The organism is Desulfolithobacter sp., assembly GCF_054025815.1.
Map to the genome: position 1 here is coordinate 344,491 of NZ_JBPMMS010000034.1, position 48,753 is coordinate 393,243.

The window sequence follows — 48,753 nt, forward strand, 5'->3', positions numbered from 1 at the left end:
CCAGCTTCTGTATCGGCAAGTAAAGGTCCTCCTGGCCCAAACCAGTGTCTGTCCTGAAATGGTCTTTTGGAGTCGTGCAGATAAGCGCAGACTTTGAGCTTGCTTACCTGATCCCGGACGAAATCCTCATTTTTGGCCAGGCACTAAGTAGAGGTGCTCTTGGGATTGGAGGACGGTTTCTTCGGAGAGGATGAAGCAGGTGTTGATCTGTCTCCGGAAGGTTGTTGTTTACGTATGGCCTTGATCTCGCCCTCCAGGGATGCTCCGGATTCGACGGTGAGGTTGGCTGATTCCAGGCGGCCGCGGATGATGGCCGTGGTGTGGGCGGTCACCAGTTTGGCCTGGATATTTCCCTCGATGGTGCCGTGACAGACCAGAGCGTCGACTACAATATCTCCGTTTACCCTGCCGGTTTCACTGAGCACCAGGTATTCACCGCTGATATTTCCGTCCACTGTCCCGTCAATCCGGGCCTTGCCCTTGAACCGGATTTCTCCGGTAATCTGCATTTCCTTGGCAATGATGGAGGAGATAGCCTCTTTGGAGGCGCGTACCTCCTCCTTTTCCAGATCGTTTTTTTTGCTGAACAGCACCATGTAATCAGTTGTTGGCGTTGAGGTCGAGCCCGGCAAGGGTGAAAAACGGCATCGGGTTGATGGCCCGGCCGTTGCGTCGGAGCTCGTAGTGGAGATGGGCGCCGGTGCTGCGACCGGTGTTGCCCACCAGCCCGATTACCTGGCCGCGGGTGACCCTGTCACCCCTTTTGACCAGTCGTTTGCTAAGATGGGCAAAGACGGTTTCGTAGCCATTGCCATGGTCCAGGATAATGTACTTGCCCAGTCCCTTGTTGCTCGATGAGACCTTGACTACCGCGTCGCCGGTAGCCCGGACCTTGTCACCGTAATTGCTTCGGAAATCGATGCCGGAGTGAAAGGCCTGCTTCTTGTTCATCGGGTCGGTGCGGCGGCCAAACCTGGAACTGATGCTGGCATTGACCGGTCTGCCCAGCGGTATCTGGTTGAGTACTTCCAGGTAGTGGTCGGTCCGGCCAAGAAGCTTATCCCCATATTTGCCATCCATGGCAATGAACAGGCCCCCACTGTGCTCCGGATCATCTTCTATTTTGAGCTCCACTCCCAGTTTATCCATGACAGTCTCGATAATGCGGCTTCGCTGGTCCAGCCGGTTTATGGAAGTAGCCAGCAGCTCTTCCCGTTCTTTCTTGAGAGCGGCGATTTTTTCTTCAAAGGATGCAGCAAGCTGTTCTTTTTCTTCTTCAAGCTGCAACTGTCTTTCTGCTGCTTTGGCAAGCTGCTGGTGCAGGGATTCTCGATCCGCATTGAGCGCTGTCAGCTTACTGTCCCGGTCGGCCAGACGGGCGTGAAGGGTGGCAATTTTACTTTCCAGGTGAAGGTTTTTCTGAAAGTAGCGTAGCCCCTGCAGGGATGTTGTGCCCAGGAGCAGGGTCAGAAGAAGCATGCCCAGCAGGGAGTTGCGGATCGTTTTGGTGCGGAGGACAAAGGTGCGGCCGCGGCCCTGTTCTCCGGTAACAATGATATGGAGTGTTTCGTCAGCCATGGGTGATCAGGGTTATGGTTCTCTTTCGGCCAAAGAATGCCGGAGAAATATGATACGTCTTTGTGTTACAGAGGTCCCGGATGAATAATCCTCTTTTCTATACTCCCCATGGGGCTGTAATGCAAGCCTAATAGTATCGGTGTCCATATAAAGAAACGGGAAAACAGAGTGTTAAGAAAGGGCTGGACGGGGTGTACGCCGGGTGGATGGCTGGAGTGCTGCCGGGCGGAGTAAAGGACAGGGCCGCCCGGCAGAAAAACAAAAACGACTATTTCTGGAAACTGTCGGCAAAGAGCTGCTCTATGGCGGACCGGCCATCGTCGCTCAGGTAACGGGTACCCGAACCGACAAAGGTGTCATAGGTGATTTTCGGGGTATCTTCCTGCCAGGACCCGTTTTCCCAGGTGAACCATTTTTTGTGGTTCTGGTCATAGACGTGGAGTGGCCGGTTGAACAGCTTTGCCAGTTCCACGGCCCAGCCGGTTCCACCCTTGACCGAATTGTCATCAAGGATGGTGCCAATGACAAAGATCTGGTGGCCCTTGTTCACCATGTGGAAGATGGTCTGGAGAACCTTGCGGATCTTTTCGGTCTCGTAATAGGTCCGGTTCATCATCCTGGAGGCGATTTCCATGGAGATGTCGCCGCGCAGGAGTTCTTCGTCGCTGAGGACCACAGGGTTTTTGTCGCGGTTGAGCCGGTGCCCTTCGAAGGTGAAAATCACTTCCTTGACCCCGTATTTTTCTGCTGTTTCGCCAAAGAGCGATTCCGCGCCTTTGAGGCCGCCGTGGTACAGGGTGCACTCTTCTGGATTCATGACAGTCTTCCTCTTTTTGGGTTAGTGCCCGTCCGGAAAGCGGATGCCGCACGGCATGTTTGAAAATGCGCGGCTCCTTTCCGGGGTTTAACAACTACTTGTTTTTAGTGGCTTTGAAAAACACCCGCCAGGGTGCCGGATACTTCTCTATAGTAAGCGCCGGATTTTCCTTGTCAATAAAATCTTCGTAGGATTCAAAGACCATCCATTCGGTCCGCCTCTGTTCCCTGCTGCTCATTGGGTGACTGTCAAACAGATCGATATCGGTGAAACCGGTGCGGGCAAGCCAGTTATGCAGACATGCACCAGTGGGCACGAACCAGGTGCCCGGTACCTTGGCATAGGTCTTTTCCGGAAATAGCGCCACCGGTTCCTCGCCGGGAATGGCCTGGGACTCGACAATCACCGTGCCGCCGGGCCTGAGCGCCCGGTGCAGGTCTCGCAGGGCCTCTATGGGCGAGGGCCGGTGATAGAGAATACCCAGGCAGAAGATCACATCGAAGCTGTCAGGAAACAGGGGCAGGTGTTCGATACCAAAGAGTTCCACACGGAGGTTTTTCTGGCGGGCAAAGGTGTTGAGGGTGTGGAAGGTGTAGTAATGCTGGACATAGGGCTCAAAGCCAAGCACAAAGGCTGGTTCGTGCGGGAGCATGCGGAACATGTAGTAGCCGTTGTTGCAGCCGATGTCGGCCACAACCTTGCCCCGCAGGTCCGGAAGTTTCGGGAGGATACGGCGCCATTTACGCTCGCTGCGCCATTCGGCGTCAATCTCGATACCGAAAATTTCGAACGGTCCCTTCCGCCAAGGCATGAATTGGCGCAGGACAGCGTAAAGCCGGGCATGCTGGTCGGAGGAAATGTCGTCGGGCCGGCCGATGACCACTGTGTCACCCGTAAAGTCGCAGGACGAAGCCCGCAAGCCGGAAACGCTCTGCATGGGTTCCCGGTAGCGCAGGAAACCTTTCTTGGGTTGGTTGACCCAATGGTTCTTTTCCGCCCAGACCTTGAGGATGGCCTGTGTGTGCGCCTGCGGGAAGTGATGAAGATATCTATCCATTCCTGTCTTCAGGAGTTTTGACTGCGATAAAGGACGCGAAATTGAACCACTGAAAAAATGTTTCTATCGAGGTGAAACCGGCCTGGCGCAACAGTTCCATGTTCTCCTGGATGGAAAAGGGTATCAGGACGTTTTCCAGGGCCTCGCGTTTGGCGGCGATCTCCAGTTCCGAATAGCCATGCTGACGTTTGAACTGGTGGTACATGTTGATGTATTCGCGGTCGAGGCGCGGATCATGGCTGATGATCTTTTCACTGATGATCAGGATGCCGCCCGGAGAGAGGTGGCGGGCCAGTCGGTTGACAAAATCCTGACGGACCAGGGGGCGCACGAACTGCAGGGTATAGTTGCAGATAATGATGTCGGCGCCTGACAGGTCCACCGAGGTGATATCGGCCTCGATGAAGCGGATGTCTCCGGTGCGGGAAAACATGGCCGCTTTGCGCCTGGCTTTTTCCAGCATGGCCGGGGCGTTGTCGATCCCGATGAAACGCATGTCCAGGCCTTCGAGCCTTCGGCTGAGTTCAAGCAGGGTCGAGCCGGTGGAGCAACCAAGATCAAAGAGTGTGGCCCCCGGTCGGGCCATCTGCTGAAGCAGGCCGGCAATACAGTCGATCACCGCCCCGTAGAAGGGTACAGACCGACAGACCATGTCATCGAAGACTTCAGCCACCCGCTCGTTGAAGGTGAAGTTTTCAAGGACCGTACCGTTTATGTAGAGCTTATCTGCTTCCATGGGATGCCTGATGGCTCGCCAACTGGTTGTCTGTCAATACTCCAAGGTCATTGAGGTGCGGGACGGCAATGGATTGAATGTAAAACAGATTGTAATTATAAAGTTTTTTGTTTTTGCCAGGAGGAGTGATCATCTGGTTCAAACTAAAATAGCCTTGCTATCTTGTCAAAGTGAAAGTATAAAATGCAGGTTAAAATACACGGTAGGTAAACCGTATTTCCACCGAATCAGGGAGGATACCATGAACAAGCAGTTTTGGGCAAATTTTGCTCTGTGTGTGGTGCTGTTGCTTCTGGTGCTGACCGGAGTCACCAGGATCAGTTCAGCTCTTACCCCCAGGGGGGTTTTTGTCTCGGATCCGGAACCGTCACCCGAGGCAGCTTTGTTCATGGATAAGGTGACGCTTGTTGACTATAACCTTGGTGAAGAGCAGCCAAACATTGTCAGCGCTGAATTTGTGCTCGGCAACGCCAGTGAGCACGAAGTGAGAAATATCGAGATTCTCTGCGAGTTTTTCGACAAGAGCGGCCGCTATCTGGACCGGGAACCGTTTCTTTTGAGCGGCATTCTGCCGGCGGGAAAGACAATGGGGCATGTCTCGATGACTTCACGTTATGTCAACAGCCGGGCCGAGTCCCTGAGTTGCCGGCTTGTTGATTTCGAGCTGGTGACTGAACCGTTTTTCTCCCTCCACCGGCACGGAGGTGGCCATAATGAAGCCGCTCCCGGCGCGGCCGGACATGGCGGAAAGGAAACAGGACATGAAACCGGTGGTGGTCACTGAAGCCAGTTGACAACTGAAGGATGGCCTGAAAAGAAGGTGAGGCGGTTTCAGGCCACGACATGAGAGGCTGAAGCCAGAGAAAAATTGCCGGTCCGGCCGGCCAAGAGAGACCAGACAAGACCCGTGTCCCAGCAGGAAATTCATTTTAACGAAATAATCAGCCGTTATCGTTCCGATCCTTACGATTATGTGGACATGGAAGCCATCCACACCGGAAAAGTACGTTTTTTGGTCGAGGATGGGGCCGAGGTGAAGGGACCAAGCGGTGAATGGAAGCACATTCCCGGCACGCCGCTTTACGAAATTACCCGCGAGCGCAACCCCAAGATCGTCTCGGCGCGGACCAACGGCACCGTCTCCATGATCCGCGGCGAACTGGAAGGGCAGTTTGTCGAGGCCGGTGAAAAATTGCTTACGATCCGCCATCCTCTGAAGAAGAAAGAGATCATCGAGGCTATCCTCCAGGAGGTTCTCTATCTTTTTCCAGCTCCTGAACGGGCCCGTTATTACTTTGCCATGGATATCCAGGCCAGGATCAACCAGAAAGGGGCTCGTTCGGTGATGATCCATCCCGGAGACGAGATTATCATCATGTCGCTGATGAAACGCGACACACCGGTGTATTATACAGGAGAGCCGGGTATCATCCATTCCGTCTATTTCAAGCCTGGTGATTCCGTGGACCAGGGAGTTCCTCTTTTCGGTGTCTGTGCCGAGGAGAAATTACCACTGGTGCAGAAGATCATAACGCGGGTCAAGGCCGAATGGGATTGAGTTCCAGCTTGATCTCAGGGTCCAGTTTTCCTGTGGATAGCAGCTGTTTACGGTGACATGTGTGTTCCCGCTATCTCGTCACGATATCCTCCATTTTCTCCATAGATCAGCACCACTTTTTACCGATCCGGCCCTGGGTGAGGAGGCCATCGGCAAGATACATCGCTACGGGGCTGTGGTCGGTTCTGTTATCGAACAGCATGCCCGGCTGGATCGCTGCATGGATCGGCTGCGGGAACTTATCCGGGCAGCGGAAGAAGATGGCTCTACCCTGGCCAGCGGTACCGTGGTTCTTGCCGGGACCCTGAACGGGTCGAACGGTCGCTTTGACCGCAACTGGTATGCCCCGCCCGGTGGCCTGTGGCTGGCCCTGGCCTGGGCCGACACCCTGCTTCCCAGATATTCCAGCCTTATCCCCTTGGCGGTGGGCGTGGCCTGTTGTGAAACAGCCCGTTTTCTTCAGGTCGAAAAAGCGGCCATCAAGTGGGTCAATGATATTCATGTGCGGGGTAGAAAGCTATGTGGTGTGCTGGCTCAGACCCATATCAGTCCGGGTGGAGAGCGGTTTCATCTCCTCGGTATCGGCATGAATGTGAACAACAGTCGTTTTCCGGCAGAGCTTGACGGATTGGCCACCAGTATTGCTCTGGAGACAGGCCGGGAGGTGGATCTGGGGCTTGCGACCCGCTGTCTGCTGGCACGGCTTTCCTGGAACCTGGGACTTGTTCATTTCCAGGAAGAACTGGAACTTGAAAACGACCGGGAAGTGGACCTGGTCCTGGCAGGCTGGCGCCGTCTCAGTGACAGTGCGGGGAAACGGGTGCGCTACGGGTTTGATGTCCAGCGCTCACCACTTTACGAGGCCATGGTGGAAGGGGTGGATAACCAGGGCGGGCTGATACTGAGGCTGGATAACGGGGGCCGGACAGTGGAATATTCCGGCGAGATTGTCTATCTGTAAAACATCCCCTTCCCCTGGCATCGTTCGACGGCCAGGGGGAGGGGAGTTCTGTTTGTTGTTTTCTTCCGGTTATTATCGGATTGATTCTATCAGTCAGTCGGAGAGTTCGTCCAGGGCGATACCTGCGGCCTTGGCCACTCCCTGACCATAGGCGGGATCGGCCTTCATGCAGTTGGCTATGTGACGCAGTTTGATTTCCTTTGGCGCGTCACCCATGGCCCTGGCCGTGTTTTCAAACAACACCTGCTGCTGTTCGGCGCTCATCAGGCGAAAGAGCTTGCCCGGCTGGGTGTAATAATCGTCATCTTCCCTGTGATTCCAGTGATCTGCTGCCCCTTCGAGGGCAAGTGGAGGCTCTGTAAAATCAGGCTGGTCCTGCCACTCTCCAAAACTGTTGGGTTCATAACCTATGGTGCTGCCGTGGTTACCATCCACCCGCATGGCGCCGTCGCGATGGTAGTTGTGGAAGGGACACTTCGGGGCGTTTACCGGGATCTGCTGGTGGTTGACGCCAAGGCGGTATCGCTGGGCGTCGCCGTAGGAAAAGAGACGGCCCTGCAGCATTTTGTCTGGCGAGAAGCCGATGCCCGGTACGATGCTGGCGGGATTGAAGGCTGACTGTTCCACCTCGGCAAAATAGTTCTCCGGGTTCCGGTTCAACTCCAGTTCTCCCACCTCGATCAGAGGATAATCCTTGTGGTACCATACCTTGGTCAGGTCAAAGGGATTGTAGGGGCAGTTGGCGGCCTCTTTTTCCTCCATTACCTGGATGTACATGGTCCAGCGGGGAAAGTCCCTGTTTTCTATACTCTCATACAGGTCCCGCTGGTGGCTTTCCCGGTCCCGGCCGATCAGGGCTTCGGCCTCAGCATCGGTCAGGTTCTTGATACCCTGTTGGGTATGGAAGTGGAACTTGACCCAGAACCGCTCGTTATCGCTGTTGATCAGACTGAAGGTATGGCTGCCGAACCCGTGCATGTGGCGATAGGTTGCAGGGATGCCGCGATCACTCATTGTGATGGTGACCTGGTGCAGGGCTTCTGGAAGCAGGGTCCAGAAGTCCCAGTTGTTTTTGGCGCTGCGCATGTTGGTGCGCGGATCACGTTTGACAGCGTGGTTGAGGTCCGGGAATTTCAGTGGATCCCGGAGGAAAAACACCGGCGTATTGTTGCCCACCAGGTCCCAGTTTCCCTCCTCAGTATAAAATTTAACCGCAAATCCTCTGATATCCCGTTCCGCATCCGCTGCGCCACGTTCACCGGCCACGGTGGAAAAGCGGGCAAAGAGTTCGGTCTTCTTGCCCACCTCCGAAAAGATTTTTGCCCTGGTGTAGCGGGTGATGTCGTTGGTGACCGTAAAAGTGCCGTAGGCACCTGAACCCTTGGCGTGCATCCTGCGCTCTGGAATAACTTCCCTGTCAAAATGGGCAAGTTTTTCCAGGAACCATACATCCTGGAGCAGCATCGGTCCCCTGGGGCCTGCGGTCAATACGTTCTGGTTGTCGCCCACAGGCGCCCCACCGTTACTGGTCAATTTCTTTTTGTCCGACATTTTTAGTCTCCTTGTTGTGTTGTTCTGGTGTCACAAATTTTGCGGTGTGGATATTGCCCATCCCGCATGATTTTATCTCTTCCCGTCGTACCACTGCGCCAAACTGTTTGGGGGCAGTGGTATCGATGGCTCCTCAATTCATGGTTGGGCCTTCTCTTCTTTGTTGTCTTTTGCTGCCTGACAATGGGAACAAAGGCCGTGCAGGATCAGGCTTTTTTCCCGGATGCTGCCCAGTTTTTCCAGGTCCTCTGGCAGGGGCATCGAGTCAAACGAGGGCCAGGTGAAATCAAGCAGCTGGCCGCAATCATCACAGAAAAAATGGTGGTGCTGTTCGGTTCTGGCTTCAAAACGGGATTGATTGCCGGTGGTCTCCACCCGCTTCACCAGGTCAAGTTTCTCAAAGGTGGCCAGAGTTCGATACACTGTATCCAGAGACAGAGTAGGGATCTGCCGGACCAGTTGTCTGTAGAGGTCTTCGGCGGCAGGATGAGTGCTGGAATCGACCAGGGTGCGGTAAATCTGTATCCGCTGGTGGGTGATCTTCAGTCCATGGGCCCGGCATGTTTCTTCAAAGCGGGTAATCAGTTCCGTATTCGCAGTCATTTTTGATTGTCGGTAATAATTATTCTTGCAAATGATTATTCTTTGTTTCTTCTTCTTTGTCAAGAAATAATATTGTTTAATACTGATTTTTATTTTCCTTGTTATTGGGAGCAGGGGGATGGACGGGGGGCGGGATTGAGATAACCGGTGGTCTTTGGCAGACTATGAAAATGACTTCGCTGGACAGGAACTGGTCAAGGGGCTCGACAGGAAAGATACGGACTGATCAGGGAGTGAAAGCTGGAAACGGTCAGAGGGACGGAAGAAAAAGGCAGGGAAGAAGAAAAAGCTTGTTATACGCCAAGATAGCGCCTCTTCACCTGGTCGGTGAAGCTCTGGAAGGGCGCGGTGTCGCTCCAGACAACCAGACCCTTTTCCATGATACAGCACCGGTTGGAGATCCGGAGCAGGGCGTCGATATTCCTGTCCACCACCAGGATGGAGAGTCCCCGGTCCTTGAGGATGGTCAGTCCCTGCCAGATCTCCTCGCAGATGAGGGGGGCAAGTCCCTCGGTTGCCTCGTCCAGCAGCAGGAGCGAGGGATTGATCATAAGGGCCCTGGCTATGGCCAGCATCTGCTGCTCACCTCCGGAAAGCTCGCGGCCCAGGTGGTCGAGCCGTTCCGCCAGCCGGGGAAAGATGGAGATCACTCGCTCCAGGCTGTAGGGCCTGGAACTGTGGTTGTAGTTGGCAGCCACTGCGAGCAGGTTTTCCCGTACCGTAAGGGTGGGAAAGATCTGGCGTCCTTCCGGGACAAGACCAATACCAAGGCGGGCGATCCTGAATGAGGGCAGGGTATGGAGGGACTGGCCGTGATAGGTGATGGTGCCTCTGGACGGCGGGGTCAGTCCTATGATAGAGCGGATGACCGTGGTTTTGCCCATACCGTTACGGCCCATGATGGCCACCACCTCCCCCTGGCCGACGGTGAAGGAGACGCCGAACAGGGCCTGGGCGTTGCCGTAAAATGTTTCTACACTGTCCAGCTTCAGCATGACGTTCCCAGGTAGGCCTCCTGTACCAGGGGGTTTGCGCGGATGTTGTCTGGAATCCCGGTTGCAACGACCTGTCCCTGGACCAGGACTGTTATCCGGTCGGCCAGGGAAAAGACTGCCTGCATGTCGTGTTCAACCATCATGATGGTGAGCGAACCTTTCAGCTTCCGGATCAGGTCCGTCATTTTTTTTGTACTTCCAGGCCCCAGCCCGGCCATGGGTTCGTCCAGGAGCAGCAGGTCCGGTTTTGTGGCCAGGGCCATGCCCATTTCCAGCAGTCTCTGCTCGCCATGGGAAAGTTGCGCGGCCGGCTTGGCAGCTTTATGCAAAAGTCCCACGCGTTCCATGATGTGGCGGCCTGGTTCCACCAGGCTCGGATCGTTGTACGCCCGTCTCCAGAACCGGTAGCTGGAGCCCTCAAGGGCCTGCACGGCAAGCTGGATGTTTTCTTCGACGGTAAAACCCTGGAAGAGCGAGGTAATCTGAAAAGAGCGGGCCATGCCGAGCCGGGCCCGGACATGGACAGGAGTTGTAGTGATATCCTTTTTCTTGAAATACAGGGTTCCGTTGTCGGCTTTCAGTAAGCCGGTGATCAGGTTCAGGAGGGTGGTTTTGCCGGCACCGTTGGGACCGATGAGAGCGTGCAGTTCACCGGGGACCACCTTGAGGTCGATCTGGTCGCAGACCCTTAGTCCACCGAAGGATTTTTGAATGTTTCGCAGTTGGAGCAGAGGTTTGGTCATGACTCCTCCTTTTGCCGAAACAGGAGTCCATGGAGACCGCCCCGGACAAAGAGGACCACGAGAATGAGGAAAGGTCCGAGGATGAGCATCCAGTGCTCGGTGTACATGGCCAGGTATTCTTCCAAAAGCAGCAGGGCAGCTGCGCCAAGCACCGGCCCGGTCAGAGTACCCATGCCGCCCAGCAGGACCATGACCATAATTTCTCCGGAGCGGGTCCAGTGGATCAACCCCGGGCTGACAAACTCTCCCTGGTTCACCAGCAGGGCACCGGCCAGTCCGGCGGCCGCTCCGGCCAGGCAATAGGAGAGTAATCTGTAGCCAAAGGTCGCATATCCAAGGACCTGGAGCCGCTGCTCGTTTTCCCGGCTGCCGATCAGTACCCGGCCAAACCGGGAATGGACCAGACGGGACATCAGGTAGAGAAAGGCCAGCAGGATCCCAAGGCAGAGAAAGTAGAAATTGCGGTCCGCGCCGAGATCCAGGCCGGGCAGCAGGTTCCGGCTGTACAGGACAAGGCCGTCTGAGCCACCATAGATGTCCAGGGAGGTGAAGAAAAAGTAGACCATCTGGGCAAAGGCCAGGGTTATCATGATAAAGTGCATGCCTTTGGTCCGCAGGGAGATGGCACCGGTGATGAGGCCAAACAGGGCGGCCAGGGACATGGCCAGCGGCCAGGACACCAGTCCGTTTTCCGTACCATGCAGCCAGGGAAGCCAGCCGAGGATTGGTGTTTTTTCGGAGCTGTGAAAGGCCAGTATTGCCACGGTATAACCACCGATTCCAGTGAAGGCCGCATGTCCCAGACTGACCATGCCGCCATAGCCAAGAATCAGATTGAGGCTGGAAGCGGCCAGACCGTAAATCAGAATCCTGGTGGCCAGGGAGAGCAGGTACTGCTGGTCCGTGAGATCCAGGATCCAGGGCAGGGCCAGCAGGAGGCCAATGGCCGGGAATATGGCCAGGTTTTGCCTGCAGATCGTGAGGAGGGTATATTTTTTTTGGGGTGCGGAATCAGTCATTGACAGGGAACAGGCCGGACGGTTTGCAGGTGAGAATCAGGGCCATGAAGATATAGACCGACATGGAGGCCAGGGCAGCGCCCATCCGGTCGGCGGCCGAAGAGTCGAGAAACAGGCGCAGCAGGTCGGGAAGAAAAGAGCGGGCCAGGGTATCCACCACCCCGACCAGTACTGCTCCGACCAGTGCCCCGCGCACCGAGCCGATCCCGCCGATCACTATGACCACAAAGGTGAGAATCAGAATTGATTCGCCCATGCCAGCCTCCACTGCCAGGATGGGGCCGGCCATGACGCCGGCCAGACCGGCAAGCAGGGTGCCAAGCCCAAATATCAGGGTGTAGAGCAGACGGATATTGATCCCCAGGGCGGCCACCATTTCCCGGTTGGTGGCCCCGGCCCGGATCTGCATTCCCAGGCGGGTTCGGGAGAAAAGGAGGTAGAGAAACAGCGCCACCGCCATGCCCACCGCGATAATTGCCAGCCGGTAGACAGGATAGTCGACTCCCGGCAGCAGCTCCACCGAACCGGAGAGCCAGTGCGGCACGTCCATGAACAGGGGCTGCCGGCCCCAGATTATCCGGGTTAGTTCGTTGAAGAAAAAGATCAGTCCAAAGGTGGCCAGTACCTGGTCCAGGTGGTCGCGGTGGTAGAGTCGGCGTAAAATGAGCATCTCCACCATCATGCCGGCCAGGGCCGCGGCCGGCAGGGCGGCGACCAGGCCCAGCATGAACGAGCCGCTACCCATGGTCACTGTCGCCGCCACGTAGGCGCCGATCATATAGAAACTGCCATGGGCCAGGTTGACCACCTGCATGATGCCAAAGACCAGGGTCAGGCCGGCGGACATGAGAAAGAGGGTGACCCCGAGCTGCAGGCCGTTGAGAAGCTGTTCAAGAAAGAGCATGGCGGCTTATTGTCTGCATTCCCCGGCGTAGGCGTCCTGGTGGCTGGAGAAGACCTTGCCCAGCAACCGGTTGCGGACAGCTCCATCTTCGGTGATCACCACTTTCCGGACATAAAAATCCTGGATCGGAAAATGGTTGGATCCGAACCGGAAGGCTCCTCGCACGCTGGCGAAATCCGCTTTTTCCAGGGCGGATCGGAATCGATCCCTGTTTGAGAGGTCTCCATGGACCACGGCCAGGGCAGAGCCGATGAGCCGGGCAGTATCATAGCCCTGGCTGGCAAAGAGGGTGGGGGAACGGCCGTATTTCTTTTCAAAGGCGGCGACAAAGGCCCTGTTGGCCGGATTGTCGAACTCAGAGCTCCACTGGGAGCTGTTGACGACTCCAGCCGCGGCAGGTCCCACGGCCTGGAGCAGCCGTCCGTCGGTGGCCGCCGGGCCAAGCAGGGGGATTACGCCCTGCAGCCCGGCCTGGGCATACTGCTTGAGGAAGTTGATTCCCATGCCGCCAGGCAGAAAGAAGTAGACCGCATCCGGACGGGCGGCGCGAAGGGCCGCGATTTCAGCTGCGTAATCAGCCTGGCCAAGCGTAGTATAGACCTCGCCGGCGATCTGCCCCCTGTAGTAGCGCTTGAACCCGGCGATGTTATCCTTGCCGGCCAGATAGTTGGGGGCAATGAGGTAGACGTTTTTGTAGCCCTGGTTGGTGGCATACTGGCCGATTACCTCGGAAAGGCTGTCGTTTTGCCAGGAGACATTGAAAAAATTTTCATGACAGTCCCGGCCGGCCAGCCTGGAGGGGCCTGCATTGGGGCTGAGATAAAAGATACCCCGGCGTACCACCCCGGGAACCACGGCCATGGCCACGTTGGAAAAGACAATACCGGTGAGGATCTGTGCCTTGTCCCGCTTGATGAACCGCTGGGCTATCTGGCGTCCCTTTTCCGGGCTGCGGCCATCGTCGCCGATGAGGAGCTCAACCGGAATTCCACCCAGGCGGCCGTCCCCCATGTCAATGGCCAGTTGGAAGCCATCGCGGATTTCCTCCCCAAGGTAGCCCGCCTTGGTGGACAGGGTGGTGATCATACCGATTTTGACCGGTTCCATCTCCCTGGCCGGGGCCGACCATGGAAGGAGTAACAGGAACCAGGTCACGACAACGAAAGTCTTTTTCATTTTTTCTGTCTGCAAAAGGGAGGACAGAGCCGTCTGTGTGAACGCAGCCTGATAGTAGGGTCTATTTCATCCTGCATTCACCAGCGTAGGCATCCTGGTGATCCGTGAAGACCTTTTCCAGGATACGGTTGGTATAGTTGCCCTCCTGGTCCCGGATTACTTTGCGGACATAGAGATCCTGGATGGGATGGTTGTTGGGTCCGAACCTGAATTTGCCACGAACGGTAGGGAAAGCCGCTTTTTTGAGGGCGGACTGGAACTCGTCCTTGCGGCTCATGTCGCCATCCACGGCCCTGAGAGCGGAGCCGATCAGCACAGCCGCATCATAGCCCTGGCTGGCGTAGAGGGTCGGGGTCCTGTTGTAGGTTTTTTTGAAGGCGGCCACGAACTTTCGGTTGGCCGGGGTGTCCAGGTCAACCGACCACTGGGAGCCGTTGACTACCCCGACAGCGGCCTCGCCCACGGCCTTGAGCAGCCGCTCATCAAAGGAAAAGGCCGGTCCGAACAGGGGAATGCTGTCTTTCAGCCCGGCCTGGGCGTACTGCTTGAGGAAGTTTATGCCCATGCCGCCAGGGAGAAAAAAGAACACCGCGTCCGGGTTGACGGCGCGCAGGGTGGCCAGTTCAGCGGCGTAATCGGACTGGCCGAGTGTGGTATAGACCTCGCCGGCAATCTTTCCCCTGTAGTAACGCTTGAAGCCGGCCAGGGCATCCTTGCCGGCCGGATAGTTCGGCGCGATCAGATAGACGTTGGAAAATCCCTTGTCCTGCACATACTGCCCCACCACTTCGGAGAGGTTATCGTTTTGCCAGGCAACGTTGAAGTAGTAGGGATTGCATCCCCGGCCAGCCAGCCTGGAAGGTCCGGCATTGGGGCTGATATAGAAGATGCCCTGGCGAACCACCTTGGGAACTACGGCCATGGCCACGTTGGAGAACACGATGCCGGTGAGGATATCAACCCGGTCACGCTTGATGAACCGCTCGGCTATCTGACGCCCTTTTTCCGGTTTCCGGCCGTCATCATCCACCAGGAGCTCTACGGGTATACCGCCCAGGCGGCCGTTTTCCATGGCTATGGCCAGCTTGAACCCGTCCCGGATGTCTTCTCCGAGATAGCCTGCCTTGGTGGACAGGGTGGTGATCATGCCGATTTTGACCGGGTCACCGGCCACGGCCAGGGATACGGAAAAAAGCAGAATGGTTATTGCGAGAAGTAGTCTGTGCATGGGGCCTCCGTTTATCGGTGACTTGAGATTCGTTTCTCGCCCGGGCCTGGTCTTGGCTTTGGACGCGTAATTATGGGGCCGCAGGCAGGGCAACAACGTGACGATAGTACCTAACAACAGGATTTTGTCAATTTTATTGTGAAGAATACCTTTGTTGTTGGATAACAAAGAAACAATAATTTTCACGGCACGGACTCCGGGGTTCAGGAGTCATTCAGGTGCCTTTGGCCGGGGCTGCCGAACGCTTTGAGCAGAAGGTGAACGGATCCGTTTGACGGATCTGGTCCGGTGGGCAGAAAGAAGGAATGATGAGGGGCGGGGATGCGGGCCATCCGGAGATGGCCCGTCAGGAAAGAGCGGCTGTATACTCAATCCCAGTCGTCGGTGGGAAAATCGGGGATCAGAAACCAGATGGCGGCGGGTTTGCAGGAGTATACCTTGTCTCCTTCTTCGAAAACACAGTCTTCAAGTTTCCAGCCAAAGCGGGCCAGGTGCTCGGCCAGTTTCTTTTTGGATTTCTCATACAGGTCCCTGTCAAACCCTTCGATGTCCGACACACAGATCATTTCAACATGCTTTTTCATCGGCGCCCTCCTCTATGGGATGGTGGATCTTAAGACCTGCTCTGCCGGTCTGGTTGGCAGGATGTAGTGTGTACACTAATCATTGTTTTGCAGAAAAGGAAGAAGAGAGAGGTCGTTGCCTCTCTCAGGTGCCACATTTTCAACGGTATCCCCGGGGATTCATTGACTGCCAGCGCCAGGTGTCTTCGCACATTTCCTCGATGGAGCGCGTTGCCTTCCAGTCCAGTTCCTTTTCAGCCAGGCCGGGATCGGCAAAGCAGCGGGCAATGTCACCGGGTCTCCGGTCGGTGATACGATAGGGTATCTTTCTGCCCGAGGCCTTTTCAAAGGCCTGCACCATGTCCAGGACAGAATACCCCTGGCCTGTGCCCAGGTTGTAGATGACGACTCCTGGCTTTTGGGTCAGTTTTTCCAGGGCCTTGATATGACCAAGGGCAAGGTCCACCACATGGATGTAGTCCCGCACTCCGGTGCCGTCGTGGGTCGGGTAGTCGTCGCCATAGACGGCCAGTTCCTTGAGTTTGCCCACCGCCACCTGGGAAATGTAGGGCATGAGGTTGTTGGGGATACCGCCCGGATCCTCGCCGATACGACCGCTCTTGTGTGCTCCCACCGGGTTGAAGTAGCGCAGCAGGGCGACGTCCCACTCCGGATCGGCAACATGCAGGTCGCGGAGAATATCCTCGATCATCAGTTTGGTCCTGCCGTAGGGATTGGTGCATGAGAGCGGAAAATTTTCGCGGATGGGAACCGTGTCCGGATCGCCGTATACCGTGGCCGACGAGCTGAAGACAATGTTCTTGATTCCCTGGTTCTGCATGACCTGACAGAGGTTGAGGGTGCCGGTGATGTTGTTGTGGTAATAGCGTAGCGGCTGCTGTACGGATTCGCCCACCGCCTTGAGGCCGGCGAAATGGATGACCGCGTCTCCATCCGGGCTTTCGCGAAATACTCTCTCCACCTCACCGGGGTTCAACAGGTCGGCCTTGAAAAAGCGGATGCTCTGACCGGTCAGCTCTTCAACCCGGTTCAGGGCTTCCCGGCTGGAATTGCAGAGGTTGTCGAGGACTGTGACCCGATGGCCCGCCTCCAGGAGCTCCAGGCAGGTGTGGGAGCCGATATAACCGGCACCGCCGGTGACGATGATATGCATGACACTTACTCCAGGAAAGAGAAAGGATGGAGATGGGAACGGTTGGATACTCTTACTGTATATCATAAAAACCTGATCGACTTCAAAACGAAATCCTGATAGAATGCAAACAGTTTGAAATTTCACAGTAAACAGGGAAAAAAGAGGTGTGTCATGCCCTATGTATCCATCCGTGTCGCAGGAAAGTTGAGTCGCAAGCAGAAAAAGAAAATCGCCAGGGGCGTGACAGACGTCATTGCCAAGGCGGCCAACAAACCCAAGGAGTCCATTTTGATCTTCATCGATGAAGAGAGCAGGGAAAATATCGCCAGCGGCGGTGTTCTGCTCGACGAAAAATAAAAACAGTCTCAGCGCCATGGACCGGGAGCAGGCCAGGAAGCACCTTGCCGAACTGCGCGAGCAGATCAACTACCATAATTACCGTTATTACGTGCTGGATGACCCGGTCATCTCGGACGGAGAATATGACCAGCTTTTTGGTGAACTGCTGGAGCTTGAGGAGCAGTTTCCCGACCTTGTCACACCGGATTCGCCCAGTCAAAGGGTGGGTGGGCCACCGCTGGACCGGTTCGAGACCGTGGAGCACCCCCTGCCCATGCTCAGCCTGGACAATGTTTTTTCTGAAGGGGAGCTGCGGGAGTTTGAGGGGAAGATACGCCGGTTTCTGCAATGGGAAAAAGAAATCCACTACTCGGCCGAGCCCAAACTGGACGGATTGGCCGTGGAACTGGTTTATGACGAGGGGATGTTCACCATTGGCTCCACCCGGGGAGACGGTTTGGTCGGCGAGAATATTACCGCCCAGCTCCGGACTGTCCAGGCTATTCCTCTGCGCTTGCAGGGATTGGTCGGAGATGCACCGCCCCGTCTGATTGTCCGTGGTGAGGTCTACATGCCCCTGGAGGGCTTTGAGGCACTGAACAGGGAACGGGCAAGCCGGGGCGAGCCGCTGTTTGCAAACCCCCGTAATGCAGCGGCCGGTTCGCTGCGACAACTTGATCCCCGGGTCACTGCTTCCCGGCCGCTTTCCTTTTTTGTCTACGGGGTGGCCGATACCGGTGCCACCCCATGCTCCACCCAGCAGGAGCTTTATCGGTGGCTGGCCAGGCTTGGCTTTAAGGTCAATCCCCTTGTCCTTCACTGTCCGGACATCGAGACTGTTGTCGCCCGCTACCATCATCTGCAGGAGGTACGCCATCGGCTGGAGTACGAAATCGATGGTATGGTGGTCAAGGTGGACAGCTTTGAGTTACAGCACCGGCTTGGTGCGACCAGCCGTGCTCCCCGTTGGGCTGTGGCCTGGAAATTCCCGGCCATTCAGGCCACCACGAGAATAAAAGATGTGGAGTTTCAGGTCGGGCGGACCGGAGCTGTCACCCCGGTGGCCATCCTGGAACCGGTTACCGTGGGCGGGGTAACGGTTCAACGGGCCACTCTCCATAACCAGGACGAGATTCGGCGCAAGGATTTGCGTATTGGCGATACGGTTCTGATCCAGCGGGCCGGGGATGTCATACCCGAGGTGATCAAGCCGATCGTGGAAAAGCGGACCGGTCGGGAACAACCCATTTTGTTTCCAGAAAAATGTCCAGAGTGCGGCCACCCTCTGGTCCGTCCTCAGGACGAGGCGGTCATCCGCTGCATCAATCCGCACTGCCCGGCTCAACGGCTGCAAAGCTTGATATATTTTACCGGCAAGAACGGCCTTGATATCGAGGGCCTGGGGAAGAGAAATATGGAGCAGCTGGTCGAGGCCGGTCTGGTCCGGGACCTGCCGGATATCTTCCGTCTGCGGGTGGAAGAGCTTGAGGGACTTGACGGCTGGGGCAGAAAATCGGCTGAAAATGTGATCAGTGCCATGCGCGCAGCTTCACGTCCGACTCTGGATCGTTTTCTGGCGGCCCTTGGTATCCGTTTTGTGGGCGAGGTGACCGCTGCCCGGTTGGCCCGTCATTTTGGCTCTTTGGAGCGAATCATGGAGGCCTCCCGGGAGGATTTACTCGAGGTGGACGGGGTGGGTGATCAGGCGGCGGACAGTCTGCTGGATTACTTTTCCGACCCGGATGTTCGGGCCATGCTGCGGAAATTGCAGGAAAACGGTCTTCGGATCCAGCCGGTGGAGGCCGGGGTTCCCAGACCACTGGAAAACCGTGTTTTCCTGTTTACCGGTTCCCTTGAGGCCATGTCCCGCAACGAGGCCAAGGCCCGGGCCAAGGAGCTCGGGGCCCAGGTGGCCACCACTGTGAGCCGCAAGGTGACCGATGTGGTCGCCGGGGTCAGGCCTGGCGGCAAGCTGAAGAAAGCCCGGGAAATGGGACTGAGGATTCTTGGCGAACAGGAGTTTTTTGATCTGCTGCAGGGGGATTCATGATGGCTGAAAAACGGATTCATGCCATGGTGCACGGAAGGGTGCAGGGAGTTTTTTTTCGGGATCATACCCGGCAAAAAGCTCTTGAGCTGGGCCTGGAAGGCTGGGTGCGCAATGTTGCCGACGGTACGGTGGAGGTAATGTTCCAGGGGGACGAGGATAAGGTCGCCCAGATGCTTGACTGGCTCCATGTCGGCTCACCCCTGTCCAGGGTCTCGGCGGTTAAGTTTGAGGAAACTGCGCCTGTCCAGGGTGAGCTGGGCGGTTTTCATATCAGGTATTGATTTTTCAGGGATAACAGATGAGTAAAGTACAGGTTCCTTCGGGACAGCCGGCCGGCCGGATCAGTTGTCCCCACTGCGGCAATGACAGGGATTTTGTCGAAGTGGCCGAGGATGTGGTGGTGACGACCCATTATGTACAGAATATGGACGGGAGTTTCACCCCCCAGCAAAATGACACCGAGATCCATGGAGAGATCCATCTGTTCTGCGGCAACTGTAATGCCGATCTCAGTCGTTTTCACAGCCATTTCCTGGAGATGATCTTTTAGTGGGCCGGCGGATCGTCAGGGACAACCAAACCCTCCTGAAGCTTTATGAGGAACTGGCCGGCGGTGACGTTGTTGTCGGAAGGATCCGTATGCGGCCCGGTGAGGAGTTGCTGCTCCTGGATCTTGCCGCCCGCTCTGTTCACCTGATCCCCTCGGGCCTGGCTCAGGTCTGCAGCCGTTCCAAAGTGCTTCAGACCCGGTTGCTTGGCCGGTATATGGTGCCGGGAACCCGGGCGATCCATGACCGGCACGACCTCATGGATGCGGTTGGCTTTTGGGGCCGGGAAGGACTGGGCGAGGTGGTGTGCAAGCTTGACCGTGCCAACGGGGGACAGGGTGTTCTCTGGTTCAAGACTATCGAAGAGGTGGTTACTCAGGCCGTTCTCGGCGTCCTGACCTATCCCTTTGTGGTGCAGCCTTTTATCAGCGACTGTCGCGATGTCCGGGTGGTGTTGCTGGGTGAAACCGTGGATGCCTACGAGCGGCATAACCCGGATAATTTCCGACACAACCTGCACTGTGGCGGGGTTGGCCGGCCCTGGCCTCTTTCGGAAAGTGAAGAGAAGTTGTGTCGGGAGGTCATGGCCCGGGCCGATTTTCCCTATGCCCACGTGGATCTGCTGGTATCGGGAAGTGGCGAGGTGTGGTTATCTGAAATTAATCTTCGCGGGGGATTGCGGGGCAGCAGGTTGACCCAGGATGATTACAACCGGCTGGTGGCGCAGGTACACGAGGAGTTGTTGGCCGGCCTGCTGACGCTGGGATGATGCCACGGTCTTTTAACATGTAGTGTGGTCCGTGCATAAAAAAAAGGAAGGTTGCCCTGGCTGGCAACCTTCCTTGTATCGTAAAACGGTGGATCGTCTACGAATCAGACACAACCGGTCGGCTTGGGCAGGCCAGCCATCTTACAGGCTCCCTTGCCGGGTCCGGACGGGAACAGCTCGTAGATGCGCTTGAGCGGGAAGCCGGTGGTCTTGGAGAGGATACGTACCATGGGAGCGATGCCGTTCTTCTTGTAGTACTCCTGCAGGGCGTCAATAACTTTGCGATGCTCATCGGTCAGCTCGCTGATGCCTTCAACGCTCTTGACATACTCGACCCAGTTCTCGTCCCATTCTTCGGTTCCCTTGGTCAGGAAGCCGTCCTCGTCTACCTCGTAGGTTTTTCCATTGAACTCGATAGTTGCCATGGTTAGTCCTCCTTGCGGCAAAGTAATATGAATTGATTTAGTTTATCCCCTGTAACATAAAACAAAATTTTAATACTATAGGGCTGACTGTTTGTCAAGTTGACCCTCTGTTTTTTTTGAATGAGGAGCCAATCATAGGCGCAGGGCAGGGAGGTATGCATTTTTTACTGGTAAGGTAACATGTAATCGGGGTAATTATACCGCTTACGGTCCGGGCCGGACTCTATATAATCGACATTGCAGGAGCTATAATATAATGCTGAGTATCTTACGAAGACAGGCCCAGTCGATCCTGATCCAGGGGCTGGTGCTGATCATAGCCATTGTCTTTATTTTCTGGGGCGTGGGGACCAATATGACCAACAAGCGAAACTCCATTGCCGTGGTCAACGGCGAGGAGATCTCGCTGCAGGATTTTCAGCGCAATTACGAACGAACCGTGGACCAGTACCGCCAGCAGTTTGGCGGCGCTCTGCCGCCGGGCCTGCTCGAGCAGCTTGGTATCAAGCGGCAGGTGATGCTGCAGATGATTCGGGCCGAGCTGCTGCGGCAGGGTGGTGAGGCCATGGGGATCCGGTTGTCCAAACTGGCCACCCAGGAGGCTATTAAAAATATGGACGTGTTTCATGAAAACGGCCAATTCAGTCTCCAGCGCTACAAGGATTTACTTGCCCGTAACCGGCTGACCCCCTCTTCCTATGAAAAAGGACTGCAGCGAGACATGCTGGTCGAACGGGTAACCAATGCGGTAAGCTCGTTTGCCGTGGTCCCGGATACCGAGTTTCAGGTCTGGCTTGATTTTCTTGGTGAGGAGATCCGGCTTGACTACGCAGTGTTCAAGCCTGAGGATTATGTCGGCCAGGTACAGGTAAACCAAGGGGATCTTGTCTCCTGGTATGAACAACATAAGGAAGAGTATCGTCTGGAACCCAAGGTCAAGTTGAAATACCTCTTCTTTCCAGTGAAGGCCGGCCAGGGGGAAGAGACCGGGAACAAGAGCGAGGCCTTCAAGCAGGCCTCACAGGCCTATGAAGAGATCATCAGGACCGGCAGCATCGACAAGTACGAACAACTTGGCAAGGCAAAGGTGTTGGTAACCGACTATTTCTCCCGCAGCCAGCCGCCGGCCGGAGAGGTGTCGGATCCGGCCTTTCTTGAAAAGGCTTTTCGTCTGAAAAAAGGAGAGCTCAGCTCGCTGGTGGAGCTCAAAAACGGTTTTGCCATCCTCTACGTTGCCGGCATACAGGAGGCTGCTGTGCCGGAGCTGGATGAGGTCCGTGATCGAGTGGTGGCTGATTACCGGAAAGACAGGGCTGCTGATCTGGCCAGAAAGGCGGCTGAAGAGTTTCTCAAAAAGGCTGTTGCTGAAAACGGGCGGCTTCCATCAGGAGCTGGAGTGGAAATACTGGAGAGCGGATTTTTCAAGCGAGCCACTCTCCAGGCTGGGACAACACCGCCCCTGCCGGTGGTCCGGGATGCCTTTGCCTTGACGGCCAGGGAAAACCTGGCCAGAAGTCCGGTGGAAGTTGGCGGTTCCTATTATGTCTTTGCGGTCAAGGAGCGTCGTCAGTCGGACAAGCCACTGGACGGGCAGGAACAGGAAAAACTTCGCGAGCAGCTCCAGGCATCGGCACAGAGTCGGCTGCTTGCCGACTGGCTTTCCTTTGTTCAGCAGCGCGCCAAGATCTGGACCAACGAGCAGTTTCTCCAGTGATTTCTCACGAACTTTTTGCAGGTAGTGCTTACGATTAAGCCTCTGCCTGCGGCCAGCGCTCTGTCCGGGAATACATACCGGACCCGGGCCGCCACTCGTTCCGGTCGAGATCCGCTTTTTTTCAGCCGGCCCGCCGGACCATCTCTTCCCTGCGGGTCCGGTTGGATGCCAGGATCTTCCGGATTCCCTCGTGGGAAAAGGTCACACCATGTTTTTCTTTCATCTGCCGGGCGATGTCCCGATATGACCACCGGTCTGCCCGCATGGCCATCATTTCTTCGATGATGAGTTGTTCCTTCCGGTCTTCTTCCAGTCGTCCCTCCCCATTCACCTGCCAGCCAAAGGGTACGGGGCCGCCCAGGTACCGGCCCTGCTTCTGCTGGATTTTTTTCGCATGGCGAATAGCGGCGCTTTGTCCGGATCGCTCCCGTTGGGCAAGGCGCTCAAGCAGGGTGGCGACCAGGTCGGCGATTCCGGTTGAAATAACCAGTTTCCGCTCCTGTGGCTTGACAACATCTCCTTCCAGCTCCGCAATATGCAGTGAGATTCCCTGTTTCTTCAGGCGGCGGATCAGCCGTACTCCTTCCCTGGCCCGGGAGAAGACCATGTCGGCCCGGGCCACGATGATTGTGTCGTCGGCCTGACATACCTGCAGCAGCCGATGTCCCTCGTCGCGCTCGCCAAAAGGGCGCCGGGCGGAGATGTTCTGCTCGATGAAAAACTGGTCCACACTCAAGCCAAGCTGTTGGCTGTACTGTTCGATAACCTGTTGCTGGTCAGCTACCGGTACTCTGAATTTTTTCTCTATATCTATGAACAGATAGCCAAAGGCAGTCATTGAGAGCTCCTGTCATCGATTCTTGTCAACGGTTGACAAGAGGGTGTGTGTGGTTGACATTATGACAACTATGATTACAGGTAGTTGTCTTTTTGTCAACCAGGAACAACGTAGTTGATGCGCTGAAAATAGTCTGTTTTCTTCACTGGATACCAAAGTTGACATCTCTTGTCTGGCTCATGATCCCACAGGGATCGATGTTTCTCTTTTCCAGGATTTCTTGTCGTTTTTTCCGGATAAGCTCTCGGCTTCCCGGCCGTGAAAGCAATGGCAAAAAGCACATTTCCCTGTGGATGAAATGCATGCCCAGGAAGGTTCAGCACCGTTCTCTTTCCGCATAAACCAGCATCTCCGCTCGCGGGAACAATGAACAACGAAAGTCCCCCCGCCCGGCTGGCAACGGTGTGCAAGAGACTTTCATAATAACCAGCAAGGGAAAATATGTTTTGGCCCGTTCCATGATAGCAACCTGTGTAAAACACAATTTGAATTATCCAGACTCCCGGTTGGTTTGGGAGAGTCTGTGGGCACTGGGGTGGAAACTAACGGCTGATGATTTTTCTTTAGCGAAATCAGACAGGCATGGTAGTATGAAATGTCTTGGGATTTTTTTTACTCTTTTTGTGTGCAGCAGGATATGCCGACCGACGAAACCACCACCTTTGATCAGAACATTCTCAGCAGTCTGTCTCCAACGGATCTTTTCCTCCTCCAGTTCATCTCCATCATTTATGAACCGGTTTCGGTGACGTTTCTTGCCAACTGCCTCGGCCGGGTGGACATGGAGTTCCCTGGCGGCCGGGCGCCGGTGAAGGAGGAAATTCAGGCCTCGGTACTCCGTCTGCGCGAGCTTGGTCTCCTGAACCGTCACAACCAGGCTGTCCCGGTACTGGCCGAATTGATGACCCGGAAGGCTGTGGAGAATGGCCTGTTCTCCACCCTGGCATACCTCATTGAAAAGGAAGCTCCAGTTTCATACACCTATGGAAAATGGTCTACTCGCTGCTGGCGGGCCATGCGCCAGTTCCGTATCGGTGTCTACAGCCAGGATTTTGACAAGATAGAAGAAGCCCAGGCATTTCTTGAACAGCAGTGTAAGGAGTATCTCGGCCCTGAACCGCCCGGGGTGCGGATGGCAGGCACAGGTTTTGATATTTCCTGGTTTGCTTCATTTCCCGGTTCTCTGCAGTTTTTTCTCCTGGATCAGGTCGTTCGCTATTCCATGGAATCCCTGGTCTCTTTTCCACGGGTTCAGGAGTATCTTGAAGCCGGTATCACCAGTTCTCTTTCCGAATTCGAACTGCTGCCGTTTCGGCGTATGCTGGCCAACTACTATCTGTTCCAGGGCAAGTTAGACCCTCTGGCTCGCCTGGTTGAGGACAATGCGGATGGATTTCAGGGTTCCGGTTTTGCCGGTACGGTGGCTTTCCTGAGGGGAGAAAGTTCATTGGCACGGGATATCTATGTCCGTGATCTGGAGCAGCTCAACGCGTATGCAGGTGATGAAGGGAATTTTTTCCTCGGGATAACAGGGATCTTTTGTCTTCTGAGCATGCTTGAGCGTAACGAACCGGCAGACCGGGAAATGGTCCGGCGGGCGGTGGCCATTGTCCTTTCGCGCTGTAAAGGTTGTCCCGAGGAAATTCCGTTTCGTTTTCTCGATGCCGTGGTCCGTTCCACAGACGGAAACATGCCGGACATGATGGAACTTACCCAGCGACTGGAGGCAGACAACCGCAGCCTGACCATCCTTGTCTCGGTTCTTTCCCTTCACTGGATGGGGGTGGAAATACCGCCGGAATTCCAGGATGCCCTGGTTCATCTGGTGGAGCAGGGGCAGGATAGCGGTTTTTTCTGGGTGGCCATGGAGGCGGCCGAACTGCTGGCTGCCATTAATCCTGAGCATGGGGCCAAATATGGCCCTGTCGCCGTGTCCCTGCGGAAACAGGTCGGCTGCCGGACCGTGGTGCACATCATCTCGCCTGAGGACGACTGGAAAAAGAGTCTCCAGGAGCTGATCAGTGTCACCTCCCGGGCCCGGGAACCAAGGCGGCGGACCCGGCTGGCATGGATGGTTGATTACCAGGATGGTCGGCTGCACCTTTCTGCCCGTGAGCAGAAGAAAAGCAGTTCGGGTACCTGGAGCAAGGGGAGGATTGTTGCCCTCAACCGTCTGATGCAGTCCCGGGGTCTGGATTTTCTCACCTCCCAGGATCGCAAGGTCTGCGACGCTATCCGCCAGGAGGGAGATTCCACGGCCAAAAATGGTGGCTGTGCCTTTGATTTGGATGAGGCTCTGCCAGCCCTTGTTGGGCATCCTCTTGTTTTTCTGGAAAAATCTCCTTCCACCCCTGTTGAGCTTGTGGCCGGAGAGCCGGAGCTGCTGGTGGAAAAACAGGGTGAATTCCTGTTTATCCATTTTGCCCAGGACATCGGTGACGGCAAGATTGCAGTCTGGCAGGAAACCCCCACCCGTTTTCGGATTATCCAGATCAAGGATGAGCACCGTCGCGTTGCCGGGATCACCGGACGCCATGGACTGCGGGTTCCCATGGCCGCGTCGGGACAGGTGCTGGACGCCATCGGCAATATTGCCTCGTTCATGACCGTACACTCGGCCATTGACGTGTCGGTGGAAGGGCAGGATGTCACCATTGTCGAGGCCGATCCCACCATCCATATTCATATTATTCCCTATGGTTCCGGATTCAGGCTGGAGATGTTTGTCCAGCCTTTTGGCAAGGGCGGGCTCTATCTTAAACCCGGCGTCGGGGTGGCCAATCTCATGGCCGAGGTAGGTGGCCGTCGGCTGCAGACCCGGCGCAATCTCAAGCTTGAAGAGGAAAAGGCCCGGGAAATCGAAGAGAGTTGCCCAATCCTGGATCTGGCCATTGATATGGAGCAGGAGAACAAGCGGGAATGGCATCTACTTGATCCGGAAGAGTGCCTGCAGGCCCTGCTTGAGATCGAGGAAATCCGTGACCGGGTGGTTCTTGAGTGGCCGGAGGGCGAAAAACTGGCGGTCCGGCGCAGGGCGGGAATCAATCAGCTCAATCTCAATATTCGAACCAGTCAGCAGAACTGGTTCGCCTTGTCCGGCCACCTGGAAGTGGATCAGGACGAGGTGATCGAACTCAAGGTCCTGTTGGAAAAGGTACGCGAGGCCAAGAGCCGCTTTATTCCCATTGGCGAAGGACAGTTTCTCGCCTTGACTCAAGAATTTCGTAAACAGCTGGATGAATTGATACTCTTTGGCGATATGGAATCGGTCGAGGGTGAGGATGAGGTCCATATCCATCCCCTGGCGGCTATTGCCCTGAATGATCTTACCAGGCAGACTCGTACCACTGCGGACGGGGGCTGGAAAAAGCAGCTCGAGGCCATTCAGTATGCTCAGGATCTGGTTCCGGAAGTGCCCTCTACCCTGCAGGCAGACCTGCGGGATTATCAGACCGAGGGGTTTGTCTGGATGGTGAGGCTGGCTCACCTTGGCATTGGCGGCTGTCTGGCCGATGATATGGGTCTTGGTAAAACACTCCAGGCCCTGGCCGTTATTCTTTACCTGGCCAAGAAGGGACCGACCTTGGTAGTGGCGCCCACCTCGGTCTGTATGAACTGGGAACAGGAGGCGCTTCGCTTTGCTCCCACCCTCAATATCCGCACTCTGACCGGAACGAATCGGAAGGAGACTATCGAGTCGCTGGGCAAGTTTGATCTTCTTATTACCAGTTATACTCTCCTGCAGCAGGAAGTGGAACTGCTGGAACTGGTGGACTGGCAGACCATTGTCCTGGATGAAGCCCAGGCCATCAAGAATGCGGCCACCAAGCGGTCAAGGGCCGCCATGCGTCTCAAGGGGAGGTTTCGCCTGATCACCACTGGTACTCCCATTGAAAACCACCTGGGTGAACTCTGGAACCTGTTTCGTTTCATCAATCCCGGCCTGCTTGGCACCTATAAGCAGTTTAATGCCCGATTCGGGATTCCGATTGAAAAGCACCATGACCTGGAGGCCAGGCGCAGGCTCAAGAAACTGATCCGGCCCTTTATGCTGCGGCGGATCAAGTCCCAGGTCCTTGACGAGCTGCCGCCACGCACCGAGATAACGATGCGGGTGGAGATGAAGCCCGAGGAAATGCAGTTCTATGAGGCCATCCGCCAGCAGGCCATCGAAAATATCGAAAGCAGTGCGGAAAAATCAGGTCGACATCTGCAGATCCTGGCCGAAATCATGCGGTTGCGGCGAGCATGCTGTAATCCCAGGCTTGTCATGCCGGAGACCGATATCCCGTCCACCAAGCTGCAGGTCTTTGCCGAGGTGATCGAAGAGCTGCTGGCTTCGCGGCACAAGGCTCTGGTTTTCAGTCAGTTTACCGGTCACCTGGCCCTGATTCGGGAATTTCTCGATACCAGAGGCATTGAGTACAAGTATCTTGACGGGACTACTCCGGCCAGGGACCGGCAGCGTCAGGTGGAGGCTTTTCAGGCGGGGGAGGGCGATCTTTTTCTCATCAGTCTCAAGGCCGGAGGACTGGGGCTCAACCTGACAGCGGCTGATTATGTCATTCACATGGACCCGTGGTGGAATCCTGCCGTCGAGGACCAGGCCGCAGACCGGGCCCACCGCATAGGTCAGAAACGGCCGGTTACCGTCTACCGGCTGGTCACCGCCGGGACCATCGAAGAGAAAATTGTCCGGTTGCACCAGGAAAAACGCGATCTGGCAAATTCTCTTCTCGAGGGTGCCGATGTCTCGGCCCGTATCAGTGCCGAAGAACTTCTGGAGCTCATTCGCAGCGGTTGAGGGCGGGGGGCAGGTTCTGTGTTGTGTCAACTGCCGGAGACGGACGTCTTTCCTGTTGTTTTTTGGGAGGATCTTTCAGGCTCAGGTTTAAAAAACGATAGCTGTGAATGTCCTGCTGGAGCAGGTGCTGGGTGTACCGGTAAAGGATATTCAGCGATTCCACGGTGGCCTGACGGGACATGCGGAGCCGTTCCAGCCGGTTCAGGTCGAGGATCTGGGCATTGTGGAGGAACTTGAGGGTCTGGGTCGAGAGGGTGAAGTTTGATGCTGCCGACTCGTTGCGGCAGCGATGGCATATCAGCATTCCCGAGGACGGAGGGAGGAAGAAGATGATGTCTGGTGAAACCTCTCTGTCGCAGACGCTGCAGCGGTTAAGAACCGGTCGGTATCCTGCTTCTCCCAGAATCCGGAGGTGAAAGAGTGTTGCTGTCTGCAGGGGTGGCAGTCCGCGGTCCAGGGACCCCAGAGCCCATGCCAGCAGGCGGAATGTGGTCGGGTCACCATCCCCTTCCCGGGTAAAACAGAGAACCAGTTCGGCGATGAGCATGGCTGTGACATAGCGACTGTATTGTTGGCGCAGCGAGAGATAGGCGTTGTCAAGTTCCGCGTTAGCGAGAAAGAGCAGGCTGGAGTTCCGGGACGGTCGGTAGAAGATGTGAAGCTGGGTGAAGGGCTCCAGTTTGTTGACGAAACGGCGTTTGCTGCGCTTGGCACCCTTGGCGATACCGGTGACCCGTCCCAGGTTTGGGCTGTAGAAGGTCACCAGCTTGTCCGATTCAGCGTGGTCCCTGACCTGTAGAACAATACCCCTGGTCCTGCGTTCCTTCATGTCGTTGGTTGACAGGCTTTACAGATCAAGCAGGGCTTCGGGGATGTGCAGGATTATCTTTCCGTCGTCATCCGGCGCAGGGAAGGGAATCTCTTTATCATTGAGCATGAGCGTGGCTGCCCCGGGCGTGTCGAACTGGAGGATAATGGCCTTGTCTGCCTGCCATTGCTGCTCTTCTCCTGCTTTGAAGGTTCGTTGGGCTGGCTCCTGGTTATCGATGGTGATGGTTACCTGGCAGTCTTTGTCAAAGGCAAGATTCAGGGTATAGAGCGCTTCGGGATCTTGGGCGGCGGGAGGAGCTTTTGCAGGGGAAGATGGGCCCTTCTGGGCAACGGCTTGAGAGGCCTCCTTGTTCCTGTCGGACTGCTTTTCCGGGCTGGCGGTTGCTTCGGATATGTTTTTCTCAAGCAGGGCGCCACTTGTGAACATGTCGTTCATGCCGCTTCGGGCATCGGTTTTTCCTTCGGTGAGGAAGGAAAAGGGATTCCATGAGGTATAGACGCAAAAGGCTGTAAAACTGAGGGTGATGAAAAGGAGGAGGAAGCCGGCCATGGCGGCAGAAGAAACATGGGCCGGTTCTGCGAGGGTTTTAGGGGCCAGGTTGTTATGGCGCAGGGCTTTCTGTCGTCCGCCCCGTCTGGTGGGACCCTGTTCCCGATCACGTTCCTCGATAAATCGGCTCGCCAGTTCAGAGCCATTTTCTCCGAGAAAGTCAGCGTACAGAGAGATCAGCCCTCTGGTGAAGGTGTCGGCCGGCAGCTGGTGATAAGCCTGAGCCTCAATGGCGCGGATGTTGGAATGGGATATCCTGGTGGCCCTGGCAACCTCTTCCACGCTGAGCTCTTTTTTCAGGCGCAGGCGCTGCAGGTAGCTGCCCACATTTTCAGATACAGCCTGCTCGTCGCATTCTTCGACGGGGTTTTGCTGCAGAGAGTCGCTCTTCATGGTTCCTACAGGATTTTAATGTATGCGTTTTCACGCATCTTTTTGAGCCAGTTGTCAAAGAGTTCCTTTGTCTCCTGCTGGTAGAGAATGTTGCGTATCTCTTCCTTGACCTCGTCATAGGGGACCTTGGCCACAATCTGCCCCTGTTTGCTGGAAAGCAATTTGAATATCTGGAAACCCGAAGGAGTCTCGACAAGTTCGCTGATTTCTCCGGGCTTGAGTTTGACCACGGCTTCGCGCATTGCCGGGGCCATTTCATCAGCCTTGAAGACACCGATATCGCCGCCATCGGCGGACGACGGCAGGTCGGAATACTTTCTCGCCAGTTCCTTGAAATCCTTGCCGGCAAGGGCCTGTTCCCGGATCTCTTCGGCCTTTTTTCTCGCCTCGGCCCTGGCCCGCTCGGGATCAGGATTGTCGGGGTCCACGTTAATGCCTATCTGAAGAAGATAATATCCCCCATTCCCCATGCGTTCCATATAATGGGTGTCGTAGTAGTCGAGGATTTTCTCTTCAGGGATGATGACCCTGGAACGGACTTCCATGTTGACCAGCTTGGAGCTCAGGATCTGGCTGCGCAGATTTTCCCGGTATTGCTGCTCGTCCATTCCCATGGCCGCAAGATCGCGGCGAAATTGCTCTATGGTGGTATTGTTTCTCTCCAGAATACGCTGAAGCGCTCTGTCGACCTCTTCATCGGTGACTTTGAGATCATATTTGCGGGCTTCCTGCTGGAGAATCTTTTTGTCAATCAATTCCTCGATTACATTCTGTCTGGCCTGCTCAAGGGCTTCTTCCAGGCGATCGGGTGGAACCTGCTCGGCGATGCGCTTGAACAGGGCTTTTCCTTCCTGGTTGACCTCGGACATGGTGATGACATCGTCATTCACCACTGCCACAACCCGGTCGACGATATCGGCGGCGCAGATAGGATGGGTGCAGGTAAAAAAAAGCAGGATAAAGGCTGTTAACCAGCTAAATCGTACAGACATGGCAGATAGATGGTTTGTAAAGTGGTTGAGGGGCAACACATATAATAATGATGCGCTGGTTCAGCGCTGAAATCTACTCTGAACCATGCGACTGCGCAATATTTTTCACAGATGCTCGCTTCTGCTGTCGTTTCCGGGGGGATGGCTGCCCTGGTTCGTCGATCATGTATGGGAGAGGATTTGGAGAGAAGGTTTTGTTATGGCATGGTTGATGCATAAAAAGGGTGAAAGAAAATCTGTGGCAGGAGCTTGGTATGATATCCGGTGTACAGAGCGCATTTTCAGGACTGCAGGCATCAGGGGTCCGGATTACGGCCGTGGCTTCCAATGTGGCCAATATGAACACCGAAGGCTACAGAAGAGCCCGGGTGCTTTTTGAAGAGCAGAAAACCGGCGGCGTGCTGGCAGTTCCTGAACGTGTCGATGGTTCAGAGGTGTCCATTCAGATGGAGGCCCCTTTCGGGCTGGAAATGGTTGAGCACTCGTCTACCGATCCATCTCGAGAATTGTCGGACATGAGGCAGGCTCGGGCCATGTATCAGGCCCAGATGAAAACCATTTCGGCTGAACAAGCCAAGATGGACAGTGTACTGGATATTACAGCCTGAGTAATTCACTGTTACACAATTTTCTTTCGAATTTCAAAGCTGATCAGTTGCCGATCAGTGTTAGCTCCTCTCCTCTTCCGTAGACCGGGCGTTCTGTCCGGTCTTTTTCTTTCTGTTGCAGATTTGGGAGTCTGTGTGTAAATAGGAACAAGTGTTCAGTGTGTCCCGGTCCAGGTCAGGGCCAGCGGCTCAATTCATGACAAGCGGGTGAAACATGCCCTGTTGAGACAGGAGGTTGTATAGATATGTTGTGGCTTGAAAGAATAAAAAAGGTCACTGTTGCCACAGGTGTGCTGGTCTTGTTTTTTGGCTTCGTATCTCCACTCGGGGCCGCGGTTCAGCTGCCTGCTTTTTCTTTGCCTTCGGTTCCGGATGGAAAGACAGTATCCAGTGATGTCTATAAGGGCAAGGCCATCCTGGTCACCTTTTTTGCCACCTGGTGTCCACCCTGCCGTCAGGAGATTCCGACCCTTAAAAGGCTCAATGAGGAATTCGGTCCCCAGGGATTTGCCGTGGTCGCGCTGTCTGTGGACGAGGGAGGGCCAAAGGTGGTCGCCAAGCTCATGGAACAGGAGGAAATCAATTACACTGTCCTGATGGCCGATCGGAAAACAGCCGATGATTTTGGCGGGATCTCTGGTATCCCGACCTCGTTTTTGGTCAATAAAAAGGGCCAGGTGGTGAAGAAGTATCCCGGTTATGTGCCCCATGCCCTGCTCAAAAGGGATATAGAAATGGTGCTTCAATAGGCCTGGTGTGCCGTAACACCTTGTGGTACTGAGGAATTAAGGTTGACAAGCTTCCTTAAAGCAAATATATATTTACAGTGTTATGGTGAGGCGAAGGGAACTGTTATAACCCCCATTAATTAAAGGAGAAGATCATGAAAAAAGTGGTAACCGTCGTGATGGTAGTGGCTTTCGCCCTGAGCGCAGGGGTTGCAATGGCAGCCAGGATGAAATGCACCGTTGACTCCGTGGATGGCGACAAAGTCACCATGACCTGCAAAAAGGCCAGCAAGCTGAAAGCCGGTCAGAAGGTTATTGTCAAGGCTGCCAAGAAGAAGGCCATCGAAGGCTGCTGACCAGTATTTTTCAACGATTTTTATTTATGGGAGCCGGTTGATGGGAATCATCGATCGGCTCTCTTTTTTTGTCTTCTGCCTGGTGGAATGTGTATGGATCTTTTCAAGGCAATGGTGCTGGGTGTCATCCAGGGTTTGACCGAGTTTCTGCCCATCTCCAGCTCCGGACATCTGGTGATAGGTTCAGCTCTCCTTGGATTTGAGGGGCCGGGTATTGCCTTTGAGGTTTTTCTGCACCTTGGCACCCTGCTGGCAGTAGTGATCGCTTTTCGCACAGAACTCCGGTTGATGGTTACCGCCCTGTTTTCTTCGTCCACGGCCCGTAAAGAAGATCCGGAGCTGCGTCAGGCCTATCTGTGGAATATATATGTGGTGGTCGCTACCTTGCCGGCCGTGGGGGTCGGGCTGTTTTTAAAGGATGATATCGAAAGTATTTTCGATAATATTCTGGTGACTTTCACCATGTTGGCCGTAACCGGTGCCATCATGGTCCTGACCCGTTTTCTCCGCCAGAAGGGCACTCCGGTTACCTGTCCCCGGGCCTTTACCATCGGCATTGCCCAGGCAATGGCCATTCTTCCCGGCCTGTCGCGAAGTGGCTCCACCATCTTTGCCGGGATGCTCATGGGGATCAACCGGGAGACCGCAGCCCGCTTTTCCTTCATCATGTCCATTCCAGCCATCATCGGGGCCGCGGTACTCAAGTTGGGCGATCTGTTGACCAATCCTCCCGGCAGGGCGGAAATGATCAATATCCTGGCCGGAACCCTGGCTGCCGCCATCTCGGGATATCTTGCCATTGTCCTTCTGATGCATATCGTTCGCCGGGGCCAGTTGCAGTGGTTTGGCTATTACTGTTTTCTCGTTTCCGGAATTGGTTTCAGCTGGTATTTTCTTCACTGAAACAGGCGAACCGCGTTGGTAACCGGCCACAGGCTACGAACCTGGCCGATATACCGATACAGCAAAGGAAAAAACGTACGCAACCCCAGTTGCTCCAGATTTGTGCAGGAGCGACTGACCGTGAAAAGATGGTGTTGTTTACTACGAGTCAGCAAGAGGCGTTATGGATCCGCAGACCTTGCCTGCCGAGGTGCAGGACATTTATACAGGAATAAGAAAACAGTACAAAGTGGCTTTCGAGCCTCTTAAACTAGGCGAGGTGCGCCTCAATCTTCTCAAGGTTACTGATCTTGAGGAGATTCTTGACGGCAGGGATCCGTTTCAGGATGTGTCGGAATTCCCTTTCTGGATCAAACTCTGGGAAGCAGCCATTGTTCTGGCCCAGTTTCTTACCGGTCAAAAATTTAGCGGGGCAACAAGGGTTCTGGAGCTCGGGGCCGGGCTCGGAGCCCCGGGGCTGGCTGCTGCCGCCTGTGGTGCCCGAGTCACGTTGACCGATTATGAGGATTTGATCCTGGATTTTTCCAGGGTCAGCGCCGCTGCCAGCAAGGTGTCGGATAATGTCACTTTTGAACTGCTGGACTGGCTCGATCCGCCGGACATGGAGCCCTTTGACGTGATTATAGGGGCTGAGATACTCTTTCGGGAAGAGTTCTTTGAGCCACTTCTCAGGGTGCTGCGCAGGGCGCTTAAGCCTGGTGGAGTGATCTATCTGGCCCACGATGCCGACCGCCAGAGTGTGCAGCCCTTTCTTGAGCTGGCGCAAAAGGAGTATCAGGTTGCGGCCATGAAGCGTCGGTTGCGCAGCCTGGAAGAGGACAGGGTGATTGTGCTCAACCGGTTGACTTCTTCCAGGCGCTAAGTTGGGTTCTCTTCCTGGTCATGACAACAGAGTGATTGTGCAGCTGCCTTGTATCCCGTTTGCTTAGACATTACCGGCAAGCTGTGTGTGGTGGTCGGGGGCGGCAGGGTGGCCCTGCGCAAGGTCAGTGGCCTGCTCGAGGCCGGAGCCTGTGTTCGGGTGATAAGCCCCGAGGCCTCTGCGGAACTTGTCCGTCTGGCCGATTCCGGTCGTATCGAGTGGCTTGACAGGCCGTATCGACAGGGAGACCTCTCCGGGGCCTTTCTGGTTTTCGCTGCCACGGATAACCGGCAGGTCCAGGAAACGGTCTGTCAGGAAGCCGAAGCGGCCGGCCAGCTGGTCAACGTGGTGGATGATCCCAAACAATGCAGCTTTCATGTGCCAGCCGTTGTGCGCCGGGGAGAGCTGACCCTGATGGTCGCCACCGGGGGCAAAAGCCCGGCGGTGGCCGCCATGGTCCGTCGTCAGCTTGAAGAGCGTTTCGGGCCTGAATACCAGATATTGCTTGAGCTGGTCTCCATGGTCAGGGAGCAGGTCCTTCAGGGAGGAGCCGGTTGCTCGGCCCGGAAAATTCTGTTTCAAAATATCTTACAGGACGATATAGTTACCTGGATCAGAAGGGGCGACTGGGAACGGGTGCAAGGCCATCTGCGCAATATTTTAGGTCCGGATGTCAGCATCGACCTGCGCCGGCTCAAGCAACTGTCCGCTCCTGACTCTCAATTTTTGTGATTACCATCGAAACTCAGCACTGGTGCGGAAAAGGATAACATCACTTTGTCCTGGAAAAACTGTTTGTCAGGGAGTACCAGAGAGAGGCCATTTTCTGAATTTTGATGGTAGTCACATAATTTTTGGCATGAATATCCATGAGCTATCTGCTTTTTCAGATAAGTTTTGTCGCCTATGTGCTGGCTACGGCGGCTTATATCGTATTTTTCATCACCCAGCGCAGCGGTATTCGGCGCATCGCCCGAATGATCTTCTTTGTCGCCGCCATCCTGCATACCTGCAATATTGTCGCCCGCTATTTTGAAGCAGGCCATACTCCCATAACCAGCCAGCACGAGACGGTTTCGTTTTTTGCCTGGTCCATTGCCTGGTGCTATCTTTCCTTTCGCTGGCGTTATACGGTCAAAAATTTCGGTACCTTTGTCAGTATCCTGACCCTGCTGATGATGGTTCTGGCCGGTATTGCCAACCGGCAGGTCATGCCTCTGGTGCCGGCGCTGCAGTCATGGTGGCTGCCGATCCATGCCTCCATCTCCATTATCGCCGATGGTTTTCTCGCCCTTGCCTGTGTGGGCGGTGTCATGTACCTGCTTCAGGAGCGTGAGATAAAAAGAAAACGTTTTGGCATGTTCTATTCCCGCCTCCCATCTCTCGACGCACTGGACAAACTGAACCAGCATTGCCTCAGTGTCGGTTTCCCTCTGCTCACCCTGGGGATTGTCACCGGCTCCATCTGGGCCAAACAGGCCTGGGGTGCCTACTGGCACTGGGACCCCAAGGAAACCTGGTCACTTATCACCTGGTTTCTCTATGCCGCCCTGGTGCACCAGCGCTTTACCGTTGGCTGGCGCGGCCGGCGGGCGGCGATCATGACCATCATCGCTTTTATTTCCGTTCTCTTTACCCTGTGGGGCGTTACCTTTCTTCTGGATGGGGTGCATACCTATGCCAGCTGATACCATAGTCCTGCTCGGGGTAAATCATAAGACCACTCCCCTGGCAGTGCGGGAGAAGCTTGCACTGTCAAGCGGCTATGAGGATCCGCTTGCCGCTCTGGGCAATCTGTCCGGACTCAAGGAGTATTATCTCCTCTCCACCTGCAACCGGGTCGAAGTGCTCTTTACCTGTGAGGATCCGGACCATTCTATCCAGGAGGTTCTCGACCTGCTTTTTGGCCAGGCGGTACCAGTGGCTGAACTCGACAGGTACGTGTACCGCTACCTGAACCAGGAGGCTGTCCATCACCTGTTCATGGTGGCCTCCAGCCTTGATTCCATGATAGTGGGGGAGGCCCAGATTCTTGGCCAGCTCAAGGAGGCCTTTCGATACGCCTCTGAACTACAAACCGCAGGCACCATCCTGAACAAGCTGCTGCATAAATCTTTTTCCGTGGCCAAGCGGGTGCGGACCGAAACCCGTATCGGCGCTGCGGCAGTGTCCATCAGTTACGCGGCTGTGGAGCTGGGCAGAAAAATTTTCGGTCAACTCCGTGACAAAAGGGTCATGCTTGTTGGCGCCGGTGAAATGGCCGAACTGGCGGCCGAACACCTGGTGGGACAGGGTATTGAGGACGTGGTGGTCTGTAACAGGACCCTGGAGCGAGCTGTGAATCTGGCCCGGCGTTTCGGAGGCCGTGCGGTCTCGCTTGATGAACTGGTCGAGGAGTTGCTCAATGTGGATATCATTATCAGTTCCACCGGGGCGCCGGGAATCATTCTGACCAGGGATGATGTCAAGTCGGTGATGCGAGAGCGCCGCAACCAGCCGCTTTTTTTCATCGACATTGCCGTTCCCCGCGATCTCGATCCCAAAATCAACGACCTGGAGAATGTCTATCTCTACGACATTGATGATTTGAACAATGTGGTGGAGATGAACAGGGCTGAACGGGACAGAGAGGCGGTCAAGGCCGAGCGTATAGTGGAGGAGGAGACCCTGAAGTTCGGCCGGTGGCTCGAGAACATGGAGGTTACTCCCACCATTGTCGAACTGCGCCGGATGGCCGAGTCCATCTGCCGGACCGAGCTGGAAAAAACGCTTCCCCGTCTGGAGGGCTTAAGCAGCAAGGAGCGGAAGGCTGTTGAAAAAATGGCCGTGGCCATTGTATCGAAAATGCTGCATCATCCCATGCAGTACCTGAAAACCGATCACCACTGCAGTCAGCGCCAGGAACGGATCAATACGGTCCGCACCCTGTTTAAGCTGGATAACGGTGACGATTCCAAAGGATCGTGATGTCCGGGGAACGCAGACAGATCATCGAAGACGAGGTTTTTATTCTCCGCGATTCCGGAGAGATCCCTGAAATTGCCCTCCATGCGACTCTCCATTATCTGACCAAGGATCCGGACGGCCCCGGTCTCAGTCTCCATCCAGAAGAGTATCATGTACTGCAGAACGCTGCTGCGGCCAGATTTCGCGATATTGTCCTGCGCGACCTGAAACCGTCCAACCGCGATTTATCCATCTACCGGGGAATCGCCCGGACCATAATCAATTTTCACCGGTTCAAGTCTTTTTGTCAGCGTACCGGACATGACTGGGGTTCTTTTCCGGATCTGCTCCGCAATAGCCTCTTGTCTTTCCTCGAGAACGAGTTGGAGGAGGTTGGACGCGGCGAGCGGACGTCATCGGTCAACTGTAGCGTGGAAACATTAAAGGGTTTTCTGGTGGAACTGGAAATGGATCCAGCCCTGCTGCCGGAAGGATGGGAGCAACTCTGTCGGTCCCGGGAGCACGAGCAGGCATGATACGTGTGGGTATCATTGGTACCGGTCGGCACGGCAGCCGTTATGCCGGGCATATACTCAATGATGTGGACGGGCTGGAGCTTGTCGCCATCAGCAGAAGATCGGAGCAGGGCAGGGCACAGGCCGGGCAATACCACTGTTCCTGGTACCGTGACTGGCGAGACCTGGTCGCAGCGCCGGAGGTGGAAGCGGTTATCTCTGTGGTTCCACCGGCCTTTAATCTGGAAATAGCCCGTTGTTGTGCAGCGTCCGCCAAGCCACTGTTGGTGGAAAAACCCCTGGCGGCCCGGGTCGCGGAAGGCGAGGCAATGGTTGCCCTGGCCTCAGAGGGAAAAAAACGATTCACTCTGACCGTGGGCCAGACCCTGCGCTATAACCAGGTGATCCGGGATCTGCGTCGCCATCTTCCTGAGCTTGGTTCCCTTTACTTCTTTTCCGCCAATCAGCGGCTGGAACCATCAACTCTTTCCTGGCATCAGGAACCGTCCGTGGCAGGAGCCGGGGTCAGCTTCCATACCGCTGTTCATGTCTTTGATGCCCTGCGTTTTATTACAGGCCTGGAGGTGCGTCGGGTTATGGCCGTGACAAGGCGGCAGCATAACACCTGGCTTGAAGACCTGGTCGCTGTTCTTGTGGAGATGGAAAACGGAGTTTCCGGGACCATGGACTGTTCCAAGGTGGGGCAGGCCCGGTCTGGCCGTTTTGAATTTATCTGTGAAAACGGTCAGCTGCACGGAGAGCAGATCTATAACCAGCTGGAGCTGATTCAGGGGACCCGGCGGTTATCCCTGGATCCCGGTCCACCGGTTTCCACCATAGTCCCCCTGCTCCGTGACTGGCACGACTTCCTGAGTGGAACAGCGGACAACCCTGTCACCGGAGACGATGGCCTTCAGGCCCTGCGCTGCTGCGCGGCATGCCTGGAATCAGCCCGACTCAATCAATGGGTGGATGTTCCTTGTAGCTGACACTGACATCACCCAAGTTGTGCGTTTCACCTGTCTGCGAATGATTAATGATTATAATTGGTTTTCTTCTTTAAAGTGTTGCAGGTAAACAAAGACTCCGGATGGGTGAAACGCTCAATTTAAGCATCAGTTAAGCCAGGTGACGATTTCCTCGACAGGTGCCCTGTCGGTCCGCAATTTGTTGGCCGGTGAATCCATGTCCGGATAGCCGATGGACATGCCCAGGACCAATCGTTTGTTGCCTGGAATACCGAGGAATTCCTTGGTCTGCCGGGCATAGTCGACCGCAAATGCCTGGGGAACGGTTCCCAGGCCTCTGGCATGTGCCGCGAGCATCAGGCTCTGGGCAAAAATTCCCAGGTCAAAGAGTGACCACTGGGACAGAGAATCATCCTGGTAGAGAAAGATGCCGTGCGGGGCATTGTAGAACCTGAAATTGGTCTTTTTCGCCTTGATAATCATCTCCGGCGCCGCCAGGTCAATACCGGTGGCCTCCTTGCGCTTACGAAACAGGTCGTCGATCCGGGTCTGTTCCGGTGGCGGCCAGGATTGTGGAGCCGGGATGTCAGGGCAGGGTTCCTCGCCCTGCTCCAGCAGTTCGATCAGAAATCTGGAGAGTGCTTCTTTTTTCTCTCCCGACAGAACCATCACTTCCCAGGGCTGGCTGTTTTTGTACGACGGAGACCATCGAGCCGCTTCGATGACCTCCATAATAAGTTCACGGGGTACAGGTTCGGGCTTAAAGGCCCGGATACTCATCCGTGTCTTGATGCACTCTATTGCGTCCATGGACATGCCTCCTGTTATTTTGCGACATCTTGATTCGATCGGGTTTGTGTTTGTTTTTTCCAGCTGAAACAAACAAGGCGGCTGAAAAAAAGCAGGTTCCAGCCGCCAGTGTTCGATCCGGTTGTCGGTTCCTCCCTTAGTGTTTGAACGAGCGCTGACCGGTAAACATCATGGCCACCTTGGGATCAGCCTCGTTGCAGGCCTCAATGGAGGCGTAATCACGCATGGAGCCACCAGCCTGGAGGATGGCGCTGACACCCTCGCGGATGCCTACGTCTGCGGCATCCCGGAAGGGAAAGAAGGCGTCGGAGATCATCACCGAACCAGGCAGACCTGCCCGGTCTTCCTTGACTTTGGCGTCGATTTCTTCCTTGTCTGCCCTGTCCCGCTTACCCTGCTCGATTTCCAGTTCCAGATCGGCGTACGGAATACCGAATTTGTCAAAGCAGGTGATGTCGGCATATTTTTTATAGGCCTTGTAGACGGCTATCTCCGCCACCCCGACCCGGTCCTGCTCGCCGGTACCGATGCCTACGGTGCAGCCGTCCTTGACATAAATGACCGAGTTTGATGTCACACCGTGTTCGATGGCCCAGCCGAAGATCATGTCGTCGATCTCACGCTGGGTGGGTTGTCTGTCGCAGCGGTACTCCTTGCCCTTCCAGGTGGCCACGGCCGGTTTGAGATCCTCCCTCGAACGAATGGAGTTGACCGCTGATTGCTGAACAATGATGCCACCATCGATCAGGGATTTGAAATCAACAAACCTGTAGTTCTCAAATTCGGCCAGACGATCAATACGCTCAATTTTGATCACCCGCAGGTTCTTGCGCCGGGCAAGGATTTCCAGTGAACCCTCTTCAAAATCCGGCGCGCAGACAACTTCCAGGTAATTCTGGGACATCAGCTCGGCCGTTTCCCTGTCCACTGGACGGCTCATGATGACGGCTCCGCCAAAGGCTGCGATCCGGTCGGCCCGGTTGGCCCGGTTATAGGCATCAGCAAGGGTCTCGCCAAGGGCGGCGCCACACGGATTGTTGTGTTTGAGGATGACCGCGGCCGGTTTGTCCATCAGGTACTTGAGGATGTTGAGGCCGTTGTCCACGTCGGTGAGGTTGATTTTGCCTGGATGTTTGCCTACCTGGAGCATGTCTTCCACGGTGATACCGCTGACCAGGGAGTTTCCGGGTTCGATGAATTTGCAATCGCCCAGCACCAGATTGCCGTTGACCAGTTCATAGAGAGCGGCCTCCTGATCCGGGTTTTCGCCGTAACGCAGGCCACGTTCCTCTTCCGTGCCGTCTTCCTTGGTGATCTTCCACGTTTTTTTTCGGTATACCAGGGTCTGATCACCAAAAGAAATGGACATTTCCAGGGGAAAGGAGTCCCCGAGGATAGTGGTGTACATCTTCTTAATGTCTGACATCTTTTTTTCTCTCCTTCATCTGAAAATTGGCCTCGTTGATTTATTCTGCCGGAACAGGAACCGGCTTCTGATTTTCCAGGTGTTGAAACTCCCTGTCCCAGTCCTTGCAGACCGGGTCAAAGCCTTTGCGGCGGATGGCTGCGCAGACTTCGCCTATGCTGCGGTGGTCACCGACACTGAACTGTTCGCCGTCGTGATGATCTCCTTTTTCTTCATCCTGGGAATATCCACCTGGCGCAGTGCAGGATCCCGCCGAATAGCGGGTGGGTCCCAGTCCGAGCATACCATCGCGGTATCGTTCTTCTTCCCGGGTGGAAAGGATGAGTCCCACGTCTGGATCAAAGATCCTCAGGGCAAAGATGAGCTGACTCAGATGCGTCTCGGTTACAGGGACCATGGGCTTGAAGGATCCGGCCGCCGGGCGCAGCCTGGGAAAGCTGACCGTGAAGTTGGTTTTCCAGAAATGTTTGCGAAGCCAGACCAGATGCAGGCCAAGGGCCAGGCCCTCGCAGCGCCAGTCGGCCAGCCCCAGCAGAGCACCGATGCCGACCTCGCGCATGCCGGCGGCCGCGGCCCGGGCCGGGGTCTCGAGGCGGTAGTCGTAGTCGCATTTTCTGCCGCTCAGATGCACCTGGTCATACACGCGGCGGTCATAGGTTTCCTGGTAGATGGCCACACCGGTGATTCCGGCTGCAAACAGCCGGGCATACTCTTTGGTATCGAGCGGTTGGACCTCGATGGACAGGGAAGCAAATCGGTCCCGGAGGCGCAGGGCAATGGCTTCGAGGTAGTCCACCCCAAGCGCAGCCGGTGCTTCGCCGCTGACGAGGAGAATATGCTGGAACCCCCTTTTCCGCAGGATCTCGGCTTCGGCTTCGGCTTCTTCCAGGCTGAGTTTGCGACGAGCGATCCTGTTGTCTGCGGAAAAGCCGCAGTACGCACAGCGGTTGGTACAGAGATTGGAAAGATACAGCGGAGCGTAGATCTGGGTGGTCCGGCCAAAGCGCAGGGTGGTGATTTCTTTTGACTCGGCGGCAAGCTGGGGCAGCATGGTCCCGGCCGCCGGTGAGAGCAGGGAGGCAAGGTCATCGATCCGCAGGTGTTCCCGGCGCAGGGCAGCCAGGACATCGTCCACCGTTGCCTGGCTGATGAGACCTTTAAGGGCGGAAAAGTCCGGGACAGTGAATCGTGGCGGTGGGGTGCCGGGGGCGGTCATGATGTTCATCTCTGCAGGAAATCAAGGTTTTCGGTAAGCATTCCTTCCTGCGGGGAGGAGGCGCTGGCCTTTTTGGACGGCCGGCCAAGCCCGGCTTCATAGGCTTCCCGGCCGGCCTCTACTGCTGCCTTGAAAGCCCTGGCCATCCGCACCGGGTCACCGGCCACGGCAATGGCGGTGTTCACAAGCACGGCATCAGCCCCCATTTCCATGGCCTGAGCAGCATGGGATGGGGCACCGATTCCGGCATCGACCACCACGGGAACTCTGGCCTGCTCAATGATGATCTCCACCTGGAGATCGGTCTGGATCCCCAGGTTGGTGCCAATGGGGGCACCCAGGGGCATGACCGCTGCTGCGCCGGCGTCCTGCAGTCTGAGCGCAAGGATGGGATCAGCGTTCATGTAAGGCAGGACGATGAACCCTTCCTTCACAAGTTGTTCAGTGGCCTTGAGCGTGTCCACCGGATCCGGGAGCAGGGTTCGTGGATCAGGGGTGACCTCCAGTTTAAGCCAGCTGGTACCACTGGCGGCCCTGGCCATTCGGGCCAGCCGGACGGCCTCTTCGGCATTCCGGGCGCCCGAAGTGTTAGGGAGAAAGTGGATGGTGTCATGGTCCAGGTGGGTCATGATATCATCCTGGGGGTTGTTCAGGTCCACCCTCCGCAGGGCCACGGTCACCATCTGGGCGCCAGAGGCCTCGATGGCCCTTCCCATTAGTTCGGAAGAGGCGAACTTGCCGGTACCGACAAAGAGGCGTGAGGCAAAGGGGGTCTCGGCAATGGTCAGCATTTCAGCCGCCTCCAACAAAACGAACCAGTTCGACCCTGTCTCCGTCCTGGAGAAGAAGGGTGTCGTACTGGTCCGGATCAATGATATTATTGTTGACCTCGGCCACGATGGATTCCGGCCTCAGTTTAAGAGAATCGAGCAGGGAGGAGAGTGTTGTTTCCGCCTTTATTTCCTGCTGTTGTCCGTTACAGATAATGTGCATAATGGGTGAAAAATATGTTTGTAACAAGGGAAGAGCACGCAAGAACAACAACCACTGGTGCTGGCTCTTCGTGCTCTTTGGTGTCTGGGGCAGGTCTCCTGAAAATCGCGTTTCTCAGACCTCGTTTTCTCCCAGCAGGATGCGTACCACCTGGTTGGCCTGCTGGTGTGCTGCTATGCCGACCCTCGGGGCAAGGAGACTGCCCGTGGTGGCCACGTCGGACTCGTTATCACCCACGAGGTAGATGTTGTTTTTTATCCTTCGGGTCCGGATGGTGTTGCCAGGTCCATAACCGGCCAGTCCGGAAGCTCCGACGAATCCCTTGTTCTTCATGCATTTGAGCGCCACCCTGAGGGCTGCGCTTTTCATGGCCACCTGGTCGAAGCACTCCACGAGAATATCAACCCGCCCGGCCAGCTCGGTGATGGTCTGTTCGGTGAGCTGGACATCAAGGGGTTCCACCGCGACAAAAGGATTGATCCGGACCAGGGTATTTTTCAGGGCCCTGGTTTTCTTTTGGCCGATCTGGTCGATAAAGTATTGCTGCCGATGGATGTTGCTTAGATCGACAACATCATAATCACATATGATGAGCTTGCCAATACCGATTTTGACAAGACTTACCGCCACTGCCGATCCCAGGCCACCGAGACCCATTACCCCTACTGTTGCCTTTCTGAGATGTTCCTGTACTTTTGGACTGTGACGTATTCGAAGTACCTTGTCCATGTCCAGGGCCGAGGGGATCTCGCCCTTCTTGATCAGGGTGCATCGGTCTCCATCCTTGAGAAGCGTTTCCGGGCCCACCGGTTTGCCGTTGAGCACAAAGACGTCGGCATATGGTTTGACCTCGGCGGCCAGGTCTTCCATGCGCATATCCTGGCGATAGGGCCAGGGCTGTTCATTGACCACAAGCATGACTTCAGCTGACCCGAAGGGTGAGGGGAGGAATGTGTTCGGATTCTTCTATCCGGCAGTTCTGAAGCACTGAGTGGGCGCCGATGACAGCATGATCGTCGAGGATGGCGTCATGAATCATGACTCCGGCATGGAGGATACAACCGCTGCCGATTTCGGATCTGCCGGTCACCTGGACCCCCGGTTGGATCACCGTATCGCTGCCGATTTCAATTCCCGGAGCAATGGAAATGGTCTCTGGACCATACATTGTGACGCCGGAGAGCATGAGTTCCCGGTTGCGCCGCATCTGCAGTTCCCGGTGGGCCAGGGCCAGTTCCACCCGGGAGTTGACCCCGAGAACGTCGATAGCCAGGGGGTGAAGGAAGGTTTGCACCTTTTTTCCCTGGTGTCTGCATATTCCGATGATGTCGGTCAGGTAGACTTCGCCCTGGCTGTTGTCGGTTCCCACCTGTCTGAGGGCCTTAAAGAGAAACTCCCGGTCAGCAAGGTAGATGCCGGCATTGATCTCGGTGATCCGCCGCTGTTCAGGAGTGGCATCCTTTTGCTCCACGATCTCCACAATAGTGCCATCCGTGTCCGTGATGATCCGGCCGTAGCCGAAGGGATCGTCGAGTCGGGTGGTCATCAGGGTAACCGTGGCGTCACTTTGCAGATGGGTGTCGACCATGGCCCGCAGGGTTTTCGGTTGGATGAGCGGAGTATCACCGCAGAGAATCATGACCAGTTCCGCCCGGTCACAATGTTTTTTTCCGCAGAGCACAGCATGGCCGGTGCCGAGCTGCTCTTCCTGGACTATCGGGGTCACCTGGTAGGACGAGAGGGAGGATATAACCGCTTCGCGCTGGTGGCCGACGATAACCGCTATATTCTGGATACCGGCTGTGGTGACCGAATCAAGGACGTGGTGGAGCATGGGCCGATAGAAGACTTCATGCAGGACCTTGGCCCGATCAGATTTCATTCTGGTGCCCTTGCCTGCGGCAAGAATAATCGCAAGGATATCTTTCATGGTTCGTTTCCGCTCAAAAAGTTGAAAATATGGTGTTCACTGTATCAACAACAGGCAGTCAAATGCAAGGGGTTCCGGAGGAGTAGAGCTGCTGCATGGCTCGAAGTTCGTGCAGCACTTTGTCACGTAGAGATTGGGGCGAAAGAACTTCGGCCTGGCTGCCGAACTGAAGGATTTTCATCAGCAGTTCCCGGTCGTCGGCCACAGGCAGGGACAGGGTAAGGCCCTTTTCGGTCTGTTTCATCAGTTGCCTGGGATGCCAGCGCTGGTTGGCAACGATACCTGCGGCCTTGCCGGTGAATCGGACAGTGGCCATAGCCGTGGGCTTGCCCTTGAAAATACCGAAGCTTTCATATAGCCAGGTGTCTCCTGTCTTCAGCGAATGTTGGACTTCCCTGTCTCCCGGGACAGCTTTTTTTACCCTTCCAAGATGAAACATTCGTCGCTGTCTGCGGAGGTGGCACCAGGCCAGCAGATACCAGCGGCCCTGGTAGTTGACGAGTTTCAGCGGATCCACCGTGCGTCGTGAGACCCCGCCGGCGGGTACATGATAGACGATCTTGAGTTGTCTCTGCCGGCGGAGAGTAGTCAGGACCGACGTGAATACCTTGACATCAACCTGTTCCATTTCGATCCATTCGCAATGCAGCAGGTCGTCGATATTTTTCTGTCCGGGAAAGATCAGGGATTCGAGGCGCTGCTTGAGTTCCTCAAGTTCGGGTAGAGAGGCCAGGCCGGATTCGCGGATCATGTTGCCGAGCATGCCGAGGATCAGGGTCAGGGAAGGGCTGTTTTCAAAGGGCAGGCGGAAGGTCGCATCGGTATAGTAATAGCCGTTTTTTCGCTGGTCAAAGGCCAGTGGCGCCAGGAGCCGGTCGCGGAGATAGGCGATATCCCGATGGGCGGTGGCCCTGGATATTTCGAACTCTTTCTGCAGCTGGACGGTATTGGGATAACGGCCTTCGCTGAGCAGGGAGTGAAAGTAATAGATTCTTTCTAACTGGCTCACGATTGTTCGACGCCCCCGGTTAATTCCGGCGGGCATTTTTTCAAGAAAAAAGAATGGAAAAACAGGGGGTGCTCACTATATGACACTCCTCTCCTGGTAGAGTCAAGGAAAAGAGCAGAAAAGCATTATGCAATTTTCATCAAAATCAAAAAAATGTCTGAGCCGGAAGATAAAATGCCATTTATGCGAAAACGTTGAATTCAGGGTCTTTTACTGGTGCATTCTGACAGATGGTTGTCCGGAGCGAAGCGATGTTATTCTTTGCAGCACCGAGGCTTTGTTTGGGCGGTAATCAAGAAAATATTTTTGCGCCGGGGGGCGGTGGCCGGCGGAAACCAGGTGACCGGGCTCTGAAGGATGAAAAGAACACAGGAGGAAGGGAATGGAATACAGAATAATTGCCGGCAGAACATTGTTTTCTTTTACCATGACAGACGATAGCCTGGATTTGAACGAGGTCTGTTTTCTTGGTGAGGATGCTGTCTTGAACGGGGATGGACCCCTGGTGATCAAGAGAGAGAACGGTCATCTGGAATGGTTTGTATCCGGTAAGACCAGAGTAGCCCACCTGTCAACGGATCAGTTTCGGTTCCTTGCCAGGGTGGCCAGGTTCTTTCGCAGCCTGGCAGGCATGGGGAGAATGGCAGAGGAAATTTGGTTACAGAGTATGCCGGGGCAGGCCCGTGAAACATCTGGGACAGTGAGGGGTTATGACCATACCACAGGTCGGCCCCTGATTTCCTGCCGCATTTGATAAACGTAATCCAGAGAGAAGGGCATGGGACGGGAACAGGTCGAGACCATTAATCAGCTTGTCAGTGGCCGGGGGACAACCAATTACGACTGCAGTTCACGCTGTGGTCGCTGCCTGTACCGCTGCAGCCTGTTCAGAACCAGAGAATATATCAGTGATGATCGGGCCTTGTCTGTCTTTGCACAGGTCAAATCATTGAGCTGCAGTTCCATGCATTTTCCTGACCTTCAGCCCTGGGAATTTTACCTGGAGCCCGGGTCGGAGAAGAAAGGACGATGAGGGGGCAGGGCGAACATCAGCGCTGGGTGGTGGTGCGGGTAGCCACAGATTTTCTGACGCCGCACGAAGAATTGAACTTCGGTTCCATGAAAGGGGAGATTCGACGTTCATGGATAGCCTCCAAGAGCTGGGCCGGATTACGGAGAAACTCTTCGGAGAGTTTCTGGGGGTCAAAGAAATCCTGCGCATTGGTCGACATCAGGTTCAGCTGTTCCCAGCGGGTGAGGTAGTACTGAATGAGATCCGGGAGCCGGGTGAAAACGGTCTCCCCGGGAAAAGGATCCTGGAAACTGGAACGTAGCAGTTTTTCGCAGGAAAGGGTCTGGCTCTGATAGAAATTTTCAAGGAACATCAATTCCGGCGGCATGCGGGTTTTGATACCGATCCTGGAGAGGAAACGAATCAGGTGTTGAATACATGCGGCTCCGAAACGGGCAATGGACAGCGGGAGATACACTTCCTTCGGGCTTTTGAGTCCCAGGTAGTTGCGAATGGTCAGGATGAGCTGGGCCAGTTCAACAGGGTTGGAATCGGCGAAGTGGAAGGTCTGGCCGGAAAATTCCTCCCGGTTGTTCAAAATGTGGCGGACAAAGTGGGGAATTTTCCTGGTGTTTGAATAGGAATGGTAAATCCCTGGCATGGTCAGCAGCACAGGCATGGACTGATCAGCAATGGCAAAGAGCATGCGGTGGAACCCCTGGATTTTATGATCATGCTTGCCGTAGACTATGGCGAGCCTGATGGTGGTGTAATCAAGTCCTTCGTTTTCTCCCAGATGACGCAGGGTCATCTCGCTCATAAGTTTAGATTTGGCATAGTTGGTGATATCAGAGCTGAGCGGCAGGTGATCTTCTTCCCTGAGGTTCAGGCCCGGCGGCAGCACGGCGGCTGAGCTGAAGAAAATGTAGGGAATTTTCAGTGCCATGGCCACTTTGGCCAGGTTGATGCTGCCAACATAGTTCACATCAAAGGCCAGCTTGGGGTTGGCGTCAATGGCGGCAATGGCCGTGTTGATGATGAAATCGGGCCGGTACTTGTTGAAATAGGAGGCTATGTCATCGGGATTGGCCAGGCTCATCTTCTTGGAGTTGGGCGCCAGGATGTCATACCCCCATTTCTTGAAATGGTACACTATGGAGCCACCAACAAGGCCGGAACCACCGACGATGATGCCAAAGGGTCCTGCAGATGATGGTGTGCAGTATGCCATGGGTCCTGCAGTTCTATGTCCTGGAATGGAAATGGATTATGTCATGCCTGCCTTAAGAAATGGTTAGCATGATAGTACATGTGAAAGCAAGATATAATCAAGCCATATCGTGTCACTTTGTAGTGGTTTTCTGCTTTCCAGAAAGGAGTGACGGAATAGTTGCTGCCTGCAGAAGACAGTGTTTCGGCGAGAAGGTGAAGGAGAGTCCTGAATAAGAAAAACCCCTGCCAGAGTAATCTGACAGGGGTTTTTTAATAAAAAGATCGGCGGCGACCTACTCTCCCACGCAGTCTCCCACGCAGTACCATCGGCGCTGAGGAGCTTAACTTCCGTGTTCGGAAT

52 protein-coding genes and 1 rRNA gene (1 of these 53 only partly in view) are annotated in these 48,753 nt (G+C 55.4%); 23 read left to right on the top strand and 30 right to left on the bottom strand.

The features are described 5' to 3' along the window. Positions 1-23 carry the 3' portion of a tRNA uridine-5-carboxymethylaminomethyl(34) synthesis GTPase MnmE gene (mnmE, locus tag ACXJJY_RS09680; protein ID WP_456387314.1) on the top strand. The gene continues 1,369 nt to the left of window position 1, outside the view, so the window shows 23 of its 1,392 coding nt (coding positions 1,370-1,392); its start codon lies beyond the left edge, outside the window; it ends in the stop codon at positions 21-23. A gap of 120 nt (positions 24-143) precedes the next feature. Here mnmE and ACXJJY_RS09685 read toward each other — a convergent pair whose 3' ends face one another. The 5 genes from ACXJJY_RS09685 to cmoA form a co-directional block, all read right to left on the bottom strand. Then, positions 144-596: a bactofilin family protein gene (locus ACXJJY_RS09685; protein ID WP_456387315.1), complete on the bottom strand. Its 453-nt coding sequence runs from the start codon at positions 594-596 to the stop codon at positions 144-146. Positions 597-600: 4 nt separating this feature from the next. Further along, complete coding sequence (locus ACXJJY_RS09690; RefSeq protein ID WP_456387316.1) at positions 601-1,578, bottom strand: M23 family metallopeptidase; 978 nt, start codon at positions 1,576-1,578, stop codon at positions 601-603. A 268-nt stretch (positions 1,579-1,846) separates the two neighbouring features. Next, positions 1,847-2,395 carry a hypothetical protein gene (locus tag ACXJJY_RS09695; RefSeq protein WP_456387317.1) on the bottom strand — a complete coding sequence of 183 codons (549 nt, stop codon included), beginning with the start codon at positions 2,393-2,395 and terminating at the stop codon, positions 1,847-1,849. A gap of 94 nt (positions 2,396-2,489) precedes the next feature. After that, positions 2,490-3,452 (bottom strand): tRNA 5-methoxyuridine(34)/uridine 5-oxyacetic acid(34) synthase CmoB, encoded by a 963-nt coding sequence (cmoB, locus tag ACXJJY_RS09700; RefSeq protein WP_456387318.1) that lies wholly within the window; start codon positions 3,450-3,452, stop codon positions 2,490-2,492. Further along, on the bottom strand, positions 3,445-4,188 hold the full coding sequence (cmoA, locus tag ACXJJY_RS09705; protein WP_456387319.1) for a carboxy-S-adenosyl-L-methionine synthase CmoA: 744 nt from the start codon (positions 4,186-4,188) through the stop codon (positions 3,445-3,447). Before cmoA ends, cmoB begins: the two co-directional genes overlap by 8 nt. Positions 4,189-4,429: 241 nt before the next feature. Between cmoA and ACXJJY_RS09710 the strand changes: the two genes are divergently transcribed. The 3 genes from ACXJJY_RS09710 to ACXJJY_RS09720 all read left to right on the top strand — a co-directional run bounded on the left by ACXJJY_RS09710 (position 4,430) and on the right by ACXJJY_RS09720 (position 6,707). Beyond that, positions 4,430-4,972, top strand: coding sequence for a hypothetical protein (locus ACXJJY_RS09710; RefSeq protein ID WP_456387320.1), 543 nt, complete (start codon positions 4,430-4,432; stop codon positions 4,970-4,972). A gap of 123 nt (positions 4,973-5,095) precedes the next feature. Continuing rightward, positions 5,096-5,746 carry a biotin/lipoyl attachment domain-containing protein gene (locus tag ACXJJY_RS09715; RefSeq protein ID WP_456387321.1) on the top strand — a complete coding sequence of 217 codons (651 nt, stop codon included), beginning with the start codon at positions 5,096-5,098 and terminating at the stop codon, positions 5,744-5,746. A gap of 61 nt (positions 5,747-5,807) precedes the next feature. Continuing rightward, complete coding sequence (locus ACXJJY_RS09720; protein ID WP_456387322.1) at positions 5,808-6,707, top strand: biotin--[acetyl-CoA-carboxylase] ligase; 900 nt, start codon at positions 5,808-5,810, stop codon at positions 6,705-6,707. A gap of 93 nt (positions 6,708-6,800) precedes the next feature. On the opposite strand, the gene ACXJJY_RS09725 is transcribed toward ACXJJY_RS09720, so the two are convergent. The 10 genes from ACXJJY_RS09725 to galE all read right to left on the bottom strand — a co-directional run bounded on the left by ACXJJY_RS09725 (position 6,801) and on the right by galE (position 16,663). Further along, a complete protein-coding gene (locus ACXJJY_RS09725) occupies positions 6,801-8,258 on the bottom strand; it encodes a catalase (RefSeq protein WP_456387323.1) in 1,458 nt (485 codons plus the stop codon). A gap of 138 nt (positions 8,259-8,396) precedes the next feature. Then, on the bottom strand, positions 8,397-8,861 hold the full coding sequence (locus ACXJJY_RS09730; protein WP_456387324.1) for a Fur family transcriptional regulator: 465 nt from the start codon (positions 8,859-8,861) through the stop codon (positions 8,397-8,399). A 293-nt stretch (positions 8,862-9,154) separates the two neighbouring features. Next, positions 9,155-9,856, bottom strand: a complete 702-nt coding sequence (locus ACXJJY_RS09735) for an ABC transporter ATP-binding protein (RefSeq protein ID WP_456387325.1) — start codon at positions 9,854-9,856, stop codon at positions 9,155-9,157. Beyond that, entirely contained in the window at positions 9,850-10,599 is a 750-nt protein-coding gene (locus ACXJJY_RS09740; RefSeq protein WP_456387326.1) for an ABC transporter ATP-binding protein, read from the bottom strand. Before ACXJJY_RS09740 ends, ACXJJY_RS09735 begins: the two co-directional genes overlap by 7 nt. After that, complete coding sequence (locus ACXJJY_RS09745) at positions 10,596-11,618, bottom strand: branched-chain amino acid ABC transporter permease (RefSeq protein ID WP_456387327.1); 1,023 nt, start codon at positions 11,616-11,618, stop codon at positions 10,596-10,598. The genes ACXJJY_RS09740 and ACXJJY_RS09745 overlap by 4 nt, the downstream gene beginning before the upstream one ends. After that, on the bottom strand, positions 11,611-12,522 hold the full coding sequence (locus ACXJJY_RS09750; RefSeq protein ID WP_456387328.1) for a branched-chain amino acid ABC transporter permease: 912 nt from the start codon (positions 12,520-12,522) through the stop codon (positions 11,611-11,613). The genes ACXJJY_RS09745 and ACXJJY_RS09750 overlap by 8 nt, the downstream gene beginning before the upstream one ends. A 6-nt stretch (positions 12,523-12,528) precedes the next feature. Further along, the gene (locus ACXJJY_RS09755; RefSeq protein ID WP_456387329.1) at positions 12,529-13,698 is read right to left on the bottom strand and encodes an ABC transporter substrate-binding protein; all 1,170 of its coding nucleotides are present in this window, start codon (positions 13,696-13,698) and stop codon (positions 12,529-12,531) included. A 61-nt stretch (positions 13,699-13,759) separates the two neighbouring features. After that, positions 13,760-14,926, bottom strand: coding sequence for an ABC transporter substrate-binding protein (locus tag ACXJJY_RS09760; RefSeq protein ID WP_456387330.1), 1,167 nt, complete (start codon positions 14,924-14,926; stop codon positions 13,760-13,762). A gap of 368 nt (positions 14,927-15,294) precedes the next feature. Then, complete coding sequence (locus tag ACXJJY_RS09765) at positions 15,295-15,510, bottom strand: hypothetical protein (RefSeq protein ID WP_456387331.1); 216 nt, start codon at positions 15,508-15,510, stop codon at positions 15,295-15,297. A 139-nt stretch (positions 15,511-15,649) separates the two neighbouring features. Continuing rightward, complete coding sequence (gene galE / locus ACXJJY_RS09770) at positions 15,650-16,663, bottom strand: UDP-glucose 4-epimerase GalE (RefSeq protein ID WP_456387332.1); 1,014 nt, start codon at positions 16,661-16,663, stop codon at positions 15,650-15,652. A 153-nt stretch (positions 16,664-16,816) separates the two neighbouring features. Here galE and ACXJJY_RS09775 point away from each other — a divergent pair, with 153 nt between their 5' ends. From ACXJJY_RS09775 to ACXJJY_RS09795, 5 genes are read left to right on the top strand one after another with little or no spacing between them, the layout of a single operon-like run. Continuing rightward, positions 16,817-17,002 (top strand): tautomerase family protein, encoded by a 186-nt coding sequence (locus ACXJJY_RS09775; protein WP_267926815.1) that lies wholly within the window; start codon positions 16,817-16,819, stop codon positions 17,000-17,002. A gap of 16 nt (positions 17,003-17,018) precedes the next feature. Continuing rightward, a complete protein-coding gene (ligA, locus tag ACXJJY_RS09780; RefSeq protein WP_456387333.1) occupies positions 17,019-19,034 on the top strand; it encodes an NAD-dependent DNA ligase LigA in 2,016 nt (671 codons plus the stop codon). After that, positions 19,031-19,315 carry an acylphosphatase gene (locus ACXJJY_RS09785; RefSeq protein WP_456387334.1) on the top strand — a complete coding sequence of 95 codons (285 nt, stop codon included), beginning with the start codon at positions 19,031-19,033 and terminating at the stop codon, positions 19,313-19,315. Before ligA ends, ACXJJY_RS09785 begins: the two co-directional genes overlap by 4 nt. Before the next feature lie 17 nt (positions 19,316-19,332). Next, complete coding sequence (locus tag ACXJJY_RS09790) at positions 19,333-19,584, top strand: hypothetical protein (protein WP_456387335.1); 252 nt, start codon at positions 19,333-19,335, stop codon at positions 19,582-19,584. Continuing rightward, positions 19,584-20,351, top strand: a complete 768-nt coding sequence (locus ACXJJY_RS09795; RefSeq protein WP_456387336.1) for an ATP-grasp domain-containing protein — start codon at positions 19,584-19,586, stop codon at positions 20,349-20,351. Before ACXJJY_RS09790 ends, ACXJJY_RS09795 begins: the two co-directional genes overlap by 1 nt. Positions 20,352-20,455: 104 nt before the next feature. On the opposite strand, the gene ACXJJY_RS09800 is transcribed toward ACXJJY_RS09795, so the two are convergent. Next, on the bottom strand, positions 20,456-20,776 hold the full coding sequence (locus ACXJJY_RS09800; RefSeq protein ID WP_267926810.1) for a TusE/DsrC/DsvC family sulfur relay protein: 321 nt from the start codon (positions 20,774-20,776) through the stop codon (positions 20,456-20,458). 256 nt (positions 20,777-21,032) lie between these two features. On the opposite strand from ACXJJY_RS09800, the gene ACXJJY_RS09805 reads away from it, so the two are divergent. Next, the gene (locus tag ACXJJY_RS09805; RefSeq protein ID WP_456387337.1) at positions 21,033-22,490 is read left to right on the top strand and encodes a peptidylprolyl isomerase; all 1,458 of its coding nucleotides are present in this window, start codon (positions 21,033-21,035) and stop codon (positions 22,488-22,490) included. Between the two features lie 121 nt (positions 22,491-22,611). Here the strand turns inward: ACXJJY_RS09805 and ACXJJY_RS09810 are convergent, their stop codons facing one another. Then, positions 22,612-23,328 carry a recombinase family protein gene (locus ACXJJY_RS09810; protein ID WP_456387338.1) on the bottom strand — a complete coding sequence of 239 codons (717 nt, stop codon included), beginning with the start codon at positions 23,326-23,328 and terminating at the stop codon, positions 22,612-22,614. A 637-nt stretch (positions 23,329-23,965) separates the two neighbouring features. On the opposite strand from ACXJJY_RS09810, the gene ACXJJY_RS09815 reads away from it, so the two are divergent. After that, positions 23,966-28,132 carry a DEAD/DEAH box helicase gene (locus tag ACXJJY_RS09815; RefSeq protein ID WP_456387339.1) on the top strand — a complete coding sequence of 1,389 codons (4,167 nt, stop codon included), beginning with the start codon at positions 23,966-23,968 and terminating at the stop codon, positions 28,130-28,132. On the opposite strand, the gene recO is transcribed toward ACXJJY_RS09815, so the two are convergent. From recO to ACXJJY_RS09830, 3 genes are read right to left on the bottom strand one after another with little or no spacing between them, the layout of a single operon-like run. After that, positions 28,116-28,961 (bottom strand): DNA repair protein RecO, encoded by an 846-nt coding sequence (gene recO / locus ACXJJY_RS09820; protein ID WP_456387340.1) that lies wholly within the window; start codon positions 28,959-28,961, stop codon positions 28,116-28,118. The two genes, ACXJJY_RS09815 and recO, sit on opposite strands and share 17 nt — an antisense overlap. 18 nt (positions 28,962-28,979) lie before the next feature. Further along, positions 28,980-29,906, bottom strand: a complete 927-nt coding sequence (locus ACXJJY_RS09825; protein ID WP_456387341.1) for a RodZ domain-containing protein — start codon at positions 29,904-29,906, stop codon at positions 28,980-28,982. A gap of 5 nt (positions 29,907-29,911) precedes the next feature. Next, positions 29,912-30,898, bottom strand: coding sequence for a peptidylprolyl isomerase (locus ACXJJY_RS09830; protein WP_456387342.1), 987 nt, complete (start codon positions 30,896-30,898; stop codon positions 29,912-29,914). A 254-nt stretch (positions 30,899-31,152) separates the two neighbouring features. On the opposite strand from ACXJJY_RS09830, the gene ACXJJY_RS09835 reads away from it, so the two are divergent. The 10 genes from ACXJJY_RS09835 (at position 31,153) to ACXJJY_RS09880 (ending at position 38,805) form a co-directional block, all read left to right on the top strand. Continuing rightward, positions 31,153-31,506 (top strand): flagellar basal body protein, encoded by a 354-nt coding sequence (locus ACXJJY_RS09835; RefSeq protein WP_456387343.1) that lies wholly within the window; start codon positions 31,153-31,155, stop codon positions 31,504-31,506. 245 nt (positions 31,507-31,751) lie between these two features. Then, on the top strand, positions 31,752-32,255 hold the full coding sequence (locus ACXJJY_RS09840) for a TlpA disulfide reductase family protein (RefSeq protein WP_456387344.1): 504 nt from the start codon (positions 31,752-31,754) through the stop codon (positions 32,253-32,255). A 134-nt stretch (positions 32,256-32,389) separates the two neighbouring features. Further along, complete coding sequence (gene extJ, locus ACXJJY_RS09845) at positions 32,390-32,590, top strand: selenite/tellurite reduction operon protein ExtJ (RefSeq protein ID WP_456387345.1); 201 nt, start codon at positions 32,390-32,392, stop codon at positions 32,588-32,590. 93 nt (positions 32,591-32,683) lie between these two features. Continuing rightward, positions 32,684-33,493 carry an undecaprenyl-diphosphate phosphatase gene (locus tag ACXJJY_RS09850; protein WP_456387346.1) on the top strand — a complete coding sequence of 270 codons (810 nt, stop codon included), beginning with the start codon at positions 32,684-32,686 and terminating at the stop codon, positions 33,491-33,493. Positions 33,494-33,656: 163 nt separating this feature from the next. Then, positions 33,657-34,355, top strand: a complete 699-nt coding sequence (locus ACXJJY_RS09855; RefSeq protein WP_456387347.1) for a class I SAM-dependent methyltransferase — start codon at positions 33,657-33,659, stop codon at positions 34,353-34,355. A 48-nt stretch (positions 34,356-34,403) separates the two neighbouring features. Continuing rightward, positions 34,404-35,087 (top strand): precorrin-2 dehydrogenase/sirohydrochlorin ferrochelatase family protein, encoded by a 684-nt coding sequence (locus tag ACXJJY_RS09860; protein WP_456387348.1) that lies wholly within the window; start codon positions 34,404-34,406, stop codon positions 35,085-35,087. A gap of 137 nt (positions 35,088-35,224) precedes the next feature. Continuing rightward, positions 35,225-36,043, top strand: coding sequence for a c-type cytochrome biogenesis protein CcsB (gene ccsB, locus ACXJJY_RS09865; protein WP_456387349.1), 819 nt, complete (start codon positions 35,225-35,227; stop codon positions 36,041-36,043). Next, entirely contained in the window at positions 36,033-37,322 is a 1,290-nt protein-coding gene (gene hemA, locus ACXJJY_RS09870; protein WP_456387350.1) for a glutamyl-tRNA reductase, read from the top strand. Before ccsB ends, hemA begins: the two co-directional genes overlap by 11 nt. Continuing rightward, positions 37,322-37,837, top strand: coding sequence for a hypothetical protein (locus ACXJJY_RS09875; protein ID WP_456387351.1), 516 nt, complete (start codon positions 37,322-37,324; stop codon positions 37,835-37,837). The genes hemA and ACXJJY_RS09875 overlap by 1 nt, the downstream gene beginning before the upstream one ends. Next, positions 37,834-38,805, top strand: coding sequence for a Gfo/Idh/MocA family protein (locus ACXJJY_RS09880; RefSeq protein ID WP_456387352.1), 972 nt, complete (start codon positions 37,834-37,836; stop codon positions 38,803-38,805). Before ACXJJY_RS09875 ends, ACXJJY_RS09880 begins: the two co-directional genes overlap by 4 nt. 126 nt (positions 38,806-38,931) lie before the next feature. Here ACXJJY_RS09880 and ACXJJY_RS09885 read toward each other — a convergent pair whose 3' ends face one another. The 8 genes from ACXJJY_RS09885 to ACXJJY_RS09920 all read right to left on the bottom strand — a co-directional run bounded on the left by ACXJJY_RS09885 (position 38,932) and on the right by ACXJJY_RS09920 (position 46,168). Then, entirely contained in the window at positions 38,932-39,594 is a 663-nt protein-coding gene (locus ACXJJY_RS09885; RefSeq protein WP_456387353.1) for a nitroreductase, read from the bottom strand. A gap of 136 nt (positions 39,595-39,730) precedes the next feature. Beyond that, positions 39,731-41,020, bottom strand: a complete 1,290-nt coding sequence (locus tag ACXJJY_RS09890) for an IMP cyclohydrolase (protein ID WP_456387354.1) — start codon at positions 41,018-41,020, stop codon at positions 39,731-39,733. Positions 41,021-41,060: 40 nt separating this feature from the next. Next, the gene (gene thiH, locus ACXJJY_RS09895) at positions 41,061-42,245 is read right to left on the bottom strand and encodes a 2-iminoacetate synthase ThiH (protein WP_456387355.1); all 1,185 of its coding nucleotides are present in this window, start codon (positions 42,243-42,245) and stop codon (positions 41,061-41,063) included. After that, on the bottom strand, positions 42,242-43,027 hold the full coding sequence (locus ACXJJY_RS09900; RefSeq protein ID WP_456387356.1) for a thiazole synthase: 786 nt from the start codon (positions 43,025-43,027) through the stop codon (positions 42,242-42,244). Before ACXJJY_RS09900 ends, thiH begins: the two co-directional genes overlap by 4 nt. Before the next feature lies 1 nt (position 43,028). Further along, positions 43,029-43,229, bottom strand: a complete 201-nt coding sequence (thiS, locus tag ACXJJY_RS09905; protein ID WP_456387357.1) for a sulfur carrier protein ThiS — start codon at positions 43,227-43,229, stop codon at positions 43,029-43,031. Between the two features lie 114 nt (positions 43,230-43,343). Then, complete coding sequence (thiF, locus tag ACXJJY_RS09910) at positions 43,344-44,147, bottom strand: sulfur carrier protein ThiS adenylyltransferase ThiF (RefSeq protein WP_456387358.1); 804 nt, start codon at positions 44,145-44,147, stop codon at positions 43,344-43,346. A 4-nt stretch (positions 44,148-44,151) separates the two neighbouring features. Then, the gene (locus ACXJJY_RS09915) at positions 44,152-45,159 is read right to left on the bottom strand and encodes a bifunctional UDP-N-acetylglucosamine diphosphorylase/glucosamine-1-phosphate N-acetyltransferase GlmU (protein ID WP_456387359.1); all 1,008 of its coding nucleotides are present in this window, start codon (positions 45,157-45,159) and stop codon (positions 44,152-44,154) included. Positions 45,160-45,217: 58 nt separating this feature from the next. Then, a complete protein-coding gene (locus tag ACXJJY_RS09920; protein WP_456387360.1) occupies positions 45,218-46,168 on the bottom strand; it encodes a helix-turn-helix transcriptional regulator in 951 nt (316 codons plus the stop codon). Positions 46,169-46,550: 382 nt separating this feature from the next. On the opposite strand from ACXJJY_RS09920, the gene ACXJJY_RS09925 reads away from it, so the two are divergent. Next, positions 46,551-46,922 (top strand): hypothetical protein, encoded by a 372-nt coding sequence (locus ACXJJY_RS09925; RefSeq protein WP_456387361.1) that lies wholly within the window; start codon positions 46,551-46,553, stop codon positions 46,920-46,922. A gap of 24 nt (positions 46,923-46,946) precedes the next feature. Beyond that, on the top strand, positions 46,947-47,201 hold the full coding sequence (locus tag ACXJJY_RS09930) for a hypothetical protein (protein WP_456387362.1): 255 nt from the start codon (positions 46,947-46,949) through the stop codon (positions 47,199-47,201). Positions 47,202-47,217: 16 nt separating this feature from the next. On the opposite strand, the gene ACXJJY_RS09935 is transcribed toward ACXJJY_RS09930, so the two are convergent. Together ACXJJY_RS09935 and rrf are read right to left on the bottom strand one after the other, a co-directional pair. Continuing rightward, positions 47,218-48,411 carry an NAD-dependent epimerase/dehydratase family protein gene (locus tag ACXJJY_RS09935; RefSeq protein ID WP_456387363.1) on the bottom strand — a complete coding sequence of 398 codons (1,194 nt, stop codon included), beginning with the start codon at positions 48,409-48,411 and terminating at the stop codon, positions 47,218-47,220. 261 nt (positions 48,412-48,672) lie between these two features. Further along, positions 48,673-48,753 (bottom strand): 5S ribosomal RNA (gene rrf / locus ACXJJY_RS09940); the annotation flags it as partial.

Excerpts from the sequence above, each read along its gene's own strand:
- ACXJJY_RS09825 (WP_456387341.1), bottom strand. The coding sequence starts at position 29,906 with ATGAAGAGCGACTCTCTGCAGCAAAACCCCGTCGAAGAATGCGACGAG.
- recO (WP_456387340.1), bottom strand. The coding sequence starts at position 28,961 with ATGAAGGAACGCAGGACCAGGGGTATTGTTCTACAGGTCAGGGACCAC.
- ACXJJY_RS09740 (WP_456387326.1), bottom strand. The coding sequence starts at position 10,599 with ATGACCAAACCTCTGCTCCAACTGCGAAACATTCAAAAATCCTTCGGT.
- ACXJJY_RS09810 (WP_456387338.1), bottom strand. The coding sequence starts at position 23,328 with ATGACTGCCTTTGGCTATCTGTTCATAGATATAGAGAAAAAATTCAGA.
- galE (WP_456387332.1), bottom strand. The coding sequence starts at position 16,663 with ATGCATATCATCGTCACCGGCGGTGCCGGTTATATCGGCTCCCACACC.
- ACXJJY_RS09875 (WP_456387351.1), top strand. The coding sequence starts at position 37,322 with ATGTCCGGGGAACGCAGACAGATCATCGAAGACGAGGTTTTTATTCTC.
- ACXJJY_RS09745 (WP_456387327.1), bottom strand. The coding sequence starts at position 11,618 with ATGACTGATTCCGCACCCCAAAAAAAATATACCCTCCTCACGATCTGC.
- ACXJJY_RS09930 (WP_456387362.1), top strand. The coding sequence starts at position 46,947 with ATGGGACGGGAACAGGTCGAGACCATTAATCAGCTTGTCAGTGGCCGG.
- ACXJJY_RS09850 (WP_456387346.1), top strand. The coding sequence starts at position 32,684 with ATGGATCTTTTCAAGGCAATGGTGCTGGGTGTCATCCAGGGTTTGACC.
- ACXJJY_RS09760 (WP_456387330.1), bottom strand. The coding sequence starts at position 14,926 with ATGCACAGACTACTTCTCGCAATAACCATTCTGCTTTTTTCCGTATCC.
- thiS (WP_456387357.1), bottom strand. The coding sequence starts at position 43,229 with ATGCACATTATCTGTAACGGACAACAGCAGGAAATAAAGGCGGAAACA.
- ACXJJY_RS09890 (WP_456387354.1), bottom strand. The coding sequence starts at position 41,020 with ATGTCAGACATTAAGAAGATGTACACCACTATCCTCGGGGACTCCTTT.
- ACXJJY_RS09785 (WP_456387334.1), top strand. The coding sequence starts at position 19,031 with ATGATGGCTGAAAAACGGATTCATGCCATGGTGCACGGAAGGGTGCAG.
- ACXJJY_RS09775 (WP_267926815.1), top strand. The coding sequence starts at position 16,817 with ATGCCCTATGTATCCATCCGTGTCGCAGGAAAGTTGAGTCGCAAGCAG.
- ACXJJY_RS09840 (WP_456387344.1), top strand. The coding sequence starts at position 31,752 with ATGTTGTGGCTTGAAAGAATAAAAAAGGTCACTGTTGCCACAGGTGTG.
- ACXJJY_RS09685 (WP_456387315.1), bottom strand. The coding sequence starts at position 596 with ATGGTGCTGTTCAGCAAAAAAAACGATCTGGAAAAGGAGGAGGTACGC.
- ACXJJY_RS09925 (WP_456387361.1), top strand. The coding sequence starts at position 46,551 with ATGGAATACAGAATAATTGCCGGCAGAACATTGTTTTCTTTTACCATG.
- ACXJJY_RS09855 (WP_456387347.1), top strand. The coding sequence starts at position 33,657 with ATGGATCCGCAGACCTTGCCTGCCGAGGTGCAGGACATTTATACAGGA.
- ACXJJY_RS09730 (WP_456387324.1), bottom strand. The coding sequence starts at position 8,861 with ATGACTGCGAATACGGAACTGATTACCCGCTTTGAAGAAACATGCCGG.
- extJ (WP_456387345.1), top strand. The coding sequence starts at position 32,390 with ATGAAAAAAGTGGTAACCGTCGTGATGGTAGTGGCTTTCGCCCTGAGC.
- ACXJJY_RS09750 (WP_456387328.1), bottom strand. The coding sequence starts at position 12,522 with ATGCTCTTTCTTGAACAGCTTCTCAACGGCCTGCAGCTCGGGGTCACC.
- thiH (WP_456387355.1), bottom strand. The coding sequence starts at position 42,245 with ATGAACATCATGACCGCCCCCGGCACCCCACCGCCACGATTCACTGTC.
- ccsB (WP_456387349.1), top strand. The coding sequence starts at position 35,225 with ATGAGCTATCTGCTTTTTCAGATAAGTTTTGTCGCCTATGTGCTGGCT.
- ACXJJY_RS09755 (WP_456387329.1), bottom strand. The coding sequence starts at position 13,698 with ATGAAAAAGACTTTCGTTGTCGTGACCTGGTTCCTGTTACTCCTTCCA.
- ACXJJY_RS09725 (WP_456387323.1), bottom strand. The coding sequence starts at position 8,258 with ATGTCGGACAAAAAGAAATTGACCAGTAACGGTGGGGCGCCTGTGGGC.
- hemA (WP_456387350.1), top strand. The coding sequence starts at position 36,033 with ATGCCAGCTGATACCATAGTCCTGCTCGGGGTAAATCATAAGACCACT.
- ACXJJY_RS09880 (WP_456387352.1), top strand. The coding sequence starts at position 37,834 with ATGATACGTGTGGGTATCATTGGTACCGGTCGGCACGGCAGCCGTTAT.
- ACXJJY_RS09885 (WP_456387353.1), bottom strand. The coding sequence starts at position 39,594 with ATGGACGCAATAGAGTGCATCAAGACACGGATGAGTATCCGGGCCTTT.
- ACXJJY_RS09695 (WP_456387317.1), bottom strand. The coding sequence starts at position 2,395 with ATGAATCCAGAAGAGTGCACCCTGTACCACGGCGGCCTCAAAGGCGCG.
- ACXJJY_RS09900 (WP_456387356.1), bottom strand. The coding sequence starts at position 43,027 with ATGCTGACCATTGCCGAGACCCCCTTTGCCTCACGCCTCTTTGTCGGT.
- thiF (WP_456387358.1), bottom strand. The coding sequence starts at position 44,147 with ATGCTTGTGGTCAATGAACAGCCCTGGCCCTATCGCCAGGATATGCGC.
- cmoB (WP_456387318.1), bottom strand. The coding sequence starts at position 3,452 with ATGGATAGATATCTTCATCACTTCCCGCAGGCGCACACACAGGCCATC.
- ACXJJY_RS09735 (WP_456387325.1), bottom strand. The coding sequence starts at position 9,856 with ATGCTGAAGCTGGACAGTGTAGAAACATTTTACGGCAACGCCCAGGCC.
- ACXJJY_RS09800 (WP_267926810.1), bottom strand. The coding sequence starts at position 20,776 with ATGGCAACTATCGAGTTCAATGGAAAAACCTACGAGGTAGACGAGGAC.
- ACXJJY_RS09690 (WP_456387316.1), bottom strand. The coding sequence starts at position 1,578 with ATGGCTGACGAAACACTCCATATCATTGTTACCGGAGAACAGGGCCGC.
- ACXJJY_RS09710 (WP_456387320.1), top strand. The coding sequence starts at position 4,430 with ATGAACAAGCAGTTTTGGGCAAATTTTGCTCTGTGTGTGGTGCTGTTG.
- ACXJJY_RS09830 (WP_456387342.1), bottom strand. The coding sequence starts at position 30,898 with ATGTCTGTACGATTTAGCTGGTTAACAGCCTTTATCCTGCTTTTTTTT.
- ACXJJY_RS09935 (WP_456387363.1), bottom strand. The coding sequence starts at position 48,411 with ATGGCATACTGCACACCATCATCTGCAGGACCCTTTGGCATCATCGTC.
- ACXJJY_RS09790 (WP_456387335.1), top strand. The coding sequence starts at position 19,333 with ATGAGTAAAGTACAGGTTCCTTCGGGACAGCCGGCCGGCCGGATCAGT.
- cmoA (WP_456387319.1), bottom strand. The coding sequence starts at position 4,188 with ATGGAAGCAGATAAGCTCTACATAAACGGTACGGTCCTTGAAAACTTC.
- ACXJJY_RS09805 (WP_456387337.1), top strand. The coding sequence starts at position 21,033 with ATGCTGAGTATCTTACGAAGACAGGCCCAGTCGATCCTGATCCAGGGG.
- ACXJJY_RS09835 (WP_456387343.1), top strand. The coding sequence starts at position 31,153 with ATGATATCCGGTGTACAGAGCGCATTTTCAGGACTGCAGGCATCAGGG.
- ACXJJY_RS09915 (WP_456387359.1), bottom strand. The coding sequence starts at position 45,159 with ATGAAAGATATCCTTGCGATTATTCTTGCCGCAGGCAAGGGCACCAGA.
- ACXJJY_RS09815 (WP_456387339.1), top strand. The coding sequence starts at position 23,966 with ATGCCGACCGACGAAACCACCACCTTTGATCAGAACATTCTCAGCAGT.
- ACXJJY_RS09765 (WP_456387331.1), bottom strand. The coding sequence starts at position 15,510 with ATGAAAAAGCATGTTGAAATGATCTGTGTGTCGGACATCGAAGGGTTT.
- ligA (WP_456387333.1), top strand. The coding sequence starts at position 17,019 with ATGGACCGGGAGCAGGCCAGGAAGCACCTTGCCGAACTGCGCGAGCAG.